At 47.9% G+C, this 57671-nt stretch carries 47 protein-coding genes, 1 tRNA gene and 1 pseudogene (2 of these 49 cut by a window edge); 22 read left to right on the forward strand and 27 right to left on the reverse strand.

Annotated elements, in window-relative coordinates:
• The 11 genes from IEX60_RS03470 to IEX60_RS03520 all read right to left on the reverse strand — a co-directional run.
• Positions 1-1282: the 5' portion of a DUF4832 domain-containing protein gene (locus tag IEX60_RS03470; RefSeq protein ID WP_188747372.1), read on the reverse strand. It extends 83 nt beyond the left edge of the window; the window shows 1282 of its 1365 coding nt (coding positions 1-1282); the start codon lies at positions 1280-1282; the stop codon falls past the left edge of the window.
• A 29-nt stretch (positions 1283-1311) separates the two neighbouring features.
• Positions 1312-2784, reverse strand: a complete 1473-nt coding sequence (locus IEX60_RS03475) for a RagB/SusD family nutrient uptake outer membrane protein (RefSeq protein ID WP_188747374.1) — start codon at positions 2782-2784, stop codon at positions 1312-1314.
• A 19-nt stretch (positions 2785-2803) separates the two neighbouring features.
• Positions 2804-6211, reverse strand: coding sequence for a TonB-dependent receptor (locus IEX60_RS03480; protein ID WP_229717397.1), 3408 nt, complete (start codon positions 6209-6211; stop codon positions 2804-2806).
• A gap of 270 nt (positions 6212-6481) precedes the next feature.
• Complete coding sequence (locus tag IEX60_RS03485) at positions 6482-7654, reverse strand: FecR family protein (RefSeq protein WP_188747378.1); 1173 nt, start codon at positions 7652-7654, stop codon at positions 6482-6484.
• Positions 7655-7731: 77 nt separating this feature from the next.
• On the reverse strand, positions 7732-8322 hold the full coding sequence (locus IEX60_RS03490; RefSeq protein WP_188747380.1) for an RNA polymerase sigma factor: 591 nt from the start codon (positions 8320-8322) through the stop codon (positions 7732-7734).
• A 190-nt stretch (positions 8323-8512) separates the two neighbouring features.
• Positions 8513-10261 carry a DUF4091 domain-containing protein gene (locus tag IEX60_RS03495; protein ID WP_188747382.1) on the reverse strand — a complete coding sequence of 583 codons (1749 nt, stop codon included), beginning with the start codon at positions 10259-10261 and terminating at the stop codon, positions 8513-8515.
• Between the two features lie 148 nt (positions 10262-10409).
• The gene (locus tag IEX60_RS03500; protein ID WP_188747386.1) at positions 10410-11960 is read right to left on the reverse strand and encodes a RagB/SusD family nutrient uptake outer membrane protein; all 1551 of its coding nucleotides are present in this window, start codon (positions 11958-11960) and stop codon (positions 10410-10412) included.
• 28 nt (positions 11961-11988) lie between these two features.
• Positions 11989-15234, reverse strand: coding sequence for a SusC/RagA family TonB-linked outer membrane protein (locus tag IEX60_RS03505; protein WP_188747388.1), 3246 nt, complete (start codon positions 15232-15234; stop codon positions 11989-11991).
• 259 nt (positions 15235-15493) lie between these two features.
• Entirely contained in the window at positions 15494-16708 is a 1215-nt protein-coding gene (locus IEX60_RS03510) for a FecR family protein (RefSeq protein ID WP_188747390.1), read from the reverse strand.
• A 99-nt stretch (positions 16709-16807) separates the two neighbouring features.
• Positions 16808-17395: an RNA polymerase sigma factor gene (locus tag IEX60_RS03515; protein WP_188747392.1), complete on the reverse strand. Its 588-nt coding sequence runs from the start codon at positions 17393-17395 to the stop codon at positions 16808-16810.
• Positions 17396-17563: 168 nt separating this feature from the next.
• Entirely contained in the window at positions 17564-19057 is a 1494-nt protein-coding gene (locus tag IEX60_RS03520) for an NAD(P)H-hydrate dehydratase (protein WP_188747394.1), read from the reverse strand.
• Positions 19058-19138: 81 nt separating this feature from the next.
• Between IEX60_RS03520 and IEX60_RS03525 the strand changes: the two genes are divergently transcribed.
• Positions 19139-19459 (forward strand): iron-sulfur cluster assembly protein, encoded by a 321-nt coding sequence (locus IEX60_RS03525; protein WP_188747396.1) that lies wholly within the window; start codon positions 19139-19141, stop codon positions 19457-19459.
• 3 nt (positions 19460-19462) lie between these two features.
• On the opposite strand, the gene IEX60_RS03530 is transcribed toward IEX60_RS03525, so the two are convergent.
• From IEX60_RS03530 to IEX60_RS03540, 3 genes and pseudogenes are all read right to left on the reverse strand, one after another.
• Positions 19463-20077 carry a hypothetical protein gene (locus IEX60_RS03530; RefSeq protein WP_188747398.1) on the reverse strand — a complete coding sequence of 205 codons (615 nt, stop codon included), beginning with the start codon at positions 20075-20077 and terminating at the stop codon, positions 19463-19465.
• Positions 20078-20085: 8 nt separating this feature from the next.
• Positions 20086-21326 (reverse strand): annotated as a pseudogene (locus IEX60_RS03535) (cation:proton antiporter).
• 26 nt (positions 21327-21352) lie between these two features.
• Complete coding sequence (locus tag IEX60_RS03540) at positions 21353-21829, reverse strand: cation:proton antiporter regulatory subunit (RefSeq protein WP_188747401.1); 477 nt, start codon at positions 21827-21829, stop codon at positions 21353-21355.
• A gap of 144 nt (positions 21830-21973) precedes the next feature.
• Here IEX60_RS03540 and IEX60_RS03545 point away from each other — a divergent pair, with 144 nt between their 5' ends.
• Both IEX60_RS03545 and IEX60_RS03550 read left to right on the forward strand, forming a co-directional pair.
• A complete protein-coding gene (locus IEX60_RS03545; RefSeq protein WP_188747403.1) occupies positions 21974-22906 on the forward strand; it encodes an endonuclease/exonuclease/phosphatase family protein in 933 nt (310 codons plus the stop codon).
• Between the two features lie 67 nt (positions 22907-22973).
• Positions 22974-23150 carry a DUF6496 domain-containing protein gene (locus IEX60_RS03550; protein WP_188747405.1) on the forward strand — a complete coding sequence of 59 codons (177 nt, stop codon included), beginning with the start codon at positions 22974-22976 and terminating at the stop codon, positions 23148-23150.
• Positions 23151-23175: 25 nt separating this feature from the next.
• Here IEX60_RS03550 and IEX60_RS03555 read toward each other — a convergent pair whose 3' ends face one another.
• Positions 23176-23844 carry an MgtC/SapB family protein gene (locus IEX60_RS03555; protein ID WP_188747407.1) on the reverse strand — a complete coding sequence of 223 codons (669 nt, stop codon included), beginning with the start codon at positions 23842-23844 and terminating at the stop codon, positions 23176-23178.
• Positions 23841-24632, reverse strand: a complete 792-nt coding sequence (locus tag IEX60_RS03560) for an MBL fold metallo-hydrolase (RefSeq protein WP_188747409.1) — start codon at positions 24630-24632, stop codon at positions 23841-23843. Before IEX60_RS03560 ends, IEX60_RS03555 begins: the two co-directional genes overlap by 4 nt.
• A gap of 181 nt (positions 24633-24813) precedes the next feature.
• On the opposite strand from IEX60_RS03560, the gene recJ reads away from it, so the two are divergent.
• The 4 genes from recJ to IEX60_RS03580 all read left to right on the forward strand — a co-directional run bounded on the left by recJ (position 24814) and on the right by IEX60_RS03580 (position 30423).
• Positions 24814-26514: a single-stranded-DNA-specific exonuclease RecJ gene (gene recJ, locus IEX60_RS03565; RefSeq protein ID WP_188747411.1), complete on the forward strand. Its 1701-nt coding sequence runs from the start codon at positions 24814-24816 to the stop codon at positions 26512-26514.
• Positions 26515-26607: 93 nt separating this feature from the next.
• Positions 26608-27342, forward strand: a complete 735-nt coding sequence (gene lptB, locus IEX60_RS03570) for an LPS export ABC transporter ATP-binding protein (protein ID WP_188747413.1) — start codon at positions 26608-26610, stop codon at positions 27340-27342.
• Positions 27343-27478: 136 nt separating this feature from the next.
• Positions 27479-28993, forward strand: coding sequence for a GH3 auxin-responsive promoter family protein (locus IEX60_RS03575; RefSeq protein ID WP_188747416.1), 1515 nt, complete (start codon positions 27479-27481; stop codon positions 28991-28993).
• 11 nt (positions 28994-29004) lie between these two features.
• On the forward strand, positions 29005-30423 hold the full coding sequence (locus IEX60_RS03580) for an arylsulfatase (RefSeq protein ID WP_188747418.1): 1419 nt from the start codon (positions 29005-29007) through the stop codon (positions 30421-30423).
• Between the two features lie 35 nt (positions 30424-30458).
• On the opposite strand, the gene IEX60_RS03585 is transcribed toward IEX60_RS03580, so the two are convergent.
• Positions 30459-33017, reverse strand: a complete 2559-nt coding sequence (locus IEX60_RS03585; protein ID WP_188747420.1) for a hypothetical protein — start codon at positions 33015-33017, stop codon at positions 30459-30461.
• A gap of 887 nt (positions 33018-33904) precedes the next feature.
• Here IEX60_RS03585 and mgtE point away from each other — a divergent pair.
• The 6 genes from mgtE to IEX60_RS03615 all read left to right on the forward strand — a co-directional run bounded on the left by mgtE (position 33905) and on the right by IEX60_RS03615 (position 39313).
• Positions 33905-35281, forward strand: coding sequence for a magnesium transporter (mgtE, locus tag IEX60_RS03590; protein ID WP_188747422.1), 1377 nt, complete (start codon positions 33905-33907; stop codon positions 35279-35281).
• Positions 35278-35925 (forward strand): hypothetical protein, encoded by a 648-nt coding sequence (locus tag IEX60_RS03595; RefSeq protein ID WP_188747424.1) that lies wholly within the window; start codon positions 35278-35280, stop codon positions 35923-35925. Before mgtE ends, IEX60_RS03595 begins: the two co-directional genes overlap by 4 nt.
• Positions 35922-36983, forward strand: a complete 1062-nt coding sequence (locus IEX60_RS03600) for a hypothetical protein (protein ID WP_188747426.1) — start codon at positions 35922-35924, stop codon at positions 36981-36983. The genes IEX60_RS03595 and IEX60_RS03600 overlap by 4 nt, the downstream gene beginning before the upstream one ends.
• Before the next feature lie 123 nt (positions 36984-37106).
• Positions 37107-37183 (forward strand) — tRNA-Asn (locus tag IEX60_RS03605).
• A 204-nt stretch (positions 37184-37387) separates the two neighbouring features.
• The gene (locus tag IEX60_RS03610; RefSeq protein ID WP_188747428.1) at positions 37388-38479 is read left to right on the forward strand and encodes an isochorismatase family protein; all 1092 of its coding nucleotides are present in this window, start codon (positions 37388-37390) and stop codon (positions 38477-38479) included.
• 90 nt (positions 38480-38569) lie between these two features.
• Complete coding sequence (locus tag IEX60_RS03615; RefSeq protein ID WP_188747430.1) at positions 38570-39313, forward strand: SDR family oxidoreductase; 744 nt, start codon at positions 38570-38572, stop codon at positions 39311-39313.
• Positions 39314-39317: 4 nt separating this feature from the next.
• Here IEX60_RS03615 and IEX60_RS03620 read toward each other — a convergent pair whose 3' ends face one another.
• From IEX60_RS03620 to IEX60_RS03640, 5 genes are all read right to left on the reverse strand, one after another.
• Positions 39318-39791 (reverse strand): OsmC family protein, encoded by a 474-nt coding sequence (locus IEX60_RS03620; RefSeq protein ID WP_188747432.1) that lies wholly within the window; start codon positions 39789-39791, stop codon positions 39318-39320.
• Positions 39791-40066 carry a hypothetical protein gene (locus tag IEX60_RS03625; RefSeq protein WP_188747434.1) on the reverse strand — a complete coding sequence of 92 codons (276 nt, stop codon included), beginning with the start codon at positions 40064-40066 and terminating at the stop codon, positions 39791-39793. The genes IEX60_RS03620 and IEX60_RS03625 overlap by 1 nt, the downstream gene beginning before the upstream one ends.
• Positions 40067-40159: 93 nt before the next feature.
• Positions 40160-41473, reverse strand: a complete 1314-nt coding sequence (locus tag IEX60_RS03630; RefSeq protein ID WP_188747436.1) for a sialidase family protein — start codon at positions 41471-41473, stop codon at positions 40160-40162.
• Between the two features lie 9 nt (positions 41474-41482).
• Entirely contained in the window at positions 41483-43786 is a 2304-nt protein-coding gene (locus IEX60_RS03635; protein ID WP_188747438.1) for a TonB-dependent receptor domain-containing protein, read from the reverse strand.
• A gap of 99 nt (positions 43787-43885) precedes the next feature.
• Entirely contained in the window at positions 43886-44191 is a 306-nt protein-coding gene (locus tag IEX60_RS03640) for a hypothetical protein (RefSeq protein WP_188747440.1), read from the reverse strand.
• A gap of 163 nt (positions 44192-44354) precedes the next feature.
• Between IEX60_RS03640 and IEX60_RS03645 the strand changes: the two genes are divergently transcribed.
• Positions 44355-45275 carry a PfkB family carbohydrate kinase gene (locus IEX60_RS03645; protein ID WP_188747442.1) on the forward strand — a complete coding sequence of 307 codons (921 nt, stop codon included), beginning with the start codon at positions 44355-44357 and terminating at the stop codon, positions 45273-45275.
• A 17-nt stretch (positions 45276-45292) separates the two neighbouring features.
• Here the strand turns inward: IEX60_RS03645 and IEX60_RS03650 are convergent, their stop codons facing one another.
• From IEX60_RS03650 to murB, 3 genes are all read right to left on the reverse strand, one after another.
• Positions 45293-45547 (reverse strand): cytochrome b5 domain-containing protein, encoded by a 255-nt coding sequence (locus tag IEX60_RS03650; RefSeq protein WP_188747444.1) that lies wholly within the window; start codon positions 45545-45547, stop codon positions 45293-45295.
• Entirely contained in the window at positions 45534-46049 is a 516-nt protein-coding gene (locus IEX60_RS03655; RefSeq protein ID WP_188747447.1) for an RNA polymerase sigma factor, read from the reverse strand. The genes IEX60_RS03650 and IEX60_RS03655 overlap by 14 nt, the downstream gene beginning before the upstream one ends.
• 205 nt (positions 46050-46254) lie before the next feature.
• Positions 46255-47283, reverse strand: a complete 1029-nt coding sequence (gene murB / locus IEX60_RS03660; RefSeq protein ID WP_188747449.1) for a UDP-N-acetylmuramate dehydrogenase — start codon at positions 47281-47283, stop codon at positions 46255-46257.
• Between the two features lie 115 nt (positions 47284-47398).
• On the opposite strand from murB, the gene IEX60_RS03665 reads away from it, so the two are divergent.
• Entirely contained in the window at positions 47399-48013 is a 615-nt protein-coding gene (locus IEX60_RS03665) for a TetR/AcrR family transcriptional regulator (protein ID WP_188747451.1), read from the forward strand.
• On the opposite strand, the gene IEX60_RS03670 is transcribed toward IEX60_RS03665, so the two are convergent.
• Positions 48010-48999, reverse strand: a complete 990-nt coding sequence (locus tag IEX60_RS03670; RefSeq protein ID WP_188747453.1) for a YpdA family putative bacillithiol disulfide reductase — start codon at positions 48997-48999, stop codon at positions 48010-48012. The two genes, IEX60_RS03665 and IEX60_RS03670, sit on opposite strands and share 4 nt — an antisense overlap.
• A 39-nt stretch (positions 49000-49038) precedes the next feature.
• Positions 49039-51201 (reverse strand): FUSC family protein, encoded by a 2163-nt coding sequence (locus IEX60_RS03675; protein WP_188747455.1) that lies wholly within the window; start codon positions 51199-51201, stop codon positions 49039-49041.
• A gap of 122 nt (positions 51202-51323) precedes the next feature.
• Between IEX60_RS03675 and IEX60_RS03680 the strand changes: the two genes are divergently transcribed.
• From IEX60_RS03680 to IEX60_RS03710, 7 genes are all read left to right on the forward strand, one after another.
• Entirely contained in the window at positions 51324-52007 is a 684-nt protein-coding gene (locus tag IEX60_RS03680) for a hypothetical protein (protein ID WP_188747457.1), read from the forward strand.
• 30 nt (positions 52008-52037) lie between these two features.
• Positions 52038-52745: a hypothetical protein gene (locus IEX60_RS03685; protein WP_188747459.1), complete on the forward strand. Its 708-nt coding sequence runs from the start codon at positions 52038-52040 to the stop codon at positions 52743-52745.
• Between the two features lie 23 nt (positions 52746-52768).
• Positions 52769-52948: a hypothetical protein gene (locus IEX60_RS03690; protein ID WP_188747461.1), complete on the forward strand. Its 180-nt coding sequence runs from the start codon at positions 52769-52771 to the stop codon at positions 52946-52948.
• 143 nt (positions 52949-53091) lie between these two features.
• A complete protein-coding gene (locus IEX60_RS03695) occupies positions 53092-53907 on the forward strand; it encodes a DUF3575 domain-containing protein (protein WP_188747463.1) in 816 nt (271 codons plus the stop codon).
• A 184-nt stretch (positions 53908-54091) separates the two neighbouring features.
• A complete protein-coding gene (locus IEX60_RS03700; protein ID WP_188747465.1) occupies positions 54092-56668 on the forward strand; it encodes a phosphoenolpyruvate carboxylase in 2577 nt (858 codons plus the stop codon).
• Between the two features lie 199 nt (positions 56669-56867).
• The gene (locus tag IEX60_RS03705; RefSeq protein WP_188747467.1) at positions 56868-57422 is read left to right on the forward strand and encodes a hypothetical protein; all 555 of its coding nucleotides are present in this window, start codon (positions 56868-56870) and stop codon (positions 57420-57422) included.
• A gap of 17 nt (positions 57423-57439) precedes the next feature.
• Positions 57440-57671, forward strand: the 5' end (the start) of a protein-coding gene (locus IEX60_RS03710) for a Gfo/Idh/MocA family oxidoreductase (protein ID WP_188747469.1). 803 nt of this gene lie beyond the right edge of the window; 232 of the gene's 1035 nt are visible here — the first part of the coding sequence; it begins with the start codon at positions 57440-57442; its stop codon lies off the right edge, out of view.

The following is a 57671-nucleotide window of genomic DNA, read 5'->3' on the forward strand; positions in this document are numbered from 1 at the left end:
ATTCCGGCCGGTCTTTCAGTGAGGTGGAAGAGTCGCTGATGTTGAGGAAGAGCTCATAGGTGCCCGCCGGGATGCCGGTGAGATTGGGTTGTTCTTCGAACGTGACCTTTTGGCCGGGCTTACATCGCCGGAGATCACACGAAAGGGCAACGGCATGCAGGCTGCCGGTCGCTTTGTTTTTCAGTATCAAATCCACGCTTTTTTGGTGATACATCGGTGCGTACCCGCTGTTGGTGAAGTGAAGAGTCAACGGGAATCCCTTTCCCTCTGCGACAGAAAGAGGAGCTTCGCTGCTTTCCAGAGCTAGGCGATAGCCGAGGTTACGCTGAAACTCGTCAAAGCACCCCGAAGCCCGCCACAGATTGATGGTAGGCTCGTACCAATCCAGGTTGAGGTAGGTCCACCGGAGGAATTTCATCTGGTTTCGCCCTTCGGGGCAATCGGGTGAAAATCCATCGGTAGGCGGACAGGTTTCACCTCCTGTCGGTACAAACAGCGCATCGTCGCGGATGTATTGCTTTTCCGCTTCAATCTGACCATCTGTATATGTACCATAGTCCGTCGCATTGGATAGAAAGCAATCGTTGTGATGTCCCACGCGAGCCAGGGGCGACCCACTGTCGACTGCCTGTTGTGTCACCGGCTGCGCCGTATCGAAAATGCGTTGCTTCATAACCGGGGTCCGTACCTGTACCATCAGTTTCGCCGGTACAACTTCCAGAAGTTTCGAGAGTACCCGTTTCTGATTTTCAGGCGAAGCAAGGTTGTTACTGGAGCTGTGCCATTCGCCCCAGGCGCCGATAAATCCGGCCTGTACAAATGCAATGATATCTTCATTTGCCTGAAAAAGGGGTTTCAGCTGGTCAAGGTGCTGCTCAACGACAGCTATCGGCGCATCGGTTCCTTCCATGTCGTCTGTGTAAGCGAAGCGCAGAATTGTTTTCAGTCCGGCCGCCCTTATTTTGTCGAGGTCGGCCTGTATGGCTGCCAGTTTATCCTCCCCGATGGACCTGTCCTTGTATTCCTGCAGGTAAACGATGCGCAGGATCAGGGAAACGTTGCGGCTGCGCAGTGTGGCGAGCGTACCGGCATCGAGCACGTTATTGTCGGACAGGGTGTTGTAAGTATGGATAAATCCCCGTTCGGGATTTGGAAAGATCGCATTTGACGTCTGATAGGTAACGGTCTGGTTGTCTCCGTTTGTTCCGGGCGGATTTTGCGTACCTTTCGAACAGCCGGCTAAGCATCCAAGCAATAGCCAGGAAAATACGTGTATTGCCATAATGAATCGGTTGTGCATGGGTGGAAAGATTAAAAATATCCGGGATTCTGAATGAACTTACCTTTTCCTTCGCTGATCATTTGCAGGGAGAAGGGGAAAAGCTGTTTATATTCCGCTGTGTAAGGAGATTGTTTAACCTCACGGGCACGTTCCACAAACTTACCGTGTCTGATGAGGTCTGCGCGGTATTGTCCGTTTTCGCACCAGAATTCGTGGCTACGCTCAGTCAATATCAGGTCATTGAAAGCTGCAAGGGAAGCATAATCGGCTACATTTAGCGGCTGCAGCTTAGCTCGTTGCCGGATGATATTGACCAATTCCATGGCTTCGGATGTACCCGCATTGGCAATGTTAGCCAGTGCCTCCGCTTTTGACAACAGCACATCGGCATAGCGGTACATGACGATATCGACGGTCGACAGGCTTGTAGTCCGTTCTGCATCCGGATTCATTTTCAGCGGGATAGGCCCCCAGTCCATCACGTCGCCGGGATTACTGCGGCTGTAAGTGATTCCGTCTGTACTGGTATACCGGTCGATGAGCAAGGTCTTCCGTACATCCTGAGGTTCGAATGTATCAAAGAACCACCAGGTGCTTTGGATCGTTCCCCATCCACCCTTCGGCGAGAAGTCGGCCGGGAGGGCCATCAACTGCCACTGATTTTCGCTGGTACCTTCATAGTTGCAGGGAATGGCCCAGATGACTTCACGGCTTCCCTTTGCGCCTTCGAGGCCCCACATGCCCACATAGTCGTTATCGATGGTGTAGTAATTGTAACCGATGATGTCGTTGCAGAGTTCAACGACCTTATCCCATCGCTTTTCGTGTAGGTTGAGCCGGATGAGAACCATCTTAGCCAGGCCTTTGCTAAACCGTCCATATTCGGCCTGAGCCGGAGCGGGCAGGTCTTCTGCGGCGGCGATTAGATCAGCCTCGATGAAATTGACAGTCTCCTCGTGTGACAGCCGGGCCAGCGGTTCTTCGATCAACGGATTTTTCAGGACTTCAATCGGCGCGATGACGATGGAGCCGAAAAAATCAAACAACTGGTAGGCAAGCACCCCCCTTGCACAGCGTACCTCCGCAATGGCACCCCGCTTGAGGGTTTCGCTTACATCCGATTCCTCGATGAGATCAATGGTCAGCGTCATTCGGCTGATCATATTTTGAAAGTCATCGTAGAAGCGGGTGATTTCCGTTGTAGCCGGAATGTAATTGTGCAGGGAAGCGACGTTCTGTACGCCGTATTTTCCATGTAAGATCTCGGTGGTAGCATCGGAGACGAACATGACGCCCCGCTCTGATGTCGAATAAATACCATCGCCCCAGGAACCCCGCAAGGGGTAATAGCATGCATTGACCATGGCCTGTAAATCGGCTTCGGTTTTTGGGAAAATACTGGGATTGATTTCCGAATAATCGGCGGGTACGAGGTCGTCCGTGCAGCTTCCCAGCCAGCAGATACCGATGACCAGGCAGTATATGTGATTTCGTAAGTTCATGATTACGGTAATTTTTTTGTTAAAGTTTCAATCGCACACCCAACGTAAACGTCCGGATATTGGGGTAAGCCGCCGTGTAGGAGTCCGTTTCCGGGTCGACTCCTTTATAGGGCGTAATGACAAATAAGTTGCTCGCGGTCGCATTGATTGCCGCTTCACTGAATACCTTACCCACCCAACGTGTGGGAAGTGAGTATTCGAGGGATACGTTTTGTAAGCGGATAAACCAGGCGTCTTCCAAAAAGAAGTCTCCGGCGCCGTAGGGCGAATATCCCCAGAACGAGCTGGGTTGGGTGGTCGATGGACGTTCCGGGGTCCACCGGTCTTTTACCGTACGTAAGGCGTTGTAACCGTTCTGGTAAACCCCCACGGCACCGATGCCATACGTTACGTAGTTGGGATCTTCCATGCGGCGCCCAAACATGCCGTTGAAGTCGATGTTGAGGGTCCAGTTTTTATAGGTAACGATGTTGGTGAACCCGGCAATCAATCCCGGGTCGGATGTACCCAACAGCCGGGTATCGGCATCGTCGAGAATACCATCGGGCTGACCGGTACGGATGAAGCGTCCGTTTTCATCTACTTCAGGATTTCCGTTGGCATCACGTTTGAAGCCGTCTACGTCTTTCAGGCGGATCATTCCCGGCCTCAGTTCGGGCTGGGAGTCGGGGATGGGATCATTTACCTGTTGGATGGCCTCGGCGGGGCGGTAGAATTGGGCACGGATGGGATCATCCACGCGCTCGTACACCGCGGGTTTCCAATCGTCGGCACGTTCTTTCCACCGGTCCACATATTTCGATACGGCAAGCATGGTGCGCCAATGGACGTACTGATTCCGGATGTTGTGGGTGGTCAGCGCTACCTCGAAGCCGCGACTTTGTGTTTTGCCGATGTTGGCCATGATGGTATTCACCTGATGGTACGAGTTGATGGGCTTTTCGGCGAGCAGGTCTGAAATTACTTTGTTATACACGTCGACGGAGCCGTCCACGCGCCCTTTGAAGATAGAGAAATCCAGTCCGATATTCGTTTCCGTGGTGGTTTCCCATTTCAAATTGGGGTTTTCGAGTCGCCCCAGGGATACGCCGATTTGGATGGCTTCTTCTGCAGACAACCAGGCGGGGTAGGCGCTGTAGGCTGCGAAAGCGTTGGTACCGATGGATGCATTACCGGTTTGTCCATGTCCGACACGGAGTTTGAGCATAGGGGCAAAAGTTTTCAGATTTTGCAGGAACGGCTCTTCGGAGAGGTTCCATCCGAGTGCCACCGAGGGGAACGTGCCCCATTTGTTGTTCCGGGCAAATACACTGGCACCATCGGTCCGGATGGTCGCGGTAAGTAGGTAGCGATCGTTGTAATTGTAATTGATCCGTCCAAAGTAAGAAGCAATCGTGTTCTCTCTCCGTGATGAACCGACCACTTTCGTGCCACTTCCGGCATTCAGGTTGTTCCACAGAAAGGCATCCGTGATGAAGGATGAATTGCCCGAATTGTTGTACGTCTCGCGGGTATCCTGCCGGGATGCACCGACGAGTACCGTCAACTGATGGGCTTCTGCGAAGCGAGTATTATAGTCGACGGTACCTTCAAAAAGATAGTCATCCTGGCTGAAGGAAGCAATGGCAGCACGTCCCTGTTCCAATGCTCCGTGCAGTGTAGACGTGGGAATGTAGGTTTCCCGTTTGGAGCCGCCGCGGTCTACCCCTGCTTTGACACGGGCCGTCAAGCCCTGAAACGGTTTTACTTCGAGAAACGAGTTGAGCAACAGCCGCTCTACGCGCCCATCGTCGGTAATGGTCAGCAGGGAGTAGGGGTTGGGTTGCAAGGCCAACTGCGGATTCAACGGATAATTACCATTTTCATCAACGGCTTGGATGTGGGGGCCCTGTTGGATGGCTGCCCGGATGATTCCTGAGTTTTCGTATTGGTCGGCACCCAATTGGCTGTTTTTGTTGTTGATCTGGCTGGCCGTCAGGTTGACGCCTAGGGTCACCATGCGATGCACGCGTTGTTCTACGTTGGCCCGTACCGTAAACCGTTCGAAGGCTGAGTTTTTGACAATGCCGCCCTGGTCGTAATAATTGCCCGATACCAGGTATTTGGTGGCTTCGTTCCCACCGGATAGGCTTAGGTTGTGTTGCTGGGTTTTGCCGTTGCGGGTAACCAGCGAGAGCCAGTCTGTTCCTCTTCCGACGTTATTGATGGCGTTTTGGGTATACAGCTGCCTGAAAGGCTGGCTTACCGGATTAGCCTGCGCCTCTTCAAGCGTCCTTGAACCATACGGAATTACGTTGTTGTCAAAATTCCACTGTTCCCAGGCTGCTTCGTTGCGGACCTGCATCCATTCGTTCAGGGGTAGTACATCAAAGGAGTTTTCGTACTTCTGGAATGAAAAGTTGGTGGAATACTGCACCACGGGCGTCCCTGCTTTTCCCTTTTTGGTGGTGATGAGGATCACGCCATTGGCTGCCCGCGAACCGTAGATGGCGGTGGCACTTGCGTCTTTTAATACTTCGATGGATTCGATGTCATTGGGATTGAAGGAATTGAGGATACTTTGGCTGCCAAACTGGTACCTGCTCCCAGCGATGACGGGCTGCTGCAGGTCCGATATCGGGAATCCGTCGACAACGATCAGTGGATCGTTGCTGGCATTGATAGAGCCTGCTCCCCGCACTAGGATATCCAAGCCGCCGCCGGGTTGGGCACTGTTCTGGCGGATCATGAGGCCGGGTACCTTGCCTTTGAGCATGTTTCCGATTTCGGGGCCTGAATTGATCACCAGATCATCGGTTTTTACCGACGAAACTGCTCCGGTCAGGTCGCGCCGTTTCTGCGTGCCGTAACCGATCACCACAATGTCATCTAACCCGATCACATCCGGCTGCAGGACAACGTTGATTTCCTGTTGCCCACCGACTGTGATTTCCTGGGGTTTATACCCCACGTAACGGAACACGAGGATGTCACCGGGATTGGCCTGTATGCTGAATTTACCGAGGTCGTCAGTCAGGGTGCCATTGCCGGCATTTCCCCTGACCGAGACGCTGACACCTGCAAGTACCTCCGTGGAATCCCGCACGGTACCCTGTACCGGTTGTTGAACCGGGCGGGCGGATGGAAAGGGAGCCGCCTTGTCGTGAATAATGATGGTCTGGTTGTCAAGCAGGTACCCGATCGGCTGGTTGCTGAAAATTCCTTCCAGCACTTTTTCCAGGGGCTGATCGGTGACGTGAATGGTAACCGGATGTGTTTTACGGATCTGCGCCATCTTGTAGATAAAGTCTACGTTGGCCTGTTTCCGGATTTCACTGAAAACCTGCTCAATAGGAGCCGCCGTTTGGGAGAGGGTGATTCGCTGGGCCATGACCGTACCACTCACCTGCGTGGAGGCCAACAATACTACGAGCGCAATCAATTTCATTTGTACAATGGTTTTTACCAACAACCGCTGCGTCTGGTTTAAGTGCTTTGGTTTGGTTCGTACATGTAAATAAACACCGCGTGATTTCGTGCGGTACAATACAAAATGCATACCTTTGTTAAATTTGGGTTTGTAAATTCGTTAATCGCAAAGAGGATGGTCAGGCCCAAGCATTCCCGGATTCCGCGGCCAACGGAATCCGGCTTTTCAGCCTACCGATAAGATATCGTCGTTATGTCTTCATAGCTGTACTCCTTATTATTTCGTTGTTTATTGAGATATATATAATTTGTTATGCTCGATGTTAAACTGAATACCTCCCGAAAGCTGTAGGATTCGGAGTATTTCGGACAGATTTTTATTGCGGGATATTTGTCCGCCAAATGTTTCATTGGGTATATCGTCTACATAAACCACCTCGATGTTATACCATCGGGTGATCTTGCGCATGATACTTTGTAATTCTTCGTCGACGAAGCGGAAATCGCCGTTTTTCCAATCGGCCGCAGTGTTGGTATCTATTTTTTTCACAGTAATATTCCCGTTTTGGAGTATACTTTGCTCGCCGGGCTTTAAAATTGTTGCCGTTGAGGGGCGATCGAGCGGCGCTACCCGTACAGTTCCTTCAACTAGGGTAGTTTTTACATCTCCATCGTCGGCATACGCACTGATATTGAATTGGGTGCCGAGAACTTCAACGGTTTGACCCGCGGTTATGACACGGAAAGGAAGTTTTTGAGCGGATGGCTGTTGACTGCCCGCTAATGGCCGATGGCTGACATCAAAATACGCTTCGCCTTCGAGTTCTACGACCCGTTCCCCTGCATCAAACCGCGATGGATATTTCAGTGTCGACGCAGCGTTGAGCCATACCTGTGTGCCATCGGGAAGGGTCAGTTGATAGGTTCCTCCCCGGGGTGTCGATAGTGACATCATTCCCGTTTGTTCGGTGTTTATTACTTCGGTACCGTCGGTGTAGGTCAATTTTTTTTCTCCGACAATAATGCCGACCTGTTGTTCGTCCAATGAAACGGTTTGACCGTCTTTGAATGTCAAAGTTGCCCGATTACCTCCCGGTGCTACGTCATTGACCGGAATCTTGGATAAGGTATTGGGTGCTCGCACTGACAGAGATGGTAAAAAAAAGATGGATAAGGTTAATGCAATAACCGCTGAAGCTGCCAGTGAAAGATATAACTTCCACTTTTTTGGTGTGTGTTTTTTATTATCCAAGTCGAGGTTGGCAAATACGCGTCGGATTGCAGCTTCCGTTACGGCATCTGGATCGCTATTTTCCTGAAGACGTGCGTGGATCAACGATTGGAAATGCGCCCGGTGTTCGTCAGCCTGCATCAGCCGGAATAATTCCCTGATTTCATCCGGTGAACAGGCATTGCGAAGGTGTTTTTGAAACAGCTGCGTGATGTATTGCTTATCTTCCAATGGTGTTTTATCGTAATACCAATAAAACAGGCGGTCCCTCTGTTCGCAACAAAAATTTTTTTAATTTTTTTCTTTTTTTAAAGAAACAGGGCGGCCAGCATTAAGATCAGCAATGCGTGTTCCGATAAGTAATATGCTTTCAGGAATTTGGTGGCTTTAACAATATGATCGCTGATGGTGGAAACGGAGATTCCCAACAGGTAACTGACCTCTTCGTAACTTTTGCCGTCGATTTTACAGAGCGTATAAACTAACTTCCGCTGTGGGGGGAGCTTATCTACCGCGCTTGCGAGGATGGTTTCAGCCTCTTTGTAAGCCAGCTCTTCGTCGATGTGGTGATATAACTCGCTGGATGCCGCAATCAGGTGTGCTTCGACATCGTGACGTTTGGTTTGCTGGTTGAAGAAGTTATAGATCAAATGTTTGGCAATGGTAAATAAATAGGATTTGAACGATTTGTCAGGGTCAATGGAAGCTCGCCTTTCCCAGATCCGCTGGAAAAGATCCTGCAGGATTTCTTCCGCGATTGTTACGGATTTTACCATTTTCAGAATGTTACCGAAAATCCGTGCGCTATAGGTGAAATAAAGTTGCTCAAAGGCTTTTGTATCTCCGTCGCGCAGCTGCACCAGTAGCCGTCTTTCAATCAAATTCGTATCGCCGTACATATCCTGCCCGATTTTACATCTTCATAGCCTCCCTATTTATTGCGATAGGTTTTAATACATTGGTTCATTTGTGTTGTTTTCGTGGAAAACAATGTCAATAATACGGTACAATTTCCGTTTTTGCAAATCCGTATGCACGCAAACGATTGTTTATTTTGCGGCAGATCTAACGGGGTCATCGGTATGCTGCCTATCGGCTTAATTCCTTAAGTACATTTTTTCCTTGGTTGACCAGTTCCGCGCAAGTCATTCCCGAGGGTCGCTTGATGTTGAACGGGGCGACGGCCTCTTCCAGTGTATTCAACTTCTCCGTCTCCGATGCCGCTGTAAATTGTTCACGCAAAATACGGATTTTTTCGGCATCCTGTATGCCTTCTTTGGCACGCTCAAACCGGATGGAACTCCTGCCATCGGGATAGATGATGTAGGTGTCCCCGGCAGGCCATGTACGGAAGCGGGAATCGATCAATGGGTTTTCCGTCCATGAGTTATAGGACCAGTGCAGGTAACCATCCAGTCCGGCTGCCCGCGCATACCAACCCATAAAGACGGCCTCCGATGGGTCTGAAAAGGTGAAAATATTTGGGAATTCATCGGAGCAACACACGTAGTAAGTGCTTATCAGATCGTTTTCTTTCCGGAACGCCAAGTCTTTTTTATCGAAATCTGCACCGAAAGCCACGCAGATATCTTTCAACATGGGATATTCCCGGTAGCTTTTGTGGTTATCCGCGAGTGCGACACCCATTTCCGGTACTACTTTTTGCAGCAGTTCCAGCGCAATTTTCATTTCTTCGGGCGATCGTTCGTCCATGGCGATGTTGGTAAATGCCAACCAGCCTTTATCCTTTAAGTGATCACGGAAAGAAGTGAGAAACGGTGTCCAAAGTTCGGTAAACTCTTTGCTTCCCGGTTTTGCACTGACATTGACGGTATCGCCTGTTTGTGCATCCAGGTAGTGGATCTCGTGGTTCCACGGAAGCAAGGAATAACAGTTGATGAGTTTGTTGACCCCGAGATTCCTCATGAAGTTGACCCAACGGTCAAAAATTGCATAATCATATTCCCAGGTGCCGTCTGCTTTCTTGGTCCAGCGAATCATGTCTTCGTATGGATCGAAGCATTGGTTGTTCCAGGGGTCCTTGTTTAAATTAGCAGTAATCACTTTTTGGCCCGCATCGGCCAGCATTTTCATGGGTGCTTTCATCAATTCCCAGTGTTCTTCTGACCACACCTTGACACCGTGTACCCGTGCAACTGCCGATGGGTGTTGCCACATATCCAAGTGGAATGCCCAGTCGCTCGGTGCAGGCAACGTTTGAGGGAGCACCTCGATAGACAGGGTCAATTCCCTGGTAGCTTGGTTTTGTGCATAGAGGTTCAATGTTCCGGTATATATGCCTGGAGAGGCATCGGGGGGAATATCGAACGTTAACCATACAGGTAGCGTGGTCCCGGCAGCCATGTCAAAACAAGAAACATTATCCAATGCATCCGCGGACAATGACACCGGAAAATCTTCCGGTTTGCGGTAGCCGCAGCCCGGTGCAAACACGTCGGTCAGGACATATCGTACGAACCGTGCCTGGCCGATGGAAGGATCCATGGTTTCGCCGTTCGCCGATTTGAAAGGGGAAAAGGCAAACTCAATCTGATCGGCCGCTTGGTTCGACCAAAGCACCAATTGTGCGGATATGGTTTCCCCGCGCCAGCCGCTGCCGCTCCATTCCGTAGTTTGCGTCAACTGAGGAACTGCCGATTTGGCGTAGCGCTGATCAATTGTGCCAAACGAGTAGTGCAGGCCATCCACCTGCGACCAGTCGACCTGCGTGGTATCGGGGTCATCGGCTTCGGTATATGTCTCGCAGGACACTACGGGATGCGATGGGTTGCAGGAGGCAAGCAGTAGGATGCTCAGGAACGGAATAACATATTTCATATCGTTTGGCGAATTTATCAACGGGTTTATATGGTTCAATGTTACATAATGCGATTCTGTTTCCCAAATCCGGGAGTCACGCAATCGATTGTGCAAAAAAGAAGCCGCCGCAATAATCATGCGACGGCTTTGGAGAATGAAAGAAATATCAATACCCCGGATTCTGCTCGAGATTGGGGTTGACAGCGATTTGCTGGCTGGGGATGGGATAGACCAGTGTATGTGGCCCGGGATCTGCAGGTTTTTCCTGCCAGGGTTCCAGGAATTTGCCAAACCGGATCAGATCCTGCCGTCTCCATCCTTCCCAATACAGTTCCCTTCCGCGTTCGTCAATCAGCTCGTCTAGCGTAAGTGTGCCGAGCGCAGCAACGTTGCGGTTGGTGCGTATGCTGTTCACCAGTGTTAATGCTTCTGCGGGCGTGCCCGTTCCGCCGCGCAATATTGCCTCCGCTTTCATCAACAATACATCTGCATAGCGGAATACCACCCAGTCGTTATTGCGTTGGCCCGAAGGTACACCATAATCGAAGGCGTATTTCATTACCCGGATACCGGCAGTTTCCAGGGTATTGCCGGACGTTCTGATCGTGACTTCCCGCGTAAACACGAGTGGTTGGCTGGAAGGGTTTCGGGCCATTAACGGTTGGTCGTTAGCAAGATTGTATTGCTGGCCAATCAGAAAACCAACGTTTCGGCGTTTGCCCGGATTAGCCATCGTATCCGCCGGGTATTCATAATAAATTCCCAGTCGCTCGTCTCCTTCGTCAAACAAGTCATAAAAATCGGATAGCGTACACCATCCATTCCACCCCCCTGGGGTCATGTTGTAATGGGCAACGGTATTCCAGGTACGGTCAATGCTTCCACCCCTTACGCCGAATTCATTGTACAGTGTAAAGATGTTTTCGGTAGAAGCTGTGTGGTTATGGGGTGCAAAATTGTCAAAATACTTACCCGAAGGAGAAAGCTGATACCGGTTGCTGGCCGTTATCTGGTCGGCGAGGCTAATGACCTGATCCATATCAGCAGGGTCGAATGTTGGATTCTGCCGATCCAGGAATACCCCTTTATTTAAATACAGTTTCATCAGCAGTACCCTTGCTGCATTTTGGCTGGCAACGTAGGCTGCGCCGCTTGTGGGTAGATCACTCAAAGCCGCATTAAGTTCGCCGGTAATAAAATCAATAGCCTCCGTAGGCTGGAGTGTAATGGGGGGCTCCCGGAAATTATCAAGGTCTTCCCGGTAGGGTACCACGCCCCACAGATTTAATACGTCGTACATGCTGAGTGCCCGGATAAAACGCGCTTCGGCTGCCTGCTGGGCGGTAGGATTGTTGCGGAGTACGTTGGATGCCTGGAACTGGGCGGTCAGCAAGGTTCTGAACGTGTTGTTCATGTACGAATTATCGGCATTCCAGGTGTGCTGGTGAATTGCCCGATGAATACCGTTGTCGTCCCAGTCGCCACCACGCGTAGGCGCCATGGCTGCGTCGGTCGAGATTTCTTCGAGCACCCACCGTTGCTCCTGCTGATAAGGTTCATTCAGGGCTGAATATGCACCGATTAACAAATCCGCGGCATTCACATTTGTAATTCCCTGCTCCAATTCACTCCGAAGTTGCTCGTCTAGGTCGGTGCAGGACAAAGACAGCCCCGCGACGATCAGAAAAAATGTGCAATATTTTTTAAAAGTGTTCATGATTCCAATGTTAGCGTGAACAATTTATTTATAATGAAAAGTTGAGGCCCAGAAGAAACGTTCTAGCGGGCGGATACGGAATATACTCGATACCGAGGGAAGGTATGTCATTAGCCGTACCGTCGGTATTTACTTCGGGGTCGAACCCACTGTAACCTGTGAAGACAAAGAGGTTCTGGCCTGTAAGTGACACATTCAGATTCCGGATGGCTCTCCCGATGTTGCCCACGTTGTAGCTGAGTGTCAAGTTGGAGAGTTTTAGGAAATCGCCCTTTTCCAGGTACCGGGTAGAGGGTGCGGCTGAATTGGAGGTAGACTCGCCTAACTGCGTATCAAAGACTTTTTCGGCGATGTTCCGGTTGGACAGGTTATTTACCCCCAATACCGTGGCCATGGTGTTATTGAACAGGTAATGGCCAAAGGCTCCATGCATGTTGACCGTTGCCGTCAACTTTTTGTAAGAGACATCGGTCGATATACCCAGTAAGTAATCGGGATTGGGACTATTTACATAAAATTTGTTCAAGGCGGGATCGACCGAAGTACCCACCGTACCATCCAGCGCCCGGTACCTGCTAGTACCGGTTTCGGGGTCTATTCCTTCAAAGATGGCTAGGTACCAAACGTTGAGCGGTTGGCCGCTTACCATCCGTTGACCCAGCACACCCGAAAAGCCCTGGCCACGGAGCTGGGCCGTTTCGTAATACCCCAGCAGGCCACTCACGTTGTTTTTCAGGTAAGTTGCATTCGTGGTTAGGTTCCAGTTCCAGTTATCGTTTTGCACAATACTGCCTGTCAGGGCCAATTCAATGCCTTCGTTGATGATCTCGCCGTCGAGGTTCACCCATAACCGGCCGTTGGGCGCAGGTTGGGCCAATGTCTGCTCAAATAAGGCATCGGTCGTGGTTTTGCGGAAGTAGTCGAGGGATCCGGAAAGGCGGTTTTGGAAAAATCCGAAGTCAATACCTGCGTTGATGGTGGAAGAGCTTTCCCATCTGAGGTCGGGGTTTCCGAAGTTGGCCTGTGAAATGCTTTGGGCAGCAAAAACATACCGGTCCTTTGATGCGCCGGAAGGAAATTCCTGATTACCTGTTTTCCCCCAGCCCACGCGCAGCTTGAGGTTGCTGATGGTCCGGTTATCCTGTAAAAATGCTTCGTTAGAAATATTCCAGGCAAATGCCAGGGAAGGAAAATTGGCGTATTTGTTATTCTCACCGAATTTGGTCGACCCATCTCTCCGGATGGTACCGGTGAAAAGATACCGATCTGCAAAGTTAAGTGCGGCCCGCGCAAAAAAGGACTGCAGTTCATTGGTTGGATGCCGGTAGGAATCGATAGACCGGTTGCTTGCAATGGAATAGTCCAGGTAGTCGTAGTAATCAAGCCCACCCAGGTCGGAAAATCCACTCCCGCTTTGCGAGTTCCACCGGCGGTCGAAACTCAGGTATTCGTAACCCACTACGGCATTCAGATTGAGTGACGTGGCGATCTCCCGGTTGAATGATAGGGTATGTGTTAGTTGCTGGTTGGTTTCGATGTCGTTGCCGATGAAGGCGGATCCGTTATTGATATCGTTCGGATTAATCATACCGGCTATGAGCCGACCCGTTCGGCGGCCGGTTTGGCGGGTAAGACTGTACATGAGTTTGTATTCCAGATCGTCTGTGATTTTATACGATGGCGAAATGCTGGATAGAATCGTATTGACCACTGCCCGGTCTTTGAATGCCGCCAACGAGGTGAGCGGATTGATCAGCGTTGGCGATTGGTAGGTCAGTGCTCCTTTATCGTCACGGAGGGGGAGTGTCGGATTCCATTGCAGTGCCTGGGAAATCACATTCCCTTCAAATCCGACGCCTACATTGATCGGGACAATATTTTCGTCGGTTTGGGAGGCGAGTATGTTGATGTCGAGCCCTAATTTTTTGCTTTCCAGGAATTTGAAATTGCTGTTCAAATTGGTGGTGAATTTTCGTAGACGGGATGTTTCGACGATGCCGTTCTGATCCAGGTAGCCAGTGGATATGCGGTATTTGGCGGCTTCGTTGCCCCCCGAAACGTCCAGTGCATAGTTTTGGGTAGCCGCAGTGCGGGTGATGGCATCGAATGCATTCACGGATCCACCAAAATCTCCGGACTGATCTTCCGGTGTATAAAATGCAAGTGCCTGCCTGAACTGGTCTGCGTTAAGTACCGTCGGCCTGTTTAGCAGCGTGGAGAAACCACTGGATGCCATTACGTTCAATGTGGGGGTGCCGGATTGACCCCGCTTGGTCGTTATGATAATCACTCCATTGGCACCCCTCGAACCATATATTGCCGTGGCGGAGGCATCCTTTAAGATATCCATACTGGCGATGTCATTGGGATTGAGATAGGAAAGGGGGTTCCCGCTATCCGAACCGTAGTTGCCATCGCCTTTGCCCGGGCGGGCGGATGTGCCGGACAGGGGGATGCCATCCACCACAAACAAGGGATTATTCCCCGCACGGATGGAAGAGTTACCGCGGATTCTAACGGTTGTAGAGCCTCCCGGTTGGCCAGTATTGTTGATGACCATTACGCCAGCTGTCCGGCCTTGGACCAATTGATCGGGGGCGACGATGACACCTTTATTAAAATCCTTTGCCTGTATCGAGGCTACGGACCCAGTGAGATCCTTTTTCTGGGTCGTTCCATAACCCACCACCACCACTTCTTCCAGGCTGGCTAAATCTTCCTGAAGGGTTATCTCCAGCGGCCGGTTTGCTTGTGCGGTAACTTCCTGGCTTATATAACCAATATAGGTCAATACCAATACTGTAGGTGTTTTGCTGACCGTTAGCGAAAACTGACCATCGTCGTTGGTTACGGTGGCATTGGTCGTTCCCTTTTCGTTGATGCTGACCCCGGCCAGCGGCTCGTTGTCGGTAGTGGTAACCTTTCCCGTCACGACCTGCTGTATCGGCTTTTCCGTTGGTTTTATGGCAAACTTTGGGGTTTTCCGATCCAAGATGATGATGGTTTGGTTGTCTAACAGGTAATCCACTGGTTGATCGTGAAAGATCTGTTTCAGTACGTTGTCGAGGGGCTGATTCCTGACGTGAATGGTTACCCGATTGGATTTTTGTATGTGCTGGGTTTTGATAATGAAATCAACGTTGCTTTGTTTACGGATTTCCCGGAGTATCTTTTGCAGCGGAGCGTTTTGCTCCGAAAGCGTGATCGACTGAGCACGCACTGCAGCGGAAACTTGCACGCAGGTTATGAATAAGACAAGTGTTATCAGCTTCATGATTACAATGAAATTCAGGATGAATGATGGGCATGCGATACGCATGCATCCATTTCTGCAAAGATTAAAAAGCATATCTTTGTGAACTTTGGGTGAATAATTGATTTGTTACTTAGTAAGAATCGGGTCGATATTTCCCAATGTAGATGCCGGGGGTGCTGGCGGGCATTCCCGGTTTTTTCTATCGCTATAGGTTACGTGTATCCCTGGTTTTTCATAATGTGTGTTTTTAGTTAAATAATCGGGTGTTTTTGGGTTCTTATTTGGGAGGTGAAAGAAACAGTGTGCCGTCTGTTATTCTGTATGTCACTCCCCCGGACAATTCTAATATATGCAACACTTCGGATAAGTTTTTGTTGCGTGAAATTTGCGCATTATAACTATCCTTGGGCAGTTGCCCTTCATAAATTACGTTTACATTATACCACCTGGCTACTTTGCGCATGATGTTTTCCAGCGTTTCGTCGGTAAAGATAAAATCGCCGTTTTTCCAGTCGACTACCGTTTCCGGGTCTACATCAATCACGCTCAATTCCCCCTGGCCGACTTTGGACTGCTGACCGGGTTTCAACAACGAAGAACCATTATCTGTGCTGACCCGCACGGCACCTTCGAGCAGTGTGGTATTCGTGGTACTTTCATCCGGATAGGCGTTTACGTTAAAATATGTGCCAAGGACTTCTACGGTTTGGCTATTGCTCACCACCCTAAACGGCCAGGCGGCATTCGAGGTACGGGATTCTTTACTTCGTGCTTCCGACTTCGTACTTCTAACCTCAAAATAGGCTTCTCCTTCAAGTTCCACTACTCTTTCTTTTTTGTCAAACTGCAACGGATATTTCAGTTTCGAGGCGGAATTGAGCCAAACATTTGTACCATCGGACAAGGTGATTTGGTAGGTGCCGCCCTTGGGAGTTGATAGTTGATAATGGACAATTGATAATGGATAATTCTCCCCCTGGCTTCCACTGTCAATTGTCAATTGTCCCTTATCAATTACTTCACTGCCATCTGTGTACATAATCCCATCTCCCACGACGATCCCGCTCTGCTGGGAACTCAGGTCAACCGTCCGGCCATCGGCCAGCGTAAGCGTGGCCCGGTTGCCGCCAGGAGCAACGTCCTGTTTGGTTACGACTGGGACCGGCTCAGGCTGTTGAAAATAAATATATGTGGCTACAACGAAAGCGATGAGCAACGCAGCAGCCGCAGCCGTTATAAAAATGCGTAGGGATTTGCCGCGTTTTCGTTTTATAGGATCATTGACATCTAATTTTTCGAAAACATCGGTCAGATCGATGTTGTCAGCCAGCACATCCGGAGTATTTCGCATATGGGCTTCAATAAGTTGTTCGATATATTCCTTATCGTCACCCGATTGAAGCATGTGCATCAATTGAGCTGCTTCTTCCGGGGAGCAGGTGTTTTGGACGTATTTGTCGAGCAACTGTCGGATATCTGGCTTGTTATTCATATATCGCTTATCCCGCTACTATACTAATATATACGGTGAAAGCACAAATGTCCTCTGCTCGATGCTTACTTTTTTTTCAGCTATTTTGTAACGATATATTCAGAATAGGTAAAATACGGATATCAGCAGACAGATGTGTTCCGATAGGTAATAAGATTTAATGAATTTGGTGGCTTTTACGATGTGATCACTGATGGTGGAAGTGGAAATTCCGAGCATACGGCTGACGTCTTCGTAGCTTTTTCCCTGTATCTTACACAATACATACACATGCCTACGTTGCGGAGGAAGCTGACGGATGCCATTCGCAATAATGGCATGGGTTTCTTTAAATGCGATTTCGTCATCGACATGTCGGTAGGAGGAAGTTGACTTTTCGATTAAGTAAGTTTCGAGGCCGCGCTGTCTGACCTGCGAGTGCAGAAAATCATACACCAGGTGCCTGGCGATGGTAAAGAGGTATGATTTAAAGGATTTGGTTGGATCGATTGTTTTACGCCTTTCCCAAACGCGCTGGAACAACTCCTGTAGAATTTCTTTGGCAATTTCAGTTGATTTCACCATTTTAAATATGCTGATATACAGCTTTTTGCCATAGAAAAAATATAGCTTTTCAAAGGCCTCCTTATCTCCCTTTTGCAGCGAAATTAATAACCTTGATTCGTCGAATGGATTATTAACCTCCATATTAGTCATCAATTTTGGTGATACCTAAATACATCTGGAAATATCTGCTTTCTCTTTACTTTTAAGTGTTTATTTCATAGTTAGCATCTACTATCTGGTAGATCAAAGCTACGCATAAATAAGTTAGTTTGCAATGCCTTTGTTACAATTCGGCCCGGCCGGAATTGATCAGCGTGGATGGCATAAATTTCCAAGGGTGGCTGGTATTGCCTGAACGACTTGCCGGGCTGGAATCACGACTTTATTCGAGTCAGCGACCAACTGGTCGCCCGCAGCGCCGTGTAAGTAACAGCCTAAAATGACAGCATCATGCGGCGGATATCCCTGGGCGAGAAAAGCCGTTAACATGCCTGTCAATACATCCCCCATGCCACCGGAGGCCATTGCCGGATTGCCAGTAGGGTTAATAAGCAAGTTGCCATCCGGCAGGGCAATAAATGTATATTGATTTTTCAGCAAGATAACCAGTTGGCGGGCAACGGCCTGTTCTTTGGCGGTCTGCACACGGTCCCACCAGCTTTTGTGCGCCCCAAAGAGGCGGTCAAATTCTTTCATATGGGGGGTGAGGATGCTATATTTGGGCAAGCGGTCTAACCATTCCCTGTTTTGTGAAAGAAAGGTTAGCGCATCGGCATCTATGACCATCGGCTTGTCGGTATGCGTTACCCCGTCTATCAACCAGGATGCTCGCTGACCTAAGCCGGGTCCGATACCGATGGCATCAACGCGATTCCACATTCCCGGTAACTCATCCACTCCGCAATACATCACCTCAGGCAGGCGGGTGTTTAACGCGGCGAGGCCCATTTCCGGAATGAAAGCGGTGGTCAATCCTGCGCCACTGTAGAGGCAGGCCTCACAGGCCAACAGGGCCGCACCCATTGTTTGGATATCTCCTGCAATGATAAGCGCATGGCCGTAGGTACCTTTGTGGGTGAAAGGCTCCCGATGACGGTAAATCTGCTGGATATCCGACGGTTCAATCAATTTAAAATCACTGGGCAGCTTTTCGATGAATGCCTCGTCCAGCCCGATATCCACCACATGGAAGTGCCTGATTGATTTGGCAGACTCCGGAAAGAAAAAACTAAGCTTTGGACGTTGGAAAGAGATGACATGATGTGCTTGCAGGGTGTGCTCCGATGGGGAGAGGACGCCATCGGCCGGGAGACCCGTAGGAACATCGACAGCCACGACCGGTTTTCCCGTTTGGTTGATATGTTGGACCATCCGCAGCCAATCCCCTTGCAGCGGTTTGTTCAACCCCGATCCCAATAGGGCATCGACTACGACACGTTGGGGGATGGGAGGGAATTCGTCTCCGGGGAAAAACTCGGTGATCGGAATCGGAGTGTTATATAAACGGGCCATGTTGGCGGCAAATTCGTCGCTTTCGTTACTGCCGAAACGTGCAATCCACACGGCGACCGCATCATAGCTGCGTTCCTGCAACAGCCGTGCAATCGCCAAGCCGTCGCCTCCATTGTTTCCCGTGCCGGAACAAATCAATACGTGCGTGTTTTTGTCCGGATAGAGTTGCATGAAGATGGTAACGAAAGCCAGAGATGCATGTTCCATCAGATCAATGGATGCGATTGGGGTCGTTTCGATGGTGTACCTGTCGGCCTCTCGCGTCTGCGCTGCGGTGATAATGGTTTTCATTTCGGTGTTTCTGTTTAACGGTGATTAAAGATAGGAAAAATACCTTACCTTTGTAAGTAGCACCAGCAACGGAGGATTCCCATGATTGTTAATGATTCCTTAAATCTCGCACCTGCGATTACTGAAGTATTGGAGACCGTGTTTGATCCGGAAATCCCGGTCAACATTGTGGAGTTGGGGTTGGTTTACGAACTGATTACGAAAGAAGGCGGTATTGCCAAAGTCGTGATGACCCTTACCGCCCCCGGTTGTCCGGTAGCCGGTGATATTATTGACGAAGTGCAACGGAAAGTAGCGGACGTGGAAGGTGTGAAACAGGCATTGGTGGAACTTACTTTTGATCCGCCATGGGACAAGAGCATGATGAGTGACGTAGCTCGGTTGGAGCTTGGATTTATGTAATATCTATTCTTCCGCAAAGGTATGCACAATCTGCGATCGATATGCGGCGTCCTTTTCCTGGAATTCAACGGTTTTTTTATATGTATCAAGGGTGAAAAATACTTCACCGGGTACAGGTGCGTCTGCTCCGAAGAAAAGCTTAAAGCTGTAGGTGGATGATTTATCTAGGTTTACCTGGGCTCGATTGGAAGAAAATACCAACGGCTGGATAGGCTGTGCTCTCATTCGAGTAACACCATTGACGTTCCATATCTCACTCAAAGCCGCTACAAACCGATCGCTTTCTTCTCCGGACCGAATGAATTTAATACTGCCCGTTTTAAATCCCGCTTTTTCATCCACCTTGCCATCGGAGCTGATTCCGGCAGGAATGTTTTTATCCACTTCGACGATGAGGCCTACGGTATCTTCGTTGAACAATCCTCTTGCTGCATAGGAAACGGTAGTTTCCTGGTCTGTGCGGTCCAGCAATCGTAAGGTAATGTAGGTAGGGTTCTTGGGCCCGTGCGTGATGGATACCAAGGGCGTGGAGTTTGAAGTGCCGTCATTCCCTGGTTTGGGCGTGTTTCCGCAGGCGGCCAGCAACGCAGCTACCCCTATGATTATAATCTGCCTCATACAATATATTATTTGCCGGCTTGTTTTTCCAGATCAGCCAGCGTTTTTACGGGTTTCTTCTCTACCTTATCTTTTCCAAAAATTGCATTCCAGATATTGCGCGATTCCTTGGTGAGCAGCGGCGCCACGATGGATAAAATCAATACGTAAACAACTACAAACGACTGAATAACCGGAAGAAGCTTTCCTGCCTTGCCAATGTTGGCCATGATGATAGAAAACTCACCCCTCGCGGCCAAGGTAAAACCGATATCAACGGAGTTCCGTTTCTTCAAGCCAGAAAATCGGGAGGCAAAATAGCCGGAAGCAACGTTGCATAGGATGGTTACCAACGCTGCGATGGAAGCCCATAAGACCGCGCCGGTCAGCGACATGGGATCAATGGAAAGCCCAAAGCTAAAGAAAAACATGGCGCCGAAAAAGTCTTTAAACGGAAGTACCAGTTGCTCGATGCGCTTGATGTATTGGGAGTCTGCCAGCACCAAACCGGCCATTAATGCGCCAATGGCTTCGGCTACATGAATGGTTTCCGAAAAACCGGCAACAATAAATAACAGGGCAAATATGACGAGTGTGAACAGTTCGGAGGTTTTATCTTGGAGAACGCGGTCGATGGCCGGAACTAGCTTCCGGCCCAAGATGAGAAAGGCCAGTATGAAGCCTAAGGCGAGCAGCGAAGTGCCCGCAACGGTCCAGAAGGAGCTGCTTCCGGTCAGTATCAATCCGGATAGAAAGGATATATGCATGGCGATGAATAGGTCGTCAAACATAATCATTCCCATTATTACCTCCGTCTCCGGATTGGCCGTGCGTTTGAGGTCGGTTAATACCTTTGCTACGATGGCCGTGGAGGAACTGGTCATCATGCCACAGACGACCATCGTTTCTTTAAAAGGCAACCCCATCAGCCAACCCATCAACAGCCCTGAGCAGAAGTTGAGTGCTACGTAGAAAGTTCCACCGGTGACGATGGATTTTCCCGATTTAATCAACCGACCCACCGAAAACTCCAACCCAGGTAGAAGAGTAGAAATAAGACACCGAGTCTACCCATGAAGTCGATAAAGGGTTTGCTCTCAGTGAAGGTAAGGTCGATATTTCCGAACTGGGGCGCATGTTGTCCCAGCACCATCCCGATAAGGATGAAAAAAGGAATTACCGAAAAGCGCAGCTTGTTGGATATCAATCCAACCAGTGCTACGAGGCCTACGGCAATTCCTATTTCCAGTATCAGGGTGTGTGACAGCATACGCGACAGCTTTATTTCGGTGTAATTTAAAGAATTTCTTTCAATAGCTTGATGTGGCTCCTTTTACCAGCCACTACCAAGGTGGTGTCGGCTGAGATGACGTAATCGGGGCCTGGATTAATAATGCTGTCACCTCCTTTTATGGCGGCAATGATGGACGCACCGGTCCGTTTGCGTACTTCCAGATCGCCGATGGATTTGCCGATGCTGGAGGCACCGCCTTCTACTTTATACCATTCGATGATCAGGTCATCCAAGGCGACTTCAATGGTTTCCAGGGCCTTGGGTTTGTAAGACAAACCACCGATGATGCCTGCTACCTGTCGGGATTCTTCATCCGACAGGGTCATCACACACCTGGATTCGCTTTCTTCCTGGTCGTATCGGTATAATTCCCGTCGCCCATCGTCATGAATCACCACCACCATGTTGTCGCCAGCTTCGGTTTCGATTTGATATTTTTTTCCAATACCAATCAGATCCGATTCTCTTACAATTGACATAATAGTCTCTCCCTAAGTTTAAAATTCCACAAAGATACGACTTTATTTAATTCCTTCAGCGAGCGGAGTACCCGAGCTTGTAGCGCTCCAGTCCATTATTTTTGAAAAAGTTTAGGTACTTTCGTCCGGACCAACAGTAAAACCATGAGATTAACAATTGCTATTTTCCTTGCCTTTTTTGGATTTTCCTGTCAATCTACCGGCGGTCGGCAAGCCGGGGAGGCAAATCGACTGCGTGTCATGACATTTAACCTTTGGCATGGAGGCGATGGCGTCAAACTTCCACGCGATACCACGATCAAGTATCAGTTGGAGGCCATTCGGAAGGCTGAGGCCGATGTAGTGGGCTTTGAAGAACAAACCACCAATCAAAGCGACCATCAGTCGCGCGCAAGGGTACTTGCGGACAGCCTCGGATGGAAATGCCATGTGATTGATGAGAGCCGGGCGGTTATTTCACGGTATGATATGGAGCCTGTGGGCAGAACCAAATCATCCCAAGCCGTACTCTTGGCACTGCCCTGGGGATCAAAAGCAGTCTTCGGGGTGATGCATCTCATGTACACACCGTATGAGCCGTATGACATTGCCGACCGGAAATTGCTGAACGCCAAAGCGGCAGAAGCTTCTGCCCGGGAAACCCGCTTACACCAGGTGCAAAGCGTATTGGATGAAATCGCCGCGTATGCGGATTACCCGACAGTGTTGGTAGGCGATTTCAATGAACCGAGTTGTTTGGACTGGACGGAGGAAGCGATCAGGCAGCGTGGAGATACGCTATTACCTTTCGCCGTGAACTGGCCGGCAACCGCATTGCTGATTGAGAAGGGGTTCAAGGATGCTTACCGGGAAGTGTATCCCGATGTTACGCAGCGACCAGGCTATACCTGGACATCGGTGGAAGGGCTTTGGCGGGATCCTGAAATCCATGACCGAATTGATCTGATTTACATCCGGGGCAATAAACTGACGGCAGAAAATGCGTGGATTGTAGGGGAGCCCGCGACGCTGTCAGATATGGAGGTAAACCCATGGCCTTCCGATCACCGGGCGGTTGTGGCGGAATTAGCGCTTTGACCGGAGCCGAGGCAAAAACAATTTTTAACCTGAATTGTCAATCTCTACGATTTAAAAGCAATGCGCTATGGCAAAGTATTCAGAAAAGGCCGGGGAAAAGGTCGAGAAATCCGTAAAGGAGATGAAGGAAGGAAAGTTGAAATCAGGGTCGGGAAAGAAAGTTACTTCCCGCAAGCAGGCGATCGCAATCGGGCTTTCCGAGGCACGGAAAGCGGGTGCGAAAGTGCCGAAAAAGAAAGGGTAAAGCAGGTATTTATCCGTTACGCTTTCTAATTATCCCAGTTTATTTCGTCCACATCCGGATTTTGTTGAAGCGTGGTGATCAGCGTGCTGATATCCGGATGGCTTAGGCTGCTGAACGTAAAAAAGATTACCGGTTTGGGGGTGGTTTTGTCGACTGTACATGAAACAATCTCCAAACCGTGTAATTCAAAGATCTCGTTGATGATTTTGAGGGACTTGGGAGCGGTTAACGTGATCTTTAGGTGTTTTTGTTTAAATCGCTCACTGAATTTCTTTTCGAGGGGCTGTAATACCCATAAAATGACAATGGCCATTGCAGTTGCCACCGAAGCGGCAAAATACATTCCTCCTCCGGTAGCGAGCCCAATGGCTGCAACAGTCCAAAGCCCTGCAGCCGTAGTCAGGCCCCGGATGACTCCTTGTTTTAAAAATAAGATGGTACCCGCTCCGATGAATCCAATCCCGCTGATGACTTGGGCAGCAACCCTTGACGGGTCCAATGTAACATTTTCGCTGCCCAGAACGTCGGTAAACCCGTAAGCGGACACCATCATGACCAGGGACGAACCCACGCTTACCAACATGTGGGTCCTTAATCCCGCTGCCCAGTTTTTTCGCTCGCGTTCAAAGCCAATGATTGCTCCGAACAATGCAGCCAAAGATAGACGCAAGGCTATTTCCTTCCACTCAATCATTTTTTATTCGATAATTTGGCATCTACCAACCGGTATCCACCATTTTCCTTTGGTTCGGGACGTCCGATGGCAATGTTTGTGGAATGATACATCAGGAAAATCCAACCTTCGGCACTTCCTTGCTCCCAATACTGCTGGCGTAGTGCCATCGAGCGGCGCCCGTCGTAATCGTATTTGGCAGCAAACTGCCGGAAAAATTGTTCCGGTTCAGGAGCCTCATCACCTCCGAAAAAGTAGTGTTCGCCGCCCACTCGGATATGGAAAACCTGATGGTAGGGCGTATGACCCCCGGATACTTCGTAACTGATTTCGTTGTTCAGCATACCATTGCGTTCAACCAATACTAGGTTGCCACTCCGTTGCAGTACATCGAAAATTTCCGTTTTGTAAGAATCCGATTTGCCGCTGTACGCATCTTCCCATTCGCCACGCTGTATTACATATTCAGCATCCGGAAATGCTAACCGGAAATTGCCGTCTTTCTCCATGACCATACCACTTGCATGGTCTTTGTGTAGATGTGATAAGAGTACATACCGTACGTCTGCAGGGTCGAAACCCGCCTTCCGGATGTTGTCATGCAACTGGAGCCCGCCTGCTGCATTGGTATGTCCGATACCGGTATCGAGCAGGAGCAGTCCGTTTGCTGATTCAATCAGAAACGGATGCACGTGAATAAACAACGAACCCGGGCGGTCTTTCTTGCTGTCTTTATTGGCATCAAACGGAATGAATTTTTTGGAGGCGTCTACGGAAAATGAACCTTCGAATAAGGAATATGCTTGCATGTTTTTATCTTTACCCCTTCGTAGTGCACAAACTTAGATAAATTTGCCTTTTTTGCAAATCTAATGGTTGCATGAAAAAGCAAATTATTCATACGTGTGTGCTTCATAATGCATTCATGAGCGCTACGCGGTTTATCGGTCTCTCCTCTGCCGTTGAGAGACAGGGTTATAGAGGAAACATATGCAAAAAAGATGGGCAATCGCCTCATGTTCTGATCGGGCGGCGTCACAAAGGCTTCGTAAAGAGCTGGGTATCCACAAGGTACTGGCCGATTTGCTGATTAATAGAGGGGTGGAGACTTTTGAGGATGCACGGCGGTTTTTCCGCCCGGACTTGTCTGCATTGCACGATCCATTTTTGATGCGTGATATGGACAAAGCAATTGCCCGTATCGAACAGGCCATTGGCAACAAAGAGCGGGTACTAATTTACGGCGATTACGACGTAGATGGTACAACTGCAGTTGCCGTGGTGTATAGTTTTTTCCGGCAGTTCCATTCCCGTTTGGAGTTTTACCTTCCGGATCGTTATGCCGAGGGATATGGTATATCGACACAGGGTATCGATTATGCTGCTGAAAATGGCTTCTCACTCATTATCGCATTGGATTGTGGCATCAAAGCGTTGGATAAAGTTGCCTATGCCCGCGAGCGTGGTATTGATTTTATCATCGGCGATCACCATTTGCCGGGGGAGCGCTTACCCGATGCGGTTGCGGTGCTCGATCCCAAGCGCGGGGATTGTCCTTATCCGTATAAGGAATTGCCGGGATGCGGCATCGGCTTCAAAATCATCCAGGCGTTCATCCAGAAAAACAACATGGATATCCAGCAGTGCTACCAGTATTTGGATTTGGTAGCAGTGGGCATCGCTTCCGATATTGTACCCATCACAGGTGAAAACCGGATACTTACCCATTTTGGTCTCCAAAAACTGAATACCAATCCGTGCTGTGGTTTACAATCGTTGATTGATCTATCCACACATAAGAGCAGTTGTTTTACGGTAAACGACATTATCTTTCAAATCGGACCGCGCATCAATGCCGCCGGGCGGATTGATCACGCCAAAGATGCCGTCAAACTTTTGGTCTCTAAGTCGATGCAGGAAGCATCCGTATACAGCAACAGCATCGACCTGCAAAATTCGCAACGCAAGGATTTTGATGTGCGCATCACCGAAGAGGCATTAGCGATCTTAGATGGCGATGAAATTCTGAAACAGCGGAAAACAACCGTCGTCTTTAAGCCCGATTGGCACAAAGGCGTAATCGGTATTGTGGCTACGCGGTTGACCGAGAAATATTATCGCCCTACGGTTGTACTGACGCAAACCAACGGACATGTATCGGGATCGGCCCGATCGGTTGTGGGCTTTGATTTATACGAGGCGCTGAATGCATGCAGCGATCTACTTGACCAGTTTGGTGGTCATAAGTATGCGGCGGGGCTTACGATGAAGCCGGAAAACATCACTTTGTTTGAACAACGTTTTGAAGAGGTGGTGTCCGCCAGCATTTTGCCGGATATGCTGCAACGTGAAATCGGAATTGACGCCGTGTTGAATTTGTCAGACATCGACGCTAAATTTTTCCGTATTTTGCGGCAATTTGAGCCATTTGGTCCACAGAATGAAGCACCCTTGTTTCTCAGTAATCAAGTGCGTGTTGCAGGCAATGCGACGGTAGTGGGGGGAAGTCATCTAAAAATGACGGTGGTGCAACCGGGGTCGGCGGCTTTCGAGTGTATCGGTTTCGGATTGGGCGATTATGCAAATGCAATCAATACCGGTATACCCTTTGACTTATGTTATACCATTGAGGAAAATGTATGGCGGGAGAAGCGCAGCATTCAATTGAATATTAAAGACATTAGGATTTAGGTACGAGGTACGAAATACGAGGTACGAAATACGAAGTTAGGCAGATATGGGTAACTGATCATTGATATCCATCCCCAAAAGCTGATATAAAAAATGATTTTAAAAGCGGAACATCTGATCAAAAAATACAAGCAACGGGTTGTTGTAAACGACGTATCCTTTGAAGTGTCCCAAGGGGAAATTGTCGGATTATTGGGGCCGAACGGTGCGGGTAAAACGACTTCTTTTTATATGATCGTTGGGCTCATTAAGCCCAATGAAGGACATGTATACCTTGACGGACAGGAGATTACGGAAGATCCGATGTATCGCAGGGCACAAAAGGGCATCGGTTACTTAGCGCAGGAAGCGTCGGTATTCCGAAAGCTTTCTGTAGAAAACAACATCATGGCGGTATTGGAGATCCATCATAAGGACAAGGCTGTGCGCCAGGAGAAGCTGGAAGAACTGCTGGCGGAATTCAGTCTCAACCGCGTTCGGAAAAATCGGGGCGACCTCCTGTCGGGTGGCGAACGCCGCCGTACCGAAATCGCCCGGGCTTTGGCTGCCAATCCACACTTCATCCTGCTGGATGAACCTTTTGCCGGGGTCGATCCGATTGCTGTAGAGGAGATCCAAACCATTGTCTCCAAATTGAAACATCGGAACATCGGTATTCTGATTACGGACCACAATGTGCAGGAGACCCTGTCAATCACCGATCGGGCCTACCTACTTACGGAAGGCAAGATCATGCTGGCAGGCACACCCGAGGAAATAGCTGCCAACGAGATGGCACGTAAATTCTATCTGGGTCGCAATTTTGAACTACGTCGAAAGAAACTTTAGTGCTGAGTACTTAGTATTTAGAAAGAAATGCAAGTTTGGAAAAAAATGCAAGCTACCTACTAAGGAAATGTGATAGCTGGCATGTATCAACGAGTAACTTATGGCTATTACGTATTAGTAACTAACCACTAAAAAAATGGCTTTAATCAATTCGATATTCACCTGGATCATGAAAAAGCGCATTCATCAGATTGAGCTATTCATGAAATACCCGCATGAAGTGCAAGAGGAGTGGTTTCAAAGCCTTATCTCTACCGCAGAAGCAACGGAATGGGGTAAAAAATACGATTACAATTCCATTCTTACGCCAGAGACCTATAAAGAACGCGTGCCGCTGCAGGATTATAACAGCTTAAAACCCTATATCGACCGGATGATTAAAGGTGAACAGAATATCCTTTGGCCTTCGGACATCAAATGGTTTGCTAAGTCATCCGGCACTACGGCAGACCGCAGTAAATTTATTCCCGTAAGTGAAGAGGCGCTGGAAGACTGCCATTTTCAGGGCGGAAAGGATATGCTCACCGTATATTGCCACAATCGGCCCGATACCAAAATTTTGACCGGAAAATCGGTGGTCTTGGGAGGTAGCTCCCAAATTAACAGTTTCAATTCCGATTCATACTACGGTGATCTTTCTTCCATCATCATCCGGAATCTTCCTTTCTGGGCAGAATTCCACCGGACACCCGATGTGGAGACAACCCTCAATCCAAATTTTGAGGAGAAAATAGAAAACGTGGCGCAGCTCACCATTCATGAAAACGTAACCAACCTTTCTGGTGTACCTACGTGGAACGTAGTGCTGGCGAAGCGAATCTTAGAAATTACCGGTAAGGACAATCTGTTGGAGGTATGGCCCAATCTGGAGTTTTACAGTCATGGTGGTGTCAGCTTCAAGCCGTACCGGGAGCAATTCAGGAAGCTTATCCCCTCAGACCGCATGTACTATCTGGAAAATTATAACGCTTCGGAAGGGTATTTTGCACTTCAGGATCAGTTGGATTCGGAAGATCTATTGCTTATGCTTGATTACGGTATCTACTACGAATTTCTTCCGATTGAAAACCTGCACGATGACCAACCTAGGACGTTGGGATTGCATGAAGTGGAGCTGGGCAAAAACTATGCACTGGTTATTTCTACCAACGCCGGGCTTTGGCGTTACCTCATAGGGGATACGATCAAATTTGTGAATTTACATCCCTATCGAATTCAGATCACGGGGCGCACCAAGCAGTACATCAACACATTCGGCGAAGAGGTCATCGTAGACAATGCAGACGATGCGTTGGAGCGGGCATGTTCGGCAACCGGGGCTTCCATCCGCGATTATACTGCCGGGCCGGTGTATTTTAAAGAAGGTGAAGCGGGGGCACACGAGTGGATCATAGAATTTGAAGAAAGGCCGGATGACTTTGATAAATTCTGTCAGGTGCTGGACGGCACGTTACGCGAAATTAATTCGGACTACGATGCCAAGCGGTTTAAGGATCTGGCCCTGCAGTTTCCGATTATCCATGTGGCACCCGATGGTACATTTTACCGTTGGATGAAGTCGCGCGGCAAGCTTGGAGGGCAAAATAAGGTACCCCGTCTGGCCAATGAGCGGACTTATCTGGATGATATCTTGAAAATCATCCATGGATAACTCATGTAGCGATGCAAGGGGCATATACATTGACGGTCTTATTAACGGTGTGTTGGATACTAGGACTGGCACAAAGCCCTGTATCCAAACCCAACATCGTGTTTATCCTTGCCGACGACCTTGGATATGGAGACCTGGGGTGCTACGGGCAGGAGAAGATTAAAACGCCTAACATAGACCGGCTAGCTAAGGAGGGTATGCAGTTTATGCAATTTTATGCAGGCACTACAGTGTGTGCCCCATCGCGATCGTCGCTCCTTACCGGACAGCATACCGGCCATACATTTATTCGTGGCAATAAGGAAATTGAGACGGAGGGGCAGTATCCATTAGCGGATTCTGTACAGACATTCGCCCAATTGCTTCAGCAGGGAGGGTACCGTACGGGAGCCTTTGGAAAGTGGGGATTGGGAATGGTGGGAACGTCGGGCGCACCTGACAAAAAGGGATTTGACCGATTTTATGGATATAACTGCCAGCGTCAATCGCACCGGTATTATCCCACTCACCTATGGGACAATGACCGAAAAGTGATGCTGGAAGGGAATGGGCTTGTGCATAAAACCACGTATGCCCCTAAATTAATCCAACAGCGGGCGTTGGCGTTTATGGAAGAGAATAGGGAGACTCCCTTTTTTCTTTTCATGCCGACGGTATTACCGCATGCGGAATTGCAGGGACCTGACGACGAGTATTACCGGTGGTACGGGGGGCAATTCGAAGAACGACCCCATAATGGGCAGGATTATGGAGTTGGCGCCTCACCGGGAGGATACGCTTCCGTGAATGATCCCAGGGCCACATTTGCGGCCATGGTAAGCCGTTTGGATGCTTATGTGGGGGAGGTGCTCGACAAACTCGATGAACTGGGGCTCGCTGAAAATACAATGGTGATTTTCAGCAGTGACAACGGACCGCATAAGGAAGGCGGAGCTGATCCTGACTTTTTCAACAGTGGTGGCGGTTTCCGGGGATACAAACGGGATCTCTACGAAGGAGGGATCCGGGTGCCGTTTATCGTCCGCTGGCCCGGCCAGGTAACATCCGGGTCCCGGACCGACTTTCAAGGTGCTTTTTGGGATATCATGCCTACGTTGGTAGCTGTCGCAGGGCTGAAACAACCGAATTATACCGATGGGTTGTCTTTTCTGCCTGCCTTACAGGGAAGGGACGGTGAACAATCCCAGCACCCTTATCTATACTGGGAGTTTCACGAGGGCGGAGGGAAGCAAGCTGTTCGTTCAGGTAAATGGAAAGCTGTACGTTTAGCCGTGCAAAGCGGCCAACCTATTACTGAATTATACGATTTAGAAAGCGACCCAAAAGAGTCAGTGGATGTAGCGGCCAAGTATCCCAATATTGTTTCCCGGTTGGAGGCATACATGGACCGCTCGCATCAGGAGAGCGCTGTGTTCCCTTTTCAGCGATAAACCTGTTATCCGGCTTTTAGCTATTCACGTTGGTTTTAATAACTATACCCAATTCCATACGTAGCAAATACGCGTTGTGGCGCATTCACCTCATTGGCATAAACAAGCTTTGCACCAATGTCGAAGTTCGGGAGGTAAAAACGCAGTAGGTTCATGTCTGCGCGGAATTCCAGGCCGAACGTGCGCGGCTGGAACGTGTTTCCGGTCCGCACATTTTGGAAATCAGCAAAAAGGCCACCCTTAAACCGCTTGATATAGGCTAGCGGACCAAGGGACCAGTCGGGGTAGGCAATCGGGAAGCGGTAGCTGAAAAGAAGTGTGTTATCTATCGGCAGCGGGTGTAGCTGGTCATATCCGCTTACAAGCGGGATGTCATTGGCCATGGCATAGGTGCCACCGCGCTGCTGGTAGTTGAAGCGCGCTAAAAAGGAATGATTGGGCCAGATGCCCGGAAAGTAAAAAGCGGTACGCAGTGAAAGATGCTCGCCCGCTATCCGGCCGTCAAACGGAAAATGCCGGTAAGTAATGCTTAAATTCTGACCCCAACGGGGGGCGAGGTCCAGCACACTCTGCCGCACATTGTGGTTAAAATAAACCTGGTAGTGCAGGGGAAACTGGATACGATCGATAAATCGGTCCTGAAACTGAGGTTCATTTAATCCATAACGGCGGGTGTAAGACGTAGCTGCGCTCAATCCGGTAGTAAATATATGGTTGAGGCGATAAAATACCAAGGGGATGTCCATCTTCAAGGTTGTTACGTGTTCCCGCCAACGCAGTCCGGTCAAACTTTCAGTTCCATTGCCGATTACTTTGGCCGTTCCCACCTGTCCGCGGTTGCGGTACTCCAACGAAAACTTTGGGAAAAATTGTTGATAAGCAATTGACGCGAGGTATTCACTGCTACGGATATCACCGTTATAAGTGTATCCCAAACGGACCTGCGTCGTGTTTAGCAAATCGTCTGACAACCAGTAGATACCCGGGTTTATGTTAGCTAGATTGTCAAAATTACCGTTGTCTACAGATAAACTATGAAAGTTGATCAGATTTTTTAGCCCTTTATAAGGCTTTGAAGGCCATATCTCGCTTTGAGAGGTATCCGAAGTCGTTAAAATGTGTTTTTCGCTTACAGGTACTTTAAAATGACTAATAGGTGAATTGCTGAATTGCATGTGGCTGATCCGGTATCCGTCAACCTGATATGAGTTGAACCAAACCTGCCCGGTTTCGCTTTCAAACCAAGGGTTAAATGCACCGTATTGAGCGTTAGTGAGTTGCCCGATCGTGCCGTTTTCCGCATCAAGTATATAAAGGTTGTCGATTCCATTGTAATGGGCTTTGAACAAAATACGGCCATGGGCATACACTGGGCGTTCGATTTGTTGAGGTTGCCCTTCCAATATCATTCGGTAGGTGCCTGTTGGAATGTCTAACTCGACAAGGGAAGCGCCTGCATCGGAAATGCCCGTGACGATAGCTTTGCTGCCTGTTTCATCAAATGCCGGGGTTTGCAGGTGGATGTTTCCGGGAGCTGGGAACCGGGTGATTAAGGTACCCCGTTCGCTATCCAAAAGATCAAGGCTGGTCTGACCAGTTTCATTGATGGCGACGGCGAGGACCTGTGTATGGTTGGGTCGCAACACCGGAGAGAAATAGCGGCTTTTGTGTGAAAGCTGGCGATAGGCTTGGGTACGCATATCGTATACGTTGATGACGTTGTATGCCCGCTTCCCATAACGCGGATCGCGCCGTACTTCATCCCATGCGAGCATCCCTTCGGCATAGGAGAAATTGGGTTCTGTTTGGCGCCCGGTTTTCACGATTTCCGTCTGCTTCCCGAGCGAGTCCAGGATAACAATTGCGGGTACGTTGCGGGCACTTTGATGCAGGACTATAAGCCGCCCATCGGGAAGGCGTCGGGGCAGTAGCCAGCTCTCCGGTTTACCCGGTTCCCGGACCGGGAATACCGGGTAGTTTGCCGGGTTGTTCTCGGCCAATTGTTCCTGCCATTTTTGGGTCAGATCCGCCCCAATTTTTGCGTGCCATTCACGGGTGTTATACCCCGTAAATTTCTTCAGCGAATTACTGAAATTATAAGGGCGGATTGGTAGCTTGGCCATGCGTGTCATCAGGCTGTCGACGATGGTTTCTCCATACTCATTTTGGAGTCCGGAGGTGAGAAAATATCCGAGTTCATAAAAGCCCGGAGTGACGTCCTTCATTGACCCCAGGTAGTCCTTCTGATAGCTGTATGTTTTCCCATTTAGAAGGTTGGTGCGGAACGGCATTTCCCAGGAAGGCAGACGCCCGCGACCAGCAGAGGAGAGCACGGTTTCGGTAACGACTGCATCGCCCTCAAAAAACCAGGAGGGGAGGGTGACTCCATAGATGGCAAGCGCTAATTGTTCGAAAAAAGGTGCGCGTAAATAACCTGTCAATTTGTCAAATTGCACAACGTGCCGAAGCTCATGGATGGCGAGGTTATCCATCCAATCTTGAAAATCTCCCTGTTGCGGGGGAGTGGTGTAGAACTCCGAACGGCGGGGTGCAAGTTGTACGTTGCCATTGGATTCAACCGTTTGGTTTTGCAAAACAATGGAAATTTTGCGGGGTTCTTTGCCTAATGTTTGACTTACCCGCTTCCGGAAAGTTTCCAATCGGCTAGTCAATTTTTGAGCTCCTTCTTCAAAAGTAGCCGGGTAAATCAACTGGAAATTTTCGGTATGTATTTGCCTCCATTTTACACTTGGAGGGTAGGGGTCTCCATTGAAAATTTGGGAAAAAGTGTTTTGTGAATAAATACATAATGTTATTGATGTTAAACATTTGAATATAAGTTTATAATATGGTAAATTTTGTAGATTCATGGAGCTTTGCTAATTTTTTTTGCAAAAACAAGGTTTTTAACAAAGGTATTATTAATGTTTAATTTTAAGTAATATATATTTTTTACTGATTTACATATGTTTATATTTGTAAATAAAATTTGATAATCAAAAAATATTTACGTGAAATCATTCAATTATTTGCCTTGAAATCTGAAAATTTCGAATTGGAAATAAGTGAATGAATTTATGTGCTAATGTACACTATCTTTTTGAGTTTGTTAGGAACTTTTATTGCTTGGCAACCGTCTGCGGAATGCGCATGTGACTGTGCCAGAAGTGGCATGCACCGGCTCTCCTATCTCCCCGCTGCACTAAGCACACCATGGGTTGGACCTGTGTGAAGGCATGCAGATGGCGCTCGGCAAGGATATACGGATTGCCGCCTGGTTGTCCATACTATTGCAGCCGGACCATTAAGTAATCGATACTGACATTATGTCTGTTTTTGTTGTGTCTGTGTGCCGAAGAGCTGCTGTTCATCCGCAGTTTTTTTAATCTATACTTGTTCGTTCTTTTGATTTAAAAAACCGACTTTTGCATGCAAAATAATTTACCGATGTAGGAGATCATCAACTAAAATAGGAGGGCGCATGGACGAACTGGATACGCTGGTAGAACAAACCGAATTGCTGTTAGCCGAAGGCAGTGAACAGCAGCTAAAGGAATACCTCGATGAGCTGAATATTTCGGATGTGGAAGCCCTGATTGACGAGCTGCCCGAGTACGGCGCTACCTTCATCGAAACCCTGAGCATTAACCGTGCTGTAAACGTATTTCGCATCCTCGATTTCCCCACGCAGGAACGTATTCTCAAGAAGCTTTCGGGACCGAAAATTTCGGAAATTATAAACGAGATGCCACCTGATGACCGGACCGCTTTTTTCAGCGAATTGAAGGGTGACGTAGTGAAGCAATTGATCATCTTGCTTCCGCCCGCAGACCGCAAAGAAGCACTGGCGTTATTGGGGTATCCGGAGGACAGTGTCGGACGGCTGATGACCCCGGATTATATCACGGTGAAACAGCACTGGGACATTGCCCGGGTACTCCAACACATCCGCCGATACGGCAAGGCTTCTGAGACAATTGATGTGTTGTATGTGATCGATAAGGATGGGAAATTATTGGATGATATTCGTATCAAAGATATCCTGTTGGCTGACCCTGAAACGAGGGTAAAAGACCTCATTGATAACCGGCTCATCGCTCTCAATGCGGACGATCCGCAGGAGGACGCAATCAACGTATTCCGGATGAATAATCGGGTCGCGCTACCCGTGGTGGATGCGCAAGGAATCATGCTGGGTATTGTGACGGTGGACGATATCCTATGGGTAGCCAATGAGGAATATACGGAAGACATGCAGCGCATAGGGGGTACCGAGGCGTTGGATGAACCATACCTGGATGTGTCCATTCCGCACCTGGTAAGAAAGCGCGCGGGTTGGCTGATTGTGCTTTTTCTGGGGCAGTTACTTACAGCAACCGTACTTGAACATTATGAAAGCCAATTGGCCAGCGCTGTATTGATTTTGTTCATGCCGGTTATTCTTTCCAGTGGAGGGAATAGCGGGTCTCAGGCTTCTACACTGATTATCCAAGCGATGGCATTGGGCGAAGTTACCCTGCTCGACTGGTGGCGGGTTATGCGCCGTGAAATCCTGTCGGGATTGTTGTTGGGCCTCATTCTGGGAACGTTGGGCTTTATCCGGGTTTGTACCTGGCAGGCATTTGCACATGCTTACGGAGATCACTGGTTACTGGTAGGGGCTGTGGTTAGCCTGTCGCTCATGGGGGTGGTGTTATGGGGCTCCTTGGTGGGCTCTATGCTTCCTTTCATCCTGCGCCGGTTGGGGGCCGATCCAGCTTCATCGTCAGCCCCCTTTGTATCTACGTTGGTGGATGTGACGGGGCTCATCATTTATTTTACGGTAGCTACATTGATTCTTACCGGGGTATTGTTATGATTGTGCGCAGGCTGGGCAAGAAGACAGGATGGATAGGGATATTGTTGTTAGCTTCATTACGCTTGAATGCCCAACAGGAAGTTCCTGTCTATCTGGAGGGTGAATTTGGTGTCGACCGTTTCGGCGAGGCATCCATCCGATCGGTATTTCCGGCAGGTGCGGTAATCAGACTAGGGGCGGCGTTTGCGTTGGCAGACCAAGGGCGGTTGCGGTTGCGGCCGCAAGGTGGGGTGAAATATTTCGGAAATAAAATAGACGAGGAAATAACCGAGCAACTGTTGGTAATCAAGGCAGGTGTGCAGGCGAGCTACGATGTATTCTTCATCGGACAGGCTACATTTTTTCCGTATTTGGGTGTTGATTACAACTGGGTGTCCAATTTCGATATGGAAGACTACGGCGAGGAGGATGCAACCTATTCGGAAAATTACCTGCGTGGTTCAGGCATGTCGCAGGAAATCGGTTTGCGTGTGCAGATACGTGAGTGGTATGTCAAAGCGGGGTATGAATTATTCAGGCCCCGGCTACGGGCCAAGCGGTCTATTATTGAAGACGATCTTGCCGGAGGTTACCTTACTCCCTCCTCGCATGCTTTTCGTTTCAATACGCTCAATATTTCAATAGGCTTTTCAATTCAGCCATGATGCATGTTTGCAAAAAGATAAAAGTAGTGTTGGTTAGCTTGCTTCTGCTGGGGTGTGACGGCGAGGGCACCCTTTTGGACCTTTATCCGTTTGAGCCGATCGTCAACGCCGAGACACGCGTCTTGATACAGGATAACCAGCTTATTTATGCGCGATTGCATGGTCGGCTGCACATTGACGGTACGACGGAAAAAGGATGGTTTAGCACGCCAGACAATTTTCAGTCTTTTGACTTCGAGGACCGGCCTTGGCCGATTGCACAAGGAGTTCTTGGATTTGCCGACGGTTTATTGGTACATGCAATTCCCAACGGTGCGACGTGGTTATTACGTTTTTCGGAAGACGATGGGAAGACGTGGGAAACCAGCGAAGGCCCCGGTGCTGCAGTATCGCTTATGCAGGTGGCGGTAACGGCCAATCAAACCGTTTGGTTGTTAGGAGCGCAAGAAATCGGCGGAAACAGCCGCCTGCTGCTTTACCGCATCGATTTGCCGGACAAACGTGCCGAATTATGGTATACGAAAGATAATACCACCCCGTTGGCGATTGGGTTTCTGGGCCGTGAAAACGGCTGGCTGCTTTACCGGGGGCAGTATGAGGCAGCGGAAGGTGTCCGCATCGGGACGACGGTCGATGGAGGACGGGAATGGACTGAGCGTAGCGCTATCAGCAGGGTTACTTCACCGTCGCTGACATTGGTGGATGCTAATAGGTTGTTGGTGTATGATCGTGCCGGACGGACTTTCCTTTCATCAGACGGGGGAACATCCTTTGAGGAAGTGGCAATCGGTACGGGGGAAATAATCAGTTGCCAATCGGCAGGGGAAAATGTTGTATATGCACTTTTGGATCAGGGTGTCGCGAAAAGTAGCGACGGAGGGAAAAGCTGGTCTCCGTTGGAGGCCGGCGCGCACGGTGTGCGTATTACCGGTACGGCTATGGATTTTTACAACGAGCAGCGTGGGATTGTCTACGGTCCGGATCGGTTATTCTTTACAGTAGACGGTGGCAAAAGCTGGAGAATGGGAGTATATCCTTACGATTATGTACTGGAATAACAGTCGTTCATTCGACCCGGTTCATAGTTAATGACTTACAGATTTTTTTAAATATTTTTTGTTTATTCGAGAGAAAGTTACGAATATTGCAGTCCCGAAAACGGGGCATACCAGCAGAAACACTCCTGAATAGCTCAGCTGGTTAGAGCATCTGACTGTTAATCAGAGGGTCGCTGGTTCGAGCCCAGCTTCAGGAGCCAACTAAAAAAGCTGTTTTTCGATAAGAAAAACGGCTTTTGTCTTTTAAGGGCATTCTGGAGAAATGTTTTCTGCACAGGTCGGGTTCTCCGGCGTGTTGATTTACATCATTCATGGATACCATTCCCTAATACCCCAATCTGCTGTGGTCCAAAATTTAAAAATTGTATCTGTTATCATAAGTTTGATTTTCCGAATTTTGTACGATGAGTAATATTTTAGAATGTGATAAGTCAGCATTGCTTATCATAGATATGCAAAAAGATTTTGCAACTTTTAATGGCAAGGCTTATATAGATGGCACCGAAGAGATAGTTCCCAATCTTGTTACGTTGGCCAACATATTCAGGAGACAAGGCAAGGATGTTATTCACATTATCCGTTTGTATCATCCAGATGGTAGTAATGCAGAGTTATGTCGTAAAGATATCATTTCTTCCGGTAAACATATAGTAGCGCCACAAAGTGAAGGAGCGGCTATTATAGATAAGCTATTGCCGGATAATATCCGACCCTACCATCACGAAGATCTTCTTAAAGGCGAGATCGTTCAGTGCGGAGTTAACGATTATGTTCTTTACAAACCCCGATGGGGCGCCTTTTACGATACCGAGCTACATAATATGTTGCAATCAAAGGGGATAACTACACTTTTTATCGCTGGTTGCAATTTCCCCAACTGCCCCCGCACAACCATTTATGAAGCCAGCGAAAGGGATTATAAAGTTTCAATTATTCCCTCTACCATATCAGGAATTTACGAACGGGGTATAAAGGAATTGCAGCATATAGGGATTCATGTTTTTGAGGAGCTATCTTTTGTTGACTCCTTTCTAAAAAATGGTATATTGATCGTAAACTATCAACCCGCATATAAGCATGCCTTTGAAACTTTAAATAAGGCATGGCTTAACAAATACTTCGACATAGAGCCTATCGATGAATACGTACTATCAAAGCCGGAAGATGCCATACTGAACGATGGCGGTAAAATCCTATTTGCCTTAAAAAACGGGCAGGTTACTGGTACCGTAGCGCTTAAAAAAATGACGAACGGAGGATTCGAATTGACTAAAATGGCCGTTCATGAGAATTATCAGGGGTTGGGAATAGGTACCCTATTATGTAAACATGCCATTTTACTAGCCAAAAATCTCCATGTAAAAGAACTTGTACTTTTTTCACATAGTCGATTAAAAAACGCTTTAAGTATCTATAGAAAACTCGGTTTCTTAGAAACCGATGTGGATAAAACAATCTATAAAAGGGCTGACATCAGGATGGCTTTACAATTATGAACCCATCTCAAACCCATTTCAAGCATTGGAATACAACACGATGGACACAGTAACAGCCACAGTTTGGTATAACATAGACAACATGATACAATGAAAACAATGTTAATAACGGGCGCAAGTCGTGGAATAGGTGCTGCCACTGCCCTCCTTGCTGCAGAAAGAGGTTACGCAGTGGTCGTCAATTACCACAAAAATAGAGAGGCTGCAGACGAGGTGGTCAATCAAATTCTGTTTAAAGGAGGAAAAGCCGTGGCTGTTCAGGCCGATGTGTCAAAAGAAAAAGATATTATTGACTTGTTTTCTGAGGTGGATCACACCTTTGGGCGTATTCATTCGCTGATTAATAATGCGGGCATATTGGAACCCCAAAGGAAATTAATGGATATGGATTATGGACGGTTGCAGAAGATGTTTAATGCCAATATCATTGGTCAGTTCTTTTGTTGCAGGGAGGCCATTAAACGTATGTCAACAAAACATGGTGGTCAGGGAGGAACCATTGTCAACGTTTCATCTATTGCGGCAAGAACCGGGGCACCATTCGAGTACATTGACTATGCAGCCACGAAAGGAGCCTTGGATGCATTAACCATCGGTTTGTCTAAAGAGGTTGCAGAAGAGGGGATCCGGGTAAATGCTGTGCGGCCTGCATTTATTCATACCGATATCCATGCAGATGGCGGAGAACCGGATAGAATTAACCGGATAAAGGATAGCATTCCGCTGAAAAGAGGCGGTTTGACAAAAGAGGTTGCGGAAGCTATTTTCTGGTTGGCATCTGATAAATCTTCTTATTCGACGGGTATTTTCATTGATGTTACAGGAGGTAAATGAGAGATTAACTCGATTTTACGATTATTTCTGGATGATGTTTGACCGGGAAATTGACCGAGTTTGCAATAAAACAATATTCACTTGCTTTTTTGTGGAGCTCGATTGCTTTTTCAATCATGTCTTCACTTTTTACAGTGACCGTCGGGTTAAGGGTAACTTCTTTAAAAGACCCTCTTCCGTCATTTTCTTCCCTCATAATTCCCGTTGCGATGTCTGTATATTCTTCAACAATTACCTGATTCAGCGAACAAAAATGTAAGTACCAGAGCATGTGACAAGATGAAAGCGAAGAAACCAGAAAATCTTCCGGATTGTGTTTCGTCTTGTCTCCGCGGAAAGCCGGGTCAGCGGATCCTGCTATTGACGGTTTGTTTTCAATAAAGATGGTATGGTTTCTCTCGTAGTTTTTATAATGGTCTGTTCCGGAACCGTTATTTCCAGTCCATTCGATTTTTGATTGATACCAATGCTCTTTCATTACATTTTCGCTACTGCTTTCCAAATATCTTGGGTGTTGTCGTACCTGATACGCCAAGTCTTTTTGGGAATATGGGTACCGCTTGCGGTTGTATAGCAATCAATACGGACGACTAACTCTTCAGAATTCACTGGCTCGACCTCCGCGTCGGCAACCGCTCCATCGCTAAATTCTGCCAAGGCCGATACGGTTGTATGGTTCGGGGCAATAGCAAAAAAAAGTATTGCCATACACCCCGGATATACATGGGTGTCTTGGAAGCTGATTCTATTCATTTTCTAACGGTTATTTCTCATCCCTTCAATTCACGCATTGAAAATTAAATTCAAAAATCGTCTTTTATACTGAGGCAAACAATAGTTTTTACATTACTCTATTTCTCTTGGGGTGATTTTTTTATAAGCGACCGTCGACTGTCCGTCTTTCTCCTGGGTCCAAGCGATAAAAAGCGCATTGTCGGCTTGTATAATCACGGGATGATGATTGTATGCATCGTCCGTTGAGATCCGGACAGGTGCCGAAGGATATCCCTTAACGATAGGATGCAGCAGGATATGCGATTTCATAGCGGTGTTATCGGTATTCTTTTGGTCGTGATGACCGTGCATCCCTCCATGCGTGCCCGGGTGGTGGGTAGTGGATGGCATGGGGCGGTCTTCGTAAACTACCAAGATCGAGTCTGTACCCATGGCGATGGATTGCGGATGGCTGCCCGTAGCGGTAAGCAATTCACGTTGGGTGAATCCGGTATGGTTGGGGGCGGTATGCGCATAGTAAAGTCCGGCGGATCCGCCCGCTGTAAACCACACCGCATGGATGCGGCCGTTTTCGGATGCCAGGGTAGGACCGGTATGCGGGCAGGCACGGATGGCCCAATTATCGGCGCTGATGGTAGTCTCTGCGGCGAACGTTTGGCCATTGTCCTCCGAATATACATAGGCCATATCCCGTGCCTGTTCGCCAAATAAAGCGGCGGGGTACATCAAGCTTCGGTAGGCGACGTGGATGCTGCCCTTATCGTCTACGAGCAGGTCCGTGCGGCAGCACTCACATGTACCGCGGTGGAGAACAGTCTCGGCAACAAACCCGCTGTCGGCGGTGGTCGAAGCAAAATACAGCGTGGAGCCTTCGATGGATTTGTCGCGCCCATCCAGCCAAACGGCACCCACCTCGCCATTGTTAAGACGGGCGACGTCAAAAAAATTGCGCCCGTAGCGGTGGGCGGTGTCTGAATGCAGGAAATTGGGGCGGGACCACGATGTGCCTCCGTCGGAAGAAATACTGAAATAAATAGCCCCGGCAAAAGGGTTTTCTTCGTGCAGGAACGGTTTGGCAAAAACAGCCACGATGGTGCCATCATCTTTAAATGCTATTTTACCCATGCTTTCTGGGGAGGTGCCGATTCCTTCGGATCCAGCTACAGTGACAGGAGGAGCAAAGTCGCCTGAAGAAGCGTCATACGTTGCAAAAGCCAACCGACAAGTGTTGTCGGTATGGTTTTTTTCGGTCCAGCAAAGTACAAGATTACCTTCGTTATCGTAGGTAAGGTAGGGAGCCGTGGCTGAGTGACCCTGCTCGATCGCAATGGTTTTCGGTGTTTCCTCGTTGGGGCGCATTGGAGAGGAGCAGGCACCCAATGTGCCTGCCAGTGCCCATGCATATATCCAGTTATTTCTGTTCATGTTTTTGGGTTAAAATAGAAAACTCAGGTTGAGGCCCCCGTAGCCATTACGAGTGGGCGAGGGATTGTAATAGGCGGGTTGCCCCCCGCCGTAGGCAACGGCATTCAGCGCAACGAATGAACTGTACCGTTGATTCAGCAGGTTATCCAGACCACCGTAAATCTCGGCTTTGATGCGTTTACGGATCACTTTCGTATAGCCTATTTTGGCATTCAGCAAGTGGTAGGCGGGATGGTAGGCGGTATTGGTATCGTTCAGCGGGAGACGGTCGTTGTATAGGTAATTGCAACGGGCATAAATGCCGACGGCAGTACTAAAATCAATTCCGGCGTTGACCACCCAAGGAGCTATACCCGTCAGGCGGTTGCCGTCATATGCCGCGGTAACGGCATCATCCGTATCGCGGATTTTGTAGTCGACAAATGTGAAATCAGCATACGTTATTGCTGCAAATGGCCGCAGCCGTTGTATCCATGAATTGTTTTCGTTGTTGACCGCCAGCCAGGAAAGCGCCAGTTCCGCACCGCGGTGATCGGTCTCGCCAGCATTGTGATAGATGGTAATGCCTTGCTGCACGGATTGGGCAATCAATTCGCCGCTCATATCCATTCGAAAGACAGCCAGGTCATAGCTCAGCCGTGAGTGGAACAGACTTCCCTTGGCATTAAGCTCGTAGTTAACCGCTTTCTCAGCCTGCAGGGAAGGATTGATACTGCCATCGACAGTCTTGATTTCCGATCCGGTAGGCGGGGTGAAACCGGTACTGACGCCAGCATGCAGACTCAGGGCTTCATGGAAGGTATGGCTCAGTGCAATCCGGGGTGTTGCCTGTGCATTAAACTGCTTGATACCGCTCTGCTCAGGGGCCAAATAATCGTGCACACGGTACTGTAAGCTATTGATTCCCAGTCCGAGGGTAAGCAGGGTCTTGGGACCAAGCTGGGTCTCCGACTGATAGAAAAGCGAATAATATGTATTTTGATTGTCTATGTTTGCATTGATGGCACCTTCCGAACCCTGTTCATTGACGTACTGACTGCCTTTCGTAAGCCCCTGGTTGAACTCGGCGCCGATGCTGAAGACGGTGGCAAAGGCCGAGAAACCGGGATCGTAGGCGAAACGTGTACGCCCGCCGTAGCTCTGATAGTAGTTGCGGATATAGGCATACGCCAATGGGTGGTTGAGGTCGTAGAAATAACTGAATAGGCTGGTGCTGTTGGTAAACTTATCGCTGAGCCGGTATTGCTGTCCGATGCCTACGCGCGTCCAGTTTTGATATCTTCCGGCTCCTTTGTCCACATTACTGAGGTTTGCCTGTAACGGATTTTCGGTCACCTGCGTTTGCGTAAGGGCGCCCGGTATCTGTGAGTGCTGAGTGGTACGATTGATCAATACCGTGATGATTTGCCTGTCATTGGGGAAAAATTGGAAATTACCCGTGATGAATCTGCGCATATCGTTGCTGTGAATACGGTAACCGTTGTACTCCTGCCAACCGTAAGCCACATAGCTGTTTACCTTATCGCCGCCCGACCGATAGGCAGTAGCTGTCCGGTTGAGTCCGTAGCTGCCGGTGAGACCGGATACTTCGAGGCTACGCTCCCCATAAGGTGCGCGTTGCAACTGGAAATTGATAACCCCTGCGGTACCCGCTCCATACATACTGGATGCCGGTCCCTTGATGATCTCCACGCGGCCGATGTTGTTGACATCCAACGCCTCGATACGCGTCGTCCCGTCCGTCTCTGTGACGGGGATGTCGTTGATATAGACTTTTACTGCACGGCTGCCCCAGGGTGATCGCACCCCGTTGCCACGTATGGAAATCCGCGAATCGGAAAGTGTACTTTGATCCATACGAACACCCGGAACGGTATTAAGTGCCGATTGCAAGGACATCCCGTTTCCGCGCTGGATATCGTCGGTGTTTAGCAGGGCTACCGACCCTGGGGTCTCCCGGTTAACCCGGCTGTTTAGGCCTACGCGCACTTCGTCGAGTTGGACGGGATCCACGTCCAATTGAATGTTGACGTCTTTGTGCTCAGCTGTGAGCGAGACATGCTGTGTTTTATAACCTATCAGAGCCACTTCAATGGCTGCAGTCGCCTGCTCCCGGCTTAGTTTGAAGTATCCGTCTTTGTTAGACTGCGCAATGATCTGTCCGTCGTCATTACGGATCGTAACACCAGCCAGCGGCTGACGGGTTTGGGTGTCATAGATATGACCTGTCAAAAGGAGGTTCTGTGCTTGTACCTGTCCTATCCATACCGCGAGATACAGGAGGAAGGTCGCCCTCAAAATAAATTTATTCATATGTTTTAGATGGACTGGACTGCTGCCAGCGATACCACATAATAAAACGGTAACCCAATTTTATCGGGATACGGTCATTAAAATCCTATGAAGAAGAAATTAGGCGCGTGGCGGATGGAATATCTTGGCAGGTCGCGAAGGGAGATGGAAAGGTAAATCGATCGTTTCGTGTTTTTCGATAGCGGAAGCCGGAAAAGTCAATACTGTTTTTTCTACCACGGATGCAGGTTGATAACTGATTTTCAGTGATTCCTTATCCGATTTCTTTTCTTTTTCCTCCGCTTCCTTGAGTTTCCTTGCTAAATAACATTTGCCATCGCAATGCAGCATGGGCTTATCTTTGTTTATACAGAGGTATTCGGCAATATAAGGTCGGTTTAACTCAAATGCCGCGGTAATGAGCATACGCGAAACGTTTTCCGCGAAAAGCGAACAGATGAGCAATAGGACGAGAAGCCGGTGAACCATGGTGCGGCAAACTTACAGTAAAAGTCGGACATTTGCAATAAAAATACTGGGTATACTCCTGAAAACGCCTACCTTTGCGCCCAAAATGAAAAATAATACCATGAGTTTAGTCATAATCGGCACTATTGCCTACGATGCGATTGAAACACCTTTCGGAAAAACAGATAAGATCGTAGGGGGGGCGGCCACGTTTGCTGGATTGGCAGCAGCCTATTTGTATCGGCACGTAAAATTGGTCGGTGTGGTTGGCGAAGACTTCGGTGATGATAACCTGAATATATTGAAATCGAAAGGTATAGACCTTGAAGGGGTACAGATAAAAAAGGGACAGAAGTCTTTTTTCTGGTCGGGAAAGTACCACAACGATATGAATAGCAGGGATACGCTGGTTACCGAATTGAACGTGCTGGCCGATTTTGATCCGATCGTTCCGGATAGTTACCAGGATTGCCAATACCTGCTTTTGGGCAATCTTACTCCGCAGATTCAGTTGACTACGCTGGATCGGTTAAAACATAAGCCGAAATTAGTGGTACTCGACACGATGAATTTTTGGATGGACGTTGCCTGGGATGACTTAATGAAGGTGCTGAAGCGGGTGGATGTGCTTACCATCAACGATGCGGAAGCGCGGCAGCTCTCCGGCGAATATGCCTTGGTAAAAGCTGCAGAGAAGATCTTACAGTTGGGACCGAAGTACCTGATCATCAAAAAAGGAGAACATGGCGCCCTATTATTTGGCGACGGACAGATTTTTTCGGCACCGGCGCTTCCTCTTGCAGATGTATACGACCCAACGGGAGCAGGGGATACGTTTGCGGGCGGATTTCTGGGGTATTTGGCTAAAGTGGGAACCGTCAACTTTCATAATATGAAAAACGCCGTAATCTTTGGCTCTGCGTTGGCGTCATTCTGTGTCGAAAAATTCGGTACCGAACGGCTGAGGGAGCTGGATAAAGACCTCATTGCTGCGCGAATTACCCAATTTACTGAACTCAGCAAATTTGAAATAGAGGGTTGATAGCAATGCGTATTTGCCTATGCCAACATACCGACGATTTCGAAGCGTGCGAAAACTTCGTCGGTATGCGGTGCATCTTTCAGTTCATCGGTTAAATCCTGTCCGGCCCAATGTTCGTAGTGCATGCCCCTGAACCATAAACGGCTCTTCGTCACATCGTAGATATAACCACGGTATGCAATCCAGATAGCTGGCTTGTCTTGGCCATTTCGTAACGCTAATTGTGATTTTGAATAAACAGGTAAGCTTCTGAGCGCGTTAAGGCCGGTCATATCGGTACGCATTCAGGGCCTTCTTCATGGTTCGCCGTGCTACGTGGATACGGGTTTTAACGGTTCCGATCGGAATTTGCAGGTGTTCGGAAATTTCGTGATATTTATATCCTTCAAAATACATACTGAAGGGAATATAGTACTCATCTGACAACTCAGCCATGGCACCTTTGATATCTTCCATCACAAATTTATTCTCACCGGCATTCTTAGTAGCGCTGTAGGCTAAGTGCGCGCTTGGAATTTCCTCGGACTGCGAAACGAAGCTGTTCGTTTTCACAAATCGCCGGTAATTATTGATGAAAGTATTTTTCATGATCGTATACAACCATCCCTTGAGATTGGTGCCTTCCTTGAACTTGCCGTGATACGTTACCGCTTTCAGCATGGTATCCTGAACCAGGTCGTTTGCATCTTCGTCGTCGCGGGTAAAATGCAGTGCATATCCTCGCAAGGATTCCGTATGCTGCACCACTAAAGTGTTAAACTCAAATCTCGTCATCTTTTTACGGTTTAAGGGATTCCAAGTTAGGGCTTGAACTCCGGGTTAAACAATTTTATGATACAAAATAAGCGGTCGCAAATGCTTATTTAAGAAAATTGACGTTGTAGTCTAATTAGTGTCGTGTTTGTTACTGCAAGGATCGTGCTAAAGAAGAACGGATTGCTTAATTACCAAGCTAATATACAGTATATTTTTATTAATATCATATAATATTTACTTCTCGTTCTAACCGGATATTAAATTTTTTCTCAACATCCTGTATGATTTGCTCTGATAAGTTGTAAATATCTGATCCAGAAGCATTTTTGTGGTTTACTAATACGAGAGCTTGATTTTTCCAGGTACCTGCATCACCCACGCGTTTTCCTTTCCATCCGCATTGTTCGATGAGCCATCCCGCAGCGAGTTTGACATGGCTTTCACCTACGGGGTAGGACACGAAATTTATGTCCTGGAAAGTAAACTGTAGCTGTTGCAAATGCTGTACGGTTACAATCGGATTTTTGAAAAAGCTGCCCGAATTGCCGATGGTGGAAGGGTCTGGCAGCTTATCGGTGCGGATAGCCGATACCACCTCAGCGATATCCTTAATAGTAGGATCGGTAATGTTCCGCTTTGCCAATTCGACTTGGATAGCGCCATATGAGGTGTTGATAGCAGGATTGAGCGATAGCCTGAGCGTCACCTGTGTAATGATGTAACGACCTTTGGCTTCTTTTTTAAACAGACTTTCACGATAGGAAAACTGACAATCTTCTTTCGTAAATGTGGAAATCCCCCCACTTTTTGTGTCGAATACGCGACAACTGACAAAGACGTCTTTTAATTCCGCACCGTATGCACCGATGTTCTGAACGGGAGCAGCTCCCACTGTACCGGGAATGAGTGCCATATTTTCTATGCCCGCGAAATTACGGTTAACACAATACCACACCAGATCATTCCAGATCACTCCCGCTCCGGCCGTAACCCATACTTCGGTATCTGATATCCGGTGGTTGATCCCCGGAATGGCGATCCGGATTACCAATCCGTCGAAATCCTTCGTAAATAAGACATTGCTTCCGCCGCCCAAAACGAGAAAGGGACGTTGCGTTACGTCTCTCCGGCTACCAAAAAAGTGGATGAGCGCCTCCTCGGATTCAATTTCAATAAACTGTGCGGCAAATGCAGGTACGCCAAATGTGTTGTATGCTTTAAGTGGAAAATGTTCTTTAATCGAAAACTGCATTGAATTTTGACTAATTTTTTCAATTATTCAAATAAATATGTATCTTTAACATATTATCTTTAACGGCCAAAGATAAGCGATTGACCTGATAGCACAACTAAGGTAATGGTATTGTATGATAAACGCAGATAAAAAGCGTACACAGATTTTGGAAGCGGCTACCCGCCGGTTTGCACATTTCGGGTTGGCAAAAACCACGATGTCTGAGATTGCACAGGATCTTTCATTTTCAAAAGCACTGTTGTATTATTATTTTCCGGATAAAAATGCGTTGTATGCCGCTGTATTGGAGCATGTCATAGCACAATCGTTTGAGGAGATGGAGAAACAACTGTCGTCCATTTCAGATTGTCAGCAGGCCATGATGTTTATGCTGGACAAGCGGATTGCTTTTGTTACCAAATATTATAATCTGCTTGAAAATTCGATATCTGCCGTGCAACAGATACCCGACGAAATGGCCTGTGTACTGGCGGATTCCAAAGACAAGGAAATAGCGTTAATCCGGGATATCCTTCAAAAAGGAGTAGATACCGGTCAACTGGTCATTGAAGATGTCCAGGAAACTGCAGAAATCATCCTGTTTGCCCTGGTGGGCATGCGGTTCAGTATATTGAAAGATCTGAAAGGCGTCTTATTTCCTACCAAAGACGAGTTTGATCACATACTGCAACTTCAGAAGAAAATGGTAACGGTATTTTTAAAAGGGTTGGCCTCCCCATCGCATTAACCTTTTGCCTTTTCAATTTCTGAAATCCGTTTTACAATCTGGGTGGCGTGTACTCGTGAGTTTTCAATAAACCACAGGTGTGTGTTCATCCCCCCGCAAACCACACCCGCAAGAAAAAGACCAGGAATATTGGTTTCCATGGTGTCGGGATTGTGCATCGGTTGACGCGAGGCGTCTTCGGAAAGTTTAATGCCGATCTTTTCCAAAAAGGCAAAATTGGGTTGGTAACCGGTTAATGCCAGCACGAAATCGTTTTCTAGCGTTATCAGTCCATCGGGCGTCAGAATATCGACTTCGGTTGGCCGGATTTCGGTCAGTTTACTGTTGAACAATGCCCGCACTTCGTTATTCGTGATCCGGTTTTCCATATCCGGGCGCACCCAATATTTTACGCGGGGTCCAATACCTTCGCCCCGCACTACGAGTGTCACGTCGGCACCTTTTCGGTACGTTTCCAATGCAGCATCCACGGACGAGTTGCTGGCGCCTACCACCACAACTTTTTGCCCGGCATAATAATGGGGATCATTGTAGTAATGACGCACCTTAGGCAGGTCTTCTCCTTTGATATTCAACAGACACGGAATGTCGTAGAACCCGGTGGCCACCACGACATAGGATGCGGTATAGGTGGATTTGCTGGTGGTAATATGAAAGGTGTCTTTTTGTTTCGATACGGAAATTACTTCCTCAAACAGATGGGTGTTTAGGTCAAATTTCTGTTGGATCCGGCGGTAATATTCCAGTGCTTCGGCCCGCTTCGGTTTGGGATTAATAGAGACAAAAGGAATATCGCCGATTTCCAACCGCTCGGATGTAGAGAAGAAAGTCATGTTTTGCGGATAATGATACAGTGAATTGACCAAACATCCCTTTTCAACGATCAGATAAGATAATCCGGCTTTTTGGGCGGCAATACCGCATGCCAGTCCGATGGGGCCGCCGCCAACGACAAGCATGTCGTAATGTTCTGATGAGATTTTCATGTGCTGCAAAGATACGCGACAGCGGTACGAATACCAAACTTACGCGACCGCCCGGTGTTTGACCAAACCGCTGCAGGTTTTGTTCAAATCAATTACAATTCGGTTCAGAAAATTCAGTTGTTCGGTAATCAGGCGAGATTCTTCCGAATCGATGTTGTTGTGGTCCAAATCCGGTGGCGTATCCACTTCGATTTCCACAAATTCCGCTTCTCCCTCTTCGGGTTCGAAGAGTCGAATGGTCTGCGCTAGCAGGAACAGTGTTTTGCGGACAATCCGTACATGTTCGCCTGTCAGCGAAGCATTGTCTGCATCGTTGACATTGTTGAGCAGCGTGACCGAATAGGAGGAAAGAATGTGGTTAAACACCACAAATTTGTTTATCTCCTTCGCATCTTTTTGCTTGCTTTTCGGTTCTGTAATCATGCGCTGGAAAGCCGAAGCCATATTCGCAGTGCTGATGTATACTTCCTTTCGGGCCAGCTTGTAATCCGTTATACTCACCGGTTGGCCCGCGATGATTTTCAGTGCTTGTGCAATGTAACGATAATTGGCAATAAGCAGTTTTCGCATGGTAGTTTGCACTTGGGTACTTTCCCAATTCGGTAAAATGATGTAGCTGGAAAGAAACGCCAAGCCCGACCCGATTAACGTGTCAACAATCCGTTCCCTGAGTATGGTCAATGTATTCATGTCGAGGAAGCTGAACATAATCAGGATATAAGGCGTCATGAACATAACGCTGACTACGTAGTTGATACGGATGAGGCTATAGGTGGCCACCATAAATAGAAGCAGCAGGATAAACAGGGATGTTTCGTCTGTAACGAGCATTAAAATCAAGGCTCCACCGATCCCTCCAATGATGGTTCCGATCAACCGTTGAAAATTCCGCTGTTTGGTCAGGCTGAATCCGGGCTTCAGGATAACCATAATGGTTAGCAGAATCCAGTAGCTGTGGTTACCCACGTTAATAGCCAATGAAAGGAGATAGCCGATGCCCATTACGATTGCCATCCGTGCAGCATGCCGGAATAGTGTCGATTTCAGGGTCAGGTTTTCTCGGAGTTGCTTAAAATCGATGTCCTTGTGCTCGATAAATCGACTGAGATCCGTTTCTTCCTTTCGGAATGAGTTTTTGGACTCCCTGTCAAAGTATCCGTAAATATTATTAATGCGCTGGATCAGATTTCGGATATTGATCAATATCTTTTTTAACGGCAGTGTATTGATTTGGTAGTCTTTATCTACCTTTTCAATCGCTGCCCGTATCCGATCGAGGTCGTTTTTGAAATTATATAACGCTTTGGGCCTTCTGTTGGCATTGATCTGATAGGAGAGGTGTTCCAGTTCGTTGCCAAGTCTTCGAATCGTCAGGTTAAAATGCTGCAACACCCCGGTTTGCCCAAATTGCTCGCGGACCGCCTCATAATCGTAATGCGTGGCCATACTCTGTTCGAACAGATCGATGATGTCGGTAAAAATCAAGATCAATAACCGTCCGATTTTTGTGGTATCCCGTATGGTTTTCTTACTTCTGAACAATTGTTCGCGGACGTTATCCTGATGTTCGCTGACAATAATTTGCTGTTCGATCAACTCCCGGTAATTTTTCTCAATATCCGTTTTGGCATCGTAGAAATTAGCTTTGATCCGGATGTAGTCGGCAACGTTCTGTATGGATTCCGCCAATTCCTGCTGAGCCTGACGGTAGGGGCGCACTTGGTGAAGGGATAAACTCAGCAGCATATACCATACACAGCCCAGGAGAATATAAGCAATGTGGGCCGCCACATCCAAAAATGTGTTGTCTGCTCCGTCAATATTGAGTATCATGACGAGGATACCCAGGGTTCCAACAGACGAAGCGCGGGCACCGTAGACTGCAAACATGGAAAATAGGAAACTCATCCCCACAACAACCACTGTTAGCAATGCAGGAATATCATTGACCAGGTTGGTGATGAGTGCAGAAACCAATACGGCGGCAGTACATAGCAACATGCCGTTCCGGCGGTGGTTCAGGGGGCCGGGGGTATCTGAAAGCCCGACGACCATCGCACCCAATGAGACGGTAATGCCAACCTGAAGGTTGCCAAACCAGGAAAAAATGAGTGCAGGAGTCAGCGTACCGAACGTGATGCGCAGGCCATCGGCAAAATATTGGCTGTAAAAAAAATTCTGGATTTCTTTTGCCCTACTCATGCATAGACGGATGGGTGCGTACAAAGATACACAAAACCTCAACTAAAAATACTCAATAGTGGGTATTTCAGATGGTCTTTCAGGTGTTTAGCTTTGCTCACACTTATTAATCAATCATCAATATGAAAATCAGAAATCTACTAATCATGATCGCGCTGATAGCGGGGAATGTGCTGGTCGCCGCTTTATCGGGTTACGCGCAGAAAGCGAAAGACCGTACCCTGACCATCAGCACGGAAGCAGGATCCAGCATGTACGTCGATGGTAACCAAGTGACCTCGCCTGCTAAAATTAAAATTCCGAAATATGCGACCGTCAACGTGCGCGTTGAAAAAGTGGGGTTTGTAACCGAAATTCGCAATTATGAAAACAATGGGGTAAATATCATTCCCAAAACCGATTTTATTCAGCTGATCAAAGACGAAGCATATGAAAATTCATTTGTAACCAATTTGGCTAACCAAGATATTGATATCAGGCCGTCCAGAAGTGTCGACGAAGCCTGGATTCTATTAAATCGTATTGTGACAGGGTCATTTGATGTGATTGCGATTATGGATAAATCTACAGGCTATATGGCTACAGCATGGTCTGCCAAATCCTTTAATTCGGGCGTTGTACGTACCCGTTTGATCGTGAAAACCAGTAATACGTCACCCCTCGAATACAAAGCTAAATTAGTTTCTGAAATCGCGCCGCCGGGTACCAGCGTCAATGCCGATGAGTCCTTTCGCCGGTGGGACCGGATACTGCGTACGTACGAGAACGTGATTCCTGATCTGCAGAGCCGTTTAGGCATCAACTAATTCTCAGTGTTTACCAACTATTTATCAACAATGAACATCACCAAATTTTCAATCACGCTATGCGCTGTTGTTGGAACTCTTTTTTTTGCACAGGCCCAACAAGCGTCAGTGGTGGGACAAGGTTATTATAATGAGCCCGATTTTGGGAAATTTTATTTGCGTTTGGGAGCAAATTTCCTGAATGACGATTTTGTTAAACAGTTAAACGATGGCGATCTTAACGGGGCTTACTCTGTGGCAACGGGGTTGAACTTCGAGATAGGCAAGTATTTCTTCTTTCATTCAGAGCCGATAGCCGATCTTTTTAAAGTAGGGCTTGATGCGTCCTTTCTTTCTCTTGGCTACAACCCGCTGAAATGGAATGATCCGGATGACCCGGAATATACTGAAAAGACCGATTTCACAACCGTGGGGGTCAAGCTCGGCCCGGTCATTTCTTTCAATCCGTTGGAGAATTTTTATGCCGATGCATTTGTAAAATTAGCGCCAACGATTCTGACATCGATGAGTGAAATGGAAGATCTGGAACAGGTGCTATTTGGTTTGAAAAGTGATGTCGGGATTAACTTGCGGTACAAGAAAGTCACGCTGACAGCAGGTTATGAATCAGGTGCATTCAATTATACTTCTTACGACAGCGATTACGATGAAGACACCGGTGAGTATATTGAGCATACGACGAAAGAGAAATTCCCGATGGGTATGTTTCAAATCAAGTTGGGACTTCAGTTCTATTAGTCATCGCAATTACCCTGAAACTTATGAAACATCAATTGGAGGAATTGGCAAGTATGTTTGCCCACTTGGGAGAAGCAGATATGTCCTTGCAGGACTTGTGCAACGTGGTGACCAACGAGCAGCCGCATGCTGTTGTTGAGGATGTCAACGATTTGACTCCTTATAATAGCATGGTATCATTATCGCTACCTGAACCGATTTAAAAGGTTGGCACCTCCGATGGGTGCCAGCTTTTTATTTATTTTTCTTTTGTTTACTTTCGAAATCGTTAGACGCATACAAGCCTTCAGAGGAATACACTGAAGTTTTCAACAAAGTCGTGATTTTCGATGGATAATTGATCGTGATGAACACAACACAAACAGGAACAGCCTTATGGTGGATAGGTTGTTTGGTGTGCATAGCTATGCAGGTGAAAGCACAGCAGCCCGATTCGCAACTACAACAGCAAGCGCGTCTCGCTGACTATGACATGAATGTCGCAAAGATTAATTTATTGGCATTGCCTTTCCGGGACATCTCGCTCCAATATGAGCGGGCTGTATCGCGGAAAATATCCCTCGCCGTTGGATTTCGGATGATTCCAAAAGGCAGATTCCCCATGTTGGACGCTTTTGAATCGTATATCGATGACGAAGCAACCTTTGAAGAACTGCAAAATATCCGCCTCAGCAATCAAGCTTTTACGGTCGAATCAAGGTTTTATTTCGGCAGGCACGACGGACCTCGCGGTTTTTACATTGCCCCGTACGGACGTTACAGTACGTACGGACTTGATTTCAATGAATTTGAGTATACGATTGAAGGAGAGGATGAAGCAGGTAATTATTATACAGAAACGCATACAATTGCGTTAAACGGGCGTATCAACGGTTTTACCGGTGGTGTCCTATTTGGTTCGCAATGGCGTATCGGACGTTGGGTTTACCTGGATTGGTGGATATTGGGACCCGCATATGGGGCGGCTTCAGGCAAGCTCAGTGGTAGCAGCTCGATGCCATTGGATCCGGAAGCTCAATCGGCTTTAGCCGATGAACTGGAGAATCTGGAAATTCCGATGGTCGACACGGAGGCCCACGTTGACAGTAAGGGAGCCAGGCTAGACATGAGGGGGCCTTGGGCAGGAATCAGAACCGGGTTGGCCATCGGAGTACGCTTTTAAACTGAGTTATTTTATTTTTAATTTTTTGCACGGATTGTTATTATTGTTGTAAGAAAAATACTCGTTTTTAAACGAATATTTATATATTTGGCGGTTTGTTTATTCAAAATATAAATCCCGTGGATGGCGATGGGAGCTTTTTAATCAACAAACCCGATCTTTACATTCTTAATTTTTCCGTTGCATGAATTTAAGTAAAAAACAAGCAGTCTTTGAAAATGAAGTGCTTACACGCTTCGAGTTGTTCAATAGCCTATTCATGACCTTGCCTTTTTACCAGGTAAAGCACACGGGTACGCTGCTGCCTTTTTTCACTTCGCATTGTGAACGTGGTGTAGCTGCAAAACTTGATCCCGAAGCGATTATAGAGAGTTTTTTTGGACAGTATGAGCAATACGTCCGCGAAGCAGATCGTATCGATCTGCTTTTCCGCATTATTCAGTATATCGAGCGGCAGGTGGTGTTGTTTGATGCGGTTGAAGATGCTGCCTTCAAAAAAACCGGCCGATCGGATGAAGCGGGACTATTGGATTCCGTTTTCACACAAACGGAAAACAATAAGGAGCTACGCCATAAATTGGTCAGCAAACTGCGTGATTTCTCGTTGCGGCTGGTATTGACGGCCCACCCCACACAGTTTTATCCCGGCCCCGTGCTGGCAATCATTACGGATTTGACGGAAGCGCTGAAAAAGAATGACATCAATAACATCCATTTATTGTTGCAGCAGTTGGGGAAAACACCGTTTATGATGAAAAGCAAGCCGACGCCTGTGGATGAGGCCATCAGTTTGGCGTGGTTTCTTGAAAAAGTATTTTATCCTGTGGCATCGGCAATTCAGTCTAAAATCGATGATGAGTTTGACTTGCCGGCCGACGAAAACAGACAATTGGTCGAACTGGGCTTTTGGCCGGGGGGAGACCGCGATGGGAATCCGAATGTGACGGTTGAGAGTACGAAACGCGTTGCCTTATTACTGCGCACCATTTTGTTCCGTTGTTATTACCGTGATTTCAGGATACTCAAAAGGCGCATCACCTTCAAAGGGGTTGAAAAATATATGGATATCCTGCAGGACAGGTTTTATGAGAACAGCTTTAATCCCTCCGAAACCCCTGAAAATGAAAAGGCAGTGATTACGCACAACCTGAAAGAGATTAAACGCGTCCTAAGGGATTATCACGACGGTTTGTTTGTCGAATTGGTGGATGACCTGCTCCGCAAGGTAAAAACGTTCGGTTGTTTTTTTGCGACACTGGATATCCGCCAGGACAGTAGTGTCATCCGGCAAACCCATGCATACATACGCGAAAAATATGCAGACAAAACGGGTATTGTCGGCGACTTCGAACAATTGGATGAGACCGCCAAGCAGCGGGCCTTTACATTTAAGTCCTGTGATTTGCCATATGAGGAAGACGCGCACCCCTTGGTTGCCGATACCCTGAGCGTCATTCGGTTAATCAAGGATATCCAGCGGTCGGGAGGCGAGCGCGCCGCCCAGCGGTTTATCATCAGCAATTGCCAGCAAGCTTCCGACATTCTCGAACTGATGGAGTTATTTTTGTGGAGTGGTTGGCAAACCGAGTCACTGTGCATTGACTTCGTACCACTGTTTGAAACGGTTGATGACCTAACTCGGGCGGCAAACGTGATGGAAGCACTGTATACGCATCCCCACTATAAAGCCCACCTTGCGCAACGGGGCAATAAGCAGACAATCATGCTCGGGTTTTCAGATAGCACAAAAGACGGTGGATACCTGATGGCCAATTGGTCCATTTATAAGGCTAAAGTAGAACTTACGGCCATGGCCAGGCAATACGATGTCGACTTGGTGTTTTTTGACGGAAGGGGAGGCCCCCCTGCGCGCGGCGGTGGAAAAACACAGCGCTTTTATGCGTCCATGGGTAAGGAAATTGCAAACGATCACATTCAGTTGACCATTCAGGGGCAAACCATCAGCAGCCAGTATGGTTCATGGGACACTGCGTATTACAACATTGAGCAGCTCCTTCATGCCGGGCTTACTTCCCATATCGGGCAAAAAGATGGAGATACCTTATCAGCAGAAAAGAAGAAATTAATAGATGATATGGCGCACATTAGTCACGAGCAATTTCTGTCGTTACGGCACAATCCGTTATTCCTTAAATACCTCGAAAAATTCAGCCCACTGAAATTTCTGTCACAAATCAACATCAGTAGCCGGCCTGTAAAACGGAATTCGGACAAGGAATTGCGTCTGGAAGACCTAAGGGCGATCAGCTTTGTTACCGCATGGAGCCAATTAAAACAAAATATACCCGGTTTTTTTGGGGTAGGATCGGCACTTCAGTGGGCAGAAAAGCAAGGGAAGTGGGAGCAGGTGAAAGAGCTCTATGAGACCTCGGGTATGTTTAAAACCATTGTCGACAACTGTATGATGTCCATGTCCAAATCAAATTTTGACCTGACTTCTTATATTCAGGCAGACGAAACGTTTGGTGACTTCTGGGTAAAGATGCGTGATGAGTACGAACGTACCAAGTCCTATGTGCTGAAATTGAGTGGCAGCAAAGTCCTGATGGAAAATTATCCCGTGGAGCGAGAATCCATTGCAATACGGGAGAAAATAGTACTCCCCCTGTTGATTATCCAGCATTACGCCATCCGGCAACTGCAAACGAATAAATTAAGTGAAAAAGACCAAGAGGTGTTCTCGAAACTGGTTACGCGTACCGTTTATGGCGTGGTAAATGCCGGCAGGAATCTCGCCTGATAGTAGGCGGTTCTGACAAAAACTGTTGATGGGCATTACATTTTTAGCTAAGTTTGTTGCATTAATTAAGATTTTATGAACCCGACGTGATTAAAATAATCATTACGCACAATAGGGCAATGATTATTTTAATCATCAAAGGTTCCATCCCGTTGACACGGGACAAGTACTGACAACTGGAAAAACAAAAAATAAACAGATGAAATTCAGAAAGATTGTTTTGATGGCTTTGCCGTTAGCGGTAGCAGCAAGTTCTTGTACCCGGCATGCGGGTGAGTCAGAGAGCCGCACAAAGTTGTACAACAATGCAACTGATGTGGATAGTGAAGGTTTTTCATTCTTTAAGTCTGTTCATAAAAAAGCAACATTTGAAGTTGGATTGGCCAACTATGTACAGTCATCACCAGCTTCCGCGGAAGCAAAGAAACTGGCCGCGGGAATTGTGGAGACGTATGAGCCTATTATTGCTGAATTGGAAGATATGGGTGCCTCATTCCACGTCATTCTCCCCGACCCGGGAGTGCCTGCCTTTGCCGTGCCGCATCATTTCGCGGCCGATAGTTTGGGTGGGTTTGACAGTAAGGGGTACATCGCGCATGCTCAGCACGAACAGGGTGCAATTTTAGAACAGTTTAACCGCATCGACCGGAATACGTCCAAGGTGCTGAAAACGTATGCCAAGGAGAAATTACCAGCCGTAAAAGAAGTTTTTGCACTTGCGGGAGGTCATGAAGAACACGGTGCGCATCACTAATTAATCCCTACATTCTCATGTCCAAAAAGAGCATTGTCACAGGTATTTTGTCGTACGGAATGTCCGGAAGGGTATTCCATGCACCGTTTATACACCAAAAAACCCGGTTTGAGTTACGTGCTGTTGTAGAGAGACATGAGAAACGTGCTCACCAGCGGTATCCGGATGTAGTTAGCTACGATTCAGTGGATGATTTACTGAATGATGAACAGATTGAGTTTGTCATTATAAATACGCCGAATAATACGC

The sequence above is a fragment of the Parapedobacter defluvii genome (assembly GCF_014642075.1).
Lineage (GTDB): Bacteria > Bacteroidota > Bacteroidia > Sphingobacteriales > Sphingobacteriaceae > Parapedobacter > Parapedobacter defluvii.

Coding starts and splice junctions, on each gene's coding strand:
- IEX60_RS03705 (WP_188747467.1), top strand. CDS start 56,868: ATGAAATTCAGAAAGATTGTTTTGATGGCTTTGCCGTTAGCGGTAGCA.
- IEX60_RS03645 (WP_188747442.1), top strand. CDS start 44,355: ATGAGTTTAGTCATAATCGGCACTATTGCCTACGATGCGATTGAAACA.
- mgtE (WP_188747422.1), top strand. CDS start 33,905: ATGGACGAACTGGATACGCTGGTAGAACAAACCGAATTGCTGTTAGCC.
- IEX60_RS03505 (WP_188747388.1), bottom strand. CDS start 15,234: ATGAAGCTGATAACACTTGTCTTATTCATAACCTGCGTGCAAGTTTCC.
- IEX60_RS03655 (WP_188747447.1), bottom strand. CDS start 46,049: ATGACGAGATTTGAGTTTAACACTTTAGTGGTGCAGCATACGGAATCC.
- IEX60_RS03675 (WP_188747455.1), bottom strand. CDS start 51,201: ATGAGTAGGGCAAAAGAAATCCAGAATTTTTTTTACAGCCAATATTTT.
- IEX60_RS03595 (WP_188747424.1), top strand. CDS start 35,278: ATGATTGTGCGCAGGCTGGGCAAGAAGACAGGATGGATAGGGATATTG.
- recJ (WP_188747411.1), top strand. CDS start 24,814: ATGCAAAAAAGATGGGCAATCGCCTCATGTTCTGATCGGGCGGCGTCA.
- IEX60_RS03695 (WP_188747463.1), top strand. CDS start 53,092: ATGAACACAACACAAACAGGAACAGCCTTATGGTGGATAGGTTGTTTG.
- IEX60_RS03685 (WP_188747459.1), top strand. CDS start 52,038: ATGAACATCACCAAATTTTCAATCACGCTATGCGCTGTTGTTGGAACT.
- IEX60_RS03615 (WP_188747430.1), top strand. CDS start 38,570: ATGAAAACAATGTTAATAACGGGCGCAAGTCGTGGAATAGGTGCTGCC.
- IEX60_RS03510 (WP_188747390.1), bottom strand. CDS start 16,708: ATGAATAACAAGCCAGATATCCGACAGTTGCTCGACAAATACGTCCAA.
- IEX60_RS03520 (WP_188747394.1), bottom strand. CDS start 19,057: ATGAAAACCATTATCACCGCAGCGCAGACGCGAGAGGCCGACAGGTAC.
- IEX60_RS03540 (WP_188747401.1), bottom strand. CDS start 21,829: ATGTCAATTGTAAGAGAATCGGATCTGATTGGTATTGGAAAAAAATAT.
- IEX60_RS03500 (WP_188747386.1), bottom strand. CDS start 11,960: ATGAACACTTTTAAAAAATATTGCACATTTTTTCTGATCGTCGCGGGG.
- IEX60_RS03680 (WP_188747457.1), top strand. CDS start 51,324: ATGAAAATCAGAAATCTACTAATCATGATCGCGCTGATAGCGGGGAAT.
- IEX60_RS03555 (WP_188747407.1), bottom strand. CDS start 23,844: ATGATTGAGTGGAAGGAAATAGCCTTGCGTCTATCTTTGGCTGCATTG.
- IEX60_RS03575 (WP_188747416.1), top strand. CDS start 27,479: ATGGCTTTAATCAATTCGATATTCACCTGGATCATGAAAAAGCGCATT.
- IEX60_RS03530 (WP_188747398.1), bottom strand. CDS start 20,077: ATGAGGCAGATTATAATCATAGGGGTAGCTGCGTTGCTGGCCGCCTGC.
- IEX60_RS03480 (WP_229717397.1), bottom strand. CDS start 6,211: ATGAAATTGATTGCGCTCGTAGTATTGTTGGCCTCCACGCAGGTGAGT.
- IEX60_RS03550 (WP_188747405.1), top strand. CDS start 22,974: ATGGCAAAGTATTCAGAAAAGGCCGGGGAAAAGGTCGAGAAATCCGTA.
- IEX60_RS03495 (WP_188747382.1), bottom strand. CDS start 10,261: ATGAAATATGTTATTCCGTTCCTGAGCATCCTACTGCTTGCCTCCTGC.
- IEX60_RS03670 (WP_188747453.1), bottom strand. CDS start 48,999: ATGAAAATCTCATCAGAACATTACGACATGCTTGTCGTTGGCGGCGGC.
- IEX60_RS03525 (WP_188747396.1), top strand. CDS start 19,139: ATGATTGTTAATGATTCCTTAAATCTCGCACCTGCGATTACTGAAGTA.
- IEX60_RS03620 (WP_188747432.1), bottom strand. CDS start 39,791: ATGAAAGAGCATTGGTATCAATCAAAAATCGAATGGACTGGAAATAAC.
- lptB (WP_188747413.1), top strand. CDS start 26,608: ATGATTTTAAAAGCGGAACATCTGATCAAAAAATACAAGCAACGGGTT.
- IEX60_RS03545 (WP_188747403.1), top strand. CDS start 21,974: ATGAGATTAACAATTGCTATTTTCCTTGCCTTTTTTGGATTTTCCTGT.
- IEX60_RS03635 (WP_188747438.1), bottom strand. CDS start 43,786: ATGAATAAATTTATTTTGAGGGCGACCTTCCTCCTGTATCTCGCGGTA.
- IEX60_RS03665 (WP_188747451.1), top strand. CDS start 47,399: ATGATAAACGCAGATAAAAAGCGTACACAGATTTTGGAAGCGGCTACC.
- murB (WP_188747449.1), bottom strand. CDS start 47,283: ATGCAGTTTTCGATTAAAGAACATTTTCCACTTAAAGCATACAACACA.
- IEX60_RS03515 (WP_188747392.1), bottom strand. CDS start 17,395: ATGGAGGTTAATAATCCATTCGACGAATCAAGGTTATTAATTTCGCTG.
- IEX60_RS03475 (WP_188747374.1), bottom strand. CDS start 2,784: ATGAACTTACGAAATCACATATACTGCCTGGTCATCGGTATCTGCTGG.
- IEX60_RS03625 (WP_188747434.1), bottom strand. CDS start 40,066: ATGAATAGAATCAGCTTCCAAGACACCCATGTATATCCGGGGTGTATG.
- IEX60_RS03650 (WP_188747444.1), bottom strand. CDS start 45,547: ATGACCGGCCTTAACGCGCTCAGAAGCTTACCTGTTTATTCAAAATCA.
- IEX60_RS03610 (WP_188747428.1), top strand. CDS start 37,388: ATGAGTAATATTTTAGAATGTGATAAGTCAGCATTGCTTATCATAGAT.
- IEX60_RS03490 (WP_188747380.1), bottom strand. CDS start 8,322: ATGTACGGCGATACGAATTTGATTGAAAGACGGCTACTGGTGCAGCTG.
- IEX60_RS03630 (WP_188747436.1), bottom strand. CDS start 41,473: ATGAACAGAAATAACTGGATATATGCATGGGCACTGGCAGGCACATTG.
- IEX60_RS03700 (WP_188747465.1), top strand. CDS start 54,092: ATGAATTTAAGTAAAAAACAAGCAGTCTTTGAAAATGAAGTGCTTACA.
- IEX60_RS03600 (WP_188747426.1), top strand. CDS start 35,922: ATGATGCATGTTTGCAAAAAGATAAAAGTAGTGTTGGTTAGCTTGCTT.
- IEX60_RS03690 (WP_188747461.1), top strand. CDS start 52,769: ATGAAACATCAATTGGAGGAATTGGCAAGTATGTTTGCCCACTTGGGA.
- IEX60_RS03580 (WP_188747418.1), top strand. CDS start 29,005: ATGCAAGGGGCATATACATTGACGGTCTTATTAACGGTGTGTTGGATA.
- IEX60_RS03640 (WP_188747440.1), bottom strand. CDS start 44,191: ATGCTCATTACCGCGGCATTTGAGTTAAACCGACCTTATATTGCCGAA.
- IEX60_RS03560 (WP_188747409.1), bottom strand. CDS start 24,632: ATGCAAGCATATTCCTTATTCGAAGGTTCATTTTCCGTAGACGCCTCC.